Origin of the sequence: Arthrobacter sp. efr-133-TYG-118 (genome assembly GCF_030209755.1) — a bacterium.
Taxonomy (GTDB): domain Bacteria; phylum Actinomycetota; class Actinomycetes; order Actinomycetales; family Micrococcaceae; genus Arthrobacter.
In genome coordinates, this window is sequence record NZ_JARVRH010000024.1 from 113082 (window position 1) to 169691 (window position 56610).

Here is a 56610-nt window from a genome sequence, read left to right on the forward strand (position 1 = left end):
GTTGCCCGGATTGACGCGCACCGCGGCGCAACCTGCCTCGATCGCGGCGAAGACGTACTTCGGCTGGAAGTGGATGTCTGCGATGACGGGAATCTGGGACTTACGGGCGATGATCGGCAGTGCCTCGGCGTCGTCCGCGGAAGGGCACGCGACACGCACGATGTCACAGCCGGACGCCGTCAGCTCCGCGATCTGCTGCAGCGTGGCGTTGATGTCCGTGGTGGGCGTGGTGGTCATCGATTGCACGCTGATCGGTGAATCGGAGCCGACGCCGACCGAACCCACCTTGATCTGGCGGGTCTTGCGGCGGGGCGCGAGAACGGGGGGCGGGGCTGACGGCATTCCCAGGCTGACCGAGGTCACGTGGACTCCTTGGGTTGAAATGGGTGGATCGTAGGGCCGGGATCAGGACCCCGGCCGGTCATGTTGCTAGGAAGCGTGGGCGGAGAGCATTCCGATAATGGGGTTCCACTCGGACGTCCGGATGCCTGCAATCCCCCGGACGGCGGCGAACGGATCCTCCTTCAACGTGGCGTTCAGCTCGGACTCGTCGGCGGCCTCGAGCAGCAGCAGCGCACCCGCGCCGTCGGTGTAAGGGCCGCTCGCCAGCAGGGTTCCCTGCTCGGCGAGGCTGGCGAGCCAGGCGCGGTGGGCAGGCCGGTTCGCGTCGCGCACCTCGGCGGACTCGGCGTCGTACACGTACTCAACAGCGAAAACAGTCATATGGATAGCCTATCCCCCCAATTCAGGGGCCGGCCCAATCCGGCGCGTCCACCGAGAGCTCACCCACACCCGGATCAGCCGAAGAGGTTGACAGGCTTGACGATGTCCGCGTAGATCAGCAAAGCGCTCATGGCCATGAGGATACTCGCCACAACATAGGTGAGCGGCAGGAGCTTGGCGATGTCGAAAGCCCCTGGATCCGGTTTGCCGAACAGCTTGGCGATTCGACGCCGGGCTCCCTCGTAGAGCGCGCCCGCCACGTGTCCGCCGTCGAGCGGCAAGAGCGGAACCAGGTTGAACACGGCGAGGGCGAAGTTCAGTCCGGCGAGGAGCCCCACGAGGGCGCTGAGGCGCGATTGCAGCGGAACCTGATCCATGGCAGCCACTTCACCGGCCACCCGGCCAACGCCCACCACGCTGATGGGGCCGTTGGGATCGCGCGGTTCGGAGCCGAAAGCCGCTTGCGCCACGCCGACCACCCTGGCGGGGAGGTTGAGGATGACTCCTGCGATTTGCTTGATGTTCTCACCGGCCATCGGAAGAACGGTCGACGCCGGTTGGGGCACCATGGCGGTCTGCGCGCCGATGCCGAGGAACCCGACTTCCTCGTACAACGGCTTGCCGTCCGGGCCCTTGGCCTGCAGGCCGTTGTCGCCGATGACGGGGCGCGCGGACAGCACGGGGGTTACTTGCGTGGTGACGCTCTTGCCGCCGCGGTCCACGGTGATCTGGACGGCCTTGCCGGCGGATGCCCGGATCCAGCCGCTCATTTCGGCCCAGCTGGTCACTGGCTTGCCGTCAAAGCTCGTGACGACGTCGTTGGGCTGGAGCTTGGCCACTGCGGCCGGGGTCAGTTGGCAGTTCGGGGAGTTCGGATCGACGGTCTCGCCGGCCTTGACCTGGCACTTGGACACCTCGGCAATGGTGGTGGTAGCCGTGGACACGCCGAAGCCCATGAGCAGCACCGCGGTCAGAACAAGGCCGATGAGCAGGTTCATGGCCGGCCCACCCAGCATGATGATGACCTTTTTCCAGACCGGCAGCCTGTAGAAGACCCTGTTCTCGTCGCCGGGGCCCACTTCCTCATGCGCCGCGGACCGGGCCTCGGTGGCGAGGGTCTGGAACATGCCGGTGCTGGACGGCCTGACGCTGCCATCTTCCTTGTTTGGCGGGTACATGCCGATCATGGCGACGTAGCCGCCTAGCGGGATGGCCTTGACGCCGTATTCGGTCTCGCCTTTCCGCGTGGACCAAAGGGTGGGGCCGAACCCGATCATGTATTTGGTGACGCGCACTTTGAACAGCTTGGCGGGAAGCAAGTGCCCCACCTCGTGCAGCGCAATGGAGACGGCCACGCCGATCGCGACGAAGACGACTCCGAGAATGAACAGAATGACGGGATTCATGCCTTAAGTACTGCTTCCTAAAGGGTGCTGTTGGCTAAACGATCGTGGGTGCGCGTGCGTGCCCACCTCTCAGCATCCAACACAGAGTCCACCGTCAGCTCCAAGGATCCTGAATGTTCGCTGAGGACGGACTCCACCGTGTCCACGATGTCGGTGAAGCGGATCCGGCCGGCATGGAAGGCTTCAACGGCTTCCTCGTTGGCCGCGTTGAAGACTGCCGGAAACGTGCTCCCCTGCTTCGCGGCGTCCTTGGCCAGCTCCACCGCCGGGAAGGCTACCGAGTCTAGGGGCTCGAACGTCCAACTGGTGGCCTGGCTCCAGTCGCAGGGCTTGGCGGCGCGGGGCACGCGGTCCGGCCACCCGAGTCCCAATGCGATGGGCAGCCGCATGTCCGGCGGAGAAGCCTGGGCAATGATGGAGCCGTCCACGAACTCCACCATGGAGTGCACCACGGATTGCGGGTGCACCACGACGTCGATCCTGTCCAGGGGGACGTCGAAGAGCAGATGCGCTTCGATGACCTCCAGGCCTTTGTTGACCAGGCTGGCCGAGTTGGTGGTGACCATGAGGCCCATGTCCCACGTGGGGTGCGCCAGGGCCTCAGCCGGGGTGACGTCGCGGAGTTGCTCGCGGCTGCGGCCCCGGAAAGGTCCGCCGGAAGCCGTCAGGATAAGCTTCTCAACTTCATTGTCGGTTCCCGCGCGTAGGCATTGGGCGATGGCCGAGTGCTCGGAATCAACGGGCACGATCTGGTCAACAGCCGCGGCGGCCTTGACCAGCGCACCGCCCACGATCAGGGATTCCTTGTTCGCCAAGGCCAGGATGGCGCCGGACTTGAGGGCTGCCAGCGTAGGCGCCAGGCCGATGGACCCCGTGATCCCGTTGAGCACGACGTCCGCTTCGATCGCGGCAATCTTGGTGGACGCATCCGGTCCCGTGATGATCGCCGGATCGTAGTTCCGGAGACCGGCGGCGGAGGCGGCGGCACGGATGAGTTTCTGGAGTTCGTGGGCGTCGCCGTAGGCGATGCCGACCGCCTGGGCCTTGGTGTGGACGGCCTGCTGGGCAATGAGTTCCAGATTCCCGCCGCCCGTCAGTGCCACGACCTCGAACCGGTGGGGAGCGGCGTCGACGACATCAATCGCCTGTGTGCCGATGGAACCAGTGGACCCGAGGAGAATGATCTTGCGCGGCTGCATTGCTTAAGTATCCCGCACCCCAGGCGTAGCGTTGGTTTGTGGACTGGGTCTCGTGGTTCGAGGCGCCGGACTATGAATTCGCCCGGCAGGTGCTCCAGCGTGGCACGGCCGCGCTCTATTTCATCGCGTTCCTGTCCAGCCTCAACCAGTTTCCTGCGCTCCTTGGCGAACACGGGCTCCTGCCTGTCCCGAGGTATGTGGACGGTCACAGGGTCTTGCGCAGGCCCAGCCTGTTCCGCTGGAAGTATTCGGACGGGTTGCTCCGGGCCGTTTGCATTGCCGGGCTTGCCGTTTCCCTGGCGCTCGTGGGCGGGCTGCCCCAGCTGGGCCCGCCGTGGCTTCCCCTGGCCGCGTTCCTGGCATTGTGGTTGCTCTACATGTCGATCGTCAACGTCGGCCAGACCTTCTACGGCTTCGGTTGGGAGATGCTGCTGCTGGAAATGGGCTTCACTGTCGGCTTCCTCGGTTCGGATCAGACTCCCCCGCCCAGGACCATCCTGGTCCTGCTCGTGTGGCTGCTGTTCAGGCTGGAATTCGGCGCGGGCATGATCAAGATCCATGGCGGTAGCGAGTGGCGTGATTTAACCGCCCTGTACTACCACCACGAGACGCAGCCCATGCCCGGGCCGTTGAGCCGCCGGGCGCACCTCCTGCCTAAGCCACTTCACCGCATGGAAGTGCTCGGCAACCATTTCGCCCAGCTGGTGGTGCCGTTCTTCCTGTTCGCTCCGCAGCCACTGGCCACCATTGCCGCCGGAATCGTGGTGTTCACGCAACTCTGGCTTGTGGGGAGCGGTAACTTCGCATGGCTTAACTGGTCCGCGATCGTGCTCGCCTTCGCCGCGGTGAGTGACCCGGTGGCCCATGCTGTGCTGCCCTTCATACCGCAACAGCGGTACCCGGCCACGGCTCAGACCCCGGTGTGGTGGCTCGCCGTCGTACTCGCGGTGACGGTGCTCCTCTTGGTGCTCAGCTATTGGCCCGTCCGCAACCTGCTCTCACGGGAGCAGCTCATGAACGCCAGTTTCAACCGTTGGCAATTGGTCAATACCTATGGGGCGTTCGGTACGGTGACGCGCCACCGGGTCGAAATCGTGGTGGAAGGCACCCAGGCCGACGTTCCCGTCGATGAGGCCGACTGGCGCGAATACGGATTCAAAGGCAAGCCCGGCGACGTTCGCAGGCTGCCCCGGCAATGGGCGCCCTACCACCTGCGTCTCGACTGGTTGATGTGGTTCCTGCCCTTGCGCACGGTGCACGAGGAATGGTTCTACGCGTTCCTCGGCAAGCTGCTCGACGCCGATCCGCCCACCTTGCGCTTGTTGCGCCGGGACCCGTTCGACGGCGCACGGCCGCGCTGGGTGCGGGCCCGCAGCTTCCTGTACCGCTTCGCCACGAGGGCCGAGTTCCGCGAAACAGGCCAGCGCTGGATCCGGATGGAGCTCTACGAGGTCATCGCCCCGTTGTCCCTGCCGAAATCACGACGACGGGGCCAATAGACCCGGCCGGAACAACTTTTCAGGAAAGCCGGGCCCTGCGCAGCGTGGATTCGGCGTGCTTCAGGATGGGCCCGTCCACCATTTTTCCCTTGTGCTGGAACACACCGGTTCCAGCCGCAGCCGCGGCGTCAAGCAGTTCCCGGGCCCCAGCGACCGCCTCCGGCGAGGGTGCATAGGCCTCGCGGACAACTGCGACCTGGCTCGGGTGGATGCAGGCCTTGGCACCGAATCCGCTGGCTACGGCGTCGGCGGATTCCACAGCCAGACCGGCGAGGTCGGGAATGTCGACGTAGACCGAGTCGATGGCTTCCTTGCCTGCGGCCTTCGCGGCGAGCAGCACGGCAGACCGGGAGTGCATGGCGACGGCGCGATAGCCGCCGTCGTCGTTGCGGCTCGAGGTGCCGCCCATCGAGGCAATCAGGTCCTCGGCACCCCACATGAGCCCGACGACGTTGGGAGCCTGGGCGATCTCGCTCGCGTTGATAATTCCCTTGGCCGTCTCGCACAGGGCGATGACGTGGTAGCCCTCAAGTGCCTTCAGCTGTTCGCCGGTTTCAGCTTTGGCCAGCATGACAGTCCGGTAAGGGGTATGCGCGAGGCAGTGCAGGTCCTTCTCGAAGTCCGGGGTGCCCACTGGATTGACGCGCACAATCGTGCGGCTGGGGTCGAGTTCCGCGGTCTCCCCGCCGGAGCCGAGTTGGGCGAGGATGGCGCCCCGGGCCCGCTTCTTGGCTGCGGGCGCGACGGCGTCCTCGAGGTCTACGATGACGGCGTCGGAACGCTCGGCGGCCTTTTGGAACCGTTCTGGACGGTCGGCGGGGCAGAAAAGCAAAGCGGGGCCCATGGTGAAGGTCATGTATTGATTCTCCCCTGTTGCGCCTCCAGATGCGCGGTCCGGGTCCACATGAGGCACGCCCGAGTGGCCAAAGCCACCACCGTGCCGTCCTGGTTGCGGCCGGTGTGTTTCATGGTCACGACGCCCTGGCCGGGACGCGACGACGACTCCCGTTTCCCGGCGACCACAGTTTCCGTGTAGAGGGTGTCGCCGTGGTAGAGGGGGTGCGGGAAAGAGACGTCCGTGAGGCCCAGCTGGGCAATGATGGTGCCCTGGGTCAGTTGCGTGACGGACTGTCCCACCATGGTGGACAAGGTGAACATCGAGTTCATGAGCCTTTGCCCGAAGGGCTGCGTGGCGCTCCAGGCCGCGTCCAGGTGCAGGGCCTGGGTGTTCATCGTCAGCGTGGTGAACAGGACGTTGTCCGTTTCGGTGACGGTCCGCCCGGGCCGGTGGGCGTAGACAACGTCTTCCTCGAGTTCCTCGAAGTACAGCCCCCGCTGCTCGACAATGCGCGGTTCGGGGACACGGCCTTCAGGGTCCGCGGTCATACAGTCAGCTCCTGGTCTTCCTCGAAAAGCTCGACGCCGGTCGCGGCGGCCACGTCCTCGGCGGAGACATTCGGTGCCAACTCGCGCAGGACGAGCCTCGAGACTCCGCCTTCGGAGACGACGTCGATCACGGCAAGGTCGGTGATGATCCGGTCCACGCAACCTTTCCCCGTGACGGGCAACGAGCATTCCTTGACGATCTTGGGCTTGCCGTTGCGGTCCACGTGCTCCATCATGACGATCACCCGTTTCGCGCCGAAGACCAGATCCATGGCGCCGCCCATGCCCTTCACCATCTTGCCCGGAATCATCCAATTGGCCAGGTCCCCGTTGGCCGCGACCTCCATCGCGCCAAGCACTGCGACGTCCACATGTCCGCCGCGGATCATGCCGAACGACGTAGCCGAGTCAAAGAACGCGGCGCCCGGGTTGACGGTGACCGTTTCTTTGCCGGCATTGATCAGATCGGGGTCCACGGCGTCCTCGGCCGGGTAGGGGCCGACGCCCAGGATCCCGTTCTCGGAATGCAGGATCACCTCGACCCCTTCGGGGATGTAGTTCGGAATCAGGGTGGGCATCCCGATCCCGAGGTTGACGTATTGCCCGTTGCTGAGTTCGCGGGCTACGCGGGCGGCCAGTTCATTCCGCGTCCAGCCTTTGCCCTCGTGATGTTCGGCGCCGGCGCGGCGGTACTCATGCCTGACCGTCTCGGGACGCGGCGGGAGATCCTGGGTGATGTTCGATTCCATGGCTACGCTCCTGCCTGTTCGGTTGTGCCCGCAGACGCCGGGGTCAACGCGACGGTCCGCTTTTCGATGCGCTTCTCGATGTCCGGTGCAACCACGACCCGCTGGACGAAGATGCCCGGAGTGTGGATATGTTGCGGATCGAGCTCGCCGGGTTCCACAAGCTCTTCGACCTCGGCGATGGTGATCCGGGCCGCCATGGCACACAGCGGATTGAAGTTCATGGCCGTCGCATGGAAGACGAGGTTCCCGTGACGGTCGCCCTTCCAGGCGTGGACCAGTCCGAAATCGGGTGTCAGGGATTCCTCAAGGACATAGTCCGCGCCGTTGAAGGTGCGCACTTCCTTGGGTGAGGACGCGATCGCCACGTTGCCGTCGCCGTCGTACTTTTGCGGAAGGCCGCCTTCCGAGACCTGGGTCCCGACGCCGGCCGCCGTGAAGAACGCGGGAATGCCGGCGCCGCCGGCGCGCAGTTTCTCGGCCAGGGTGCCCTGCGGGGTGAGAACCACCTCGAGTTCACCCGCAAGGTACTGCCGTGCGAACTCCTTGTTCTCACCCACATAGGAACTGATGGTCCGGCGGATACGCCCGTCCCTCAGGAGGATGCCGAGGCCCCAGTCGTCCACGCCGCAGTTGTTGCTGACTGTTTCAAGGTCCTTGGTGCCTTGATCGTGGAGCGCATCGATCAGCGCCACCGGGATACCGCACAAGCCGAACCCGCCGACGGCGAGAGAGGCGCCGTCGTGGATGTCCTTCACCGCTTCCGCGGCGCTGGCAACAACTTTGTCGATCATCGTTTACCTTCCCTGACGGTTAAAGGCCCAGCTCGCGGGCGATGAGCATCAACTGGACCTCGGTGGTGCCCTCCCCGACTTCCAGGATCTTGGAGTCGCGGTAGTGGCGTGCCACCGTGAATTCGTTGATGAAGCCATAGCCACCGAACACCTGGGTGGCATCCCGTGCGTTGTCCATGGCTGCCTCGCCTGCGACCATCTTAGCGATGGCCGCTTCGGTCTTGAACGGCTTGCCAGCCAGCATCCTCGCCGCAGCATCGTAGTAGGCCAGTCGCGCAGTGTGGGCCCGTGCCTGCATGCGGGCGATCTTGAACTGGATGGCCTGGTACTTCCCGATGTTCTGTCCGAAGGCCATGCGTTCCTTGGCGTATTTCACGGACAAGTCAACGCAGCCCTGCGCCGCACCCGTGGCGAGTGCGGCGATGGCGATGCGGCCTTCGTCCAGGATCGACAGGAAGTTGGCGTAACCCCGGCCCCGGACGCCGAGCATGTTCTCTTCGGGCACCCGGACGTTGTTCAGCGTCAGCGGGTGGGTGTCGGAAGCGTTCCAGCCCACCTTGTTGTAGGCCTTTTCCGCGGTGAAACCGGGAGTGTCGGTGGGAACCAGGATGGTGGAGATTTCCTTCTTGATGCTCCCGTCCTTGCGTTCGTGCTGCCCCGTGACGGCAGTAACGGTGACGAGCCGGGTGATGTCGGTCCCGGAGTTGGTGATGAATTCCTTGTTGCCGTTGATGACCCAGCGGCCGTCCTCAAGGTGCGCGTTCGTTTTGGTGCCTCCGGCGTCCGAGCCGGCTTCCGGCTCGGTCAGTCCGAAGCCTGCGAGCGCTTCGGCCGAGGTCAGCTGGGGCAGCCAATGTTCCTTCTGCTCCTGGGTGCCGAAGCGGTACACCGGCATGGCGCCGAGCGAGACGCCCGCTTCGAGGGTAATCGCCACCGACTGGTCAACCCTGCCCAGCTGTTCCAGCGCGAGGGCGAGCGCGAAGTAGTCCCCGCCCATGCCGCCGAACTCTTCAGGGAAAGGCAGGCCGAACAGGCCCATCTCACCCATCTGCTTGACCACCTCGTACGGGAAGCTGTGTTCCTCGTCGTGCTTGGTGGACACCGGGGCCACCACCTCGTCGGCGAATTCCCGGACGGAGTCGCTCAGGTCCTGGTATTCCTCGGTGAGTTCAAAACTTGCCATGGCTAGACTTCCTCGTCTTTCTGGTTTTCTGCTGTAACTTCAGGGGCCGGTTCCGCTGTGACTTCAGGGGTGGGTTCCGCCACCACGTGGATGGTGGCGAGGACTTGGTCAGCCTTGACGAGGTCCCCGGTCTTGCTGGTGAGGTGCACGGTGCCGGACACGGAGGCCACCAACTGGTGTTCCATCTTCATTGCCTCCACGGCAAGGAGGACCTGGCCTGCTTCCACCTGGTCGCCGTTGTGTACCGAAACGGACACGACGGTTCCCGGCATGGGAGACCGGACTTCGGGATCCACGGCGCCTTCTTCGCGCTGGATGCCCGCGAGGATGCGTAGGAGCCGGGCCTCGCGGTCCAGGATCTCCAGCCGGCAGGACCAGCCGTCGCTGCCCAGCCAAAGTTCGCGTGCCTCACGCCCCGGAGATGGTGAGCCGTGCGCGTAATGGTGCTCGACGCCGTCGAGCACCATTACCGCATGCCCGGCGGACCCCGGCCGCAGGGCGGCAGAGTGCTCGACGCCGCTATCCACGCGCGCCGTGAAGCCCGGCCCGTTCACGGTCAGCCCCACGGTGGCCAGGCCGCCGTCGGGACGTCCGATGCTGGTCTTCCACGGCGCGGGGGCGCCGACACGCCAGCCATCGGCGGTGTTCCACGGTGCCGCCGCACCGATCGCAACTAGAGCCTCGCGGCTGAGCAGCTCTGTCCGGTTCAGCAATTCTGACCGGTTCAGCAATTCCGACCGGTTCAGCAACGCGGCGGCGATCAGCTCGACGTCGGTCACTTGACGGAATTCCATCCCTTCCAGCTTGCGCTCGATCAGGCCGGTGTCGAGGCGGCCCGCGCGGACGTCGTCGTCGTTGATCAGGAGCCGCAGGTACTCAACGTTGGTGTGCACGCCGAGCAGCGTGTAGTCCCCCAGTGCGTGGTCAAGGGTGTCCAGCGCCGCTTTGCGGTCCGGGCCCCAAGCAATGATCTTTGCGAGCATGGGATCGTAGTCGCCGGTGACGGACAGTCCGGGAAGCATCGCGGAGTCGACGCGGACGTGTGGATCGCTGCCTGCCCGTTCCCGGAGCGCCACGATCTCGCCGATGGATGGCATGAAACCGCGTTCGGGTGCCTCCGCGTAGACGCGCGCCTCCACCGCGTGGCCGTCAAGCACGACGTCGGACTGCGCCACCGTGAGGACCTCACCTGCGGCGATGCGCACTTGCCATTCGACAAGATCGACGCCCGTCACCATTTCCGTGACAGGGTGCTCCACCTGGAGGCGGGTGTTCATCTCCATGAAGAAGAAGTGCTCCGGGTCCTGGTCCGAGACCAGGAACTCGACCGTACCCGCACCGCTGTACTTGACGCTCCGGGCAGCCTGGCAGGCGGCCTCGCCGATCCGCGCCCGGACCTCTGCCCCATTCGCCAGGGACTCCAGCAAGGGCGACGGTGCTTCCTCGATGACTTTCTGGTGGCGGCGCTGGAGCGAGCATTCGCGCTCGCCGAGGTGGATGACGTTGCCGTGGTTGTCGGCGAGGACCTGGACCTCGATGTGCCGGGGCGACTGGATGAGCCGCTCCAGGAACAGGGTGTCATCCCCGAAGGCGCTCGCCGCCACGCGGCGGGCCGTCAGCAAGGTGGCCGCCATATCCTCGGGCCGCTCCACGATGTGCATGCCCTTGCCGCCGCCCCCGGCCGAAGGTTTGATGAGCAACGGGAAGCCGACGCCGGGCGCCGCCTCGATCAGGGCCTCGTCGCTCAACCCGGGTTCGGCAATGCCCGGAACGCAGGGGACTCCGTAGGACATGACGTGGTTCTTGGACCGGATCTTGTCGCCCATGACCTCGATGGCGTCAATGCCGGGGCCGATGAACGCGATACCGGCCGCATCCAGGGCCTTTGCGAACTCCAAGTTCTCGGCCAGGAATCCGTAGCCCGGGTGCACGGCCTGCGCGCCGCTTTGCAGGCAAGCCTCGATGATCGCGTCTATCCGCAGGTAGCTGTCCGCCGCCGCAGCCGTGCCGATCCGGACGGCAGCGTCGGCCTCGCGCACGTGGCGGGCACCGGCGTCGGCGTCTGAATAGACCGCCACCGAACGGATGCCCATGGCCCTGAGGGTGCGGATCACGCGGCAGGCGATCTCGCCGCGGTTGGCGACAAGGACGGTGTCGAAGGAGTTGATCGTCATGGGGTCACATCCGGAAGAGGCCGAAGGAGGTATCCGGCAGGGGTTGGCGGGAGACGACGTCGAGGGCCATGCCCAGGACGCGCCGGGTGTCTGCGGGGTCGATGATGCCGTCGTCCCAGAGCCGGGCGGTGGAGTAATAGGGGCTGCCTTGGTCCTCGTACTGCTGCTTGATGGGGGCTTTGAAGGCTTCCTCATCCTCGGCGGACCATTCCTCGCCCCGGGCCTCGTACTGGTCCCGTTTGACGGTGGCCAGCACGCTCGAGGCCTGGTTCCCGCCCATGACCGAAATCCGGGACGCCGGCCACATCCACAGGAAGCGCGGGGAGTAGGCCCGGCCGCACATCGAGTAGTTTCCGGCACCGAAGGAACCGCCGATCACCACGGTCAGCTTCGGCACGCGGGCGGTGGCCACGGCGGTGACCATCTTGGCGCCGTTCTTGGCGATGCCGCCGTGCTCGTAGTCCTTCCCCACCATGAAGCCCGAGAGGTTCTGCAGGAAGACCAGCGGGATGCCGCGCTGGTCGCACAGCTCGATGAAGTGCGCGCCCTTGAGCGCAGACTCGCTGAACAGCACGCCGTTGTTGGCCAGGATGCCCACGGGATGGCCGTGCAGCTTCGCGAACCCGGTCACCAGAGTGGAACCGTAGTTCTTCTTGAACTCGTGGAACCTCGAGCCGTCCACCAGCCGGGCGATGACCTCGCGGACGTCGTATTGCGCATTGACGTCCGTGGGAACGGCACCATAGATCTCGCCCGGGTCCACCACGGGCTCGACGGCGGTGTCCACGTCCCACGCCGGGGCGGCCGGCTTGGGGAGGGTGGAGACGATGTCGCGGACGATCTGCAGGGCATGCTCATCGTTTTCGGCGAGGTGGTCCGTCACACCCGAAATCCTTGAGTGGACGTCGCCGCCGCCGAGTTCCTCGGCCGTGACGATCTCACCGATGGCGGCCTTCACGAGGGGTGGCCCGCCGAGGAAGATGGTGCCCTGGTTGCGGACAATCACGGTCTCATCGCTCATGGCCGGAACGTAGGCGCCACCGGCCGTGCAGGATCCCATGACCGAAGCGATCTGCGGGATCTTGGCCGCGGACATCTTCGCCTGGTTGAAGAAGATCCGGCCGAAGTGCTCCTTGTCCGGGAACACCTCGTCCTGCTTGGGCAGGAACGCTCCCCCGGAATCCACCAGGTAGACACACGGCAGCCGGTTCTCCAAGGCGATTTCCTGGGCCCGGAGGTGCTTCTTGACCGTCATCGGGTAGTACGTGCCGCCCTTGACCGTCGCGTCGTTGGAAACCACCATCACCTGGCGTCCATGGACCAAGCCGATCCCCGCAATCACGCCGGCGCCCGGCGAGTCATCGTTGTACATCCCGTTGGCCGCCAGCGGGGCGATCTCCAGGAACGGGCTTCCCTCGTCCAGCAAATAGTTGATCCGCTCGCGCGGCAACAACTTGCCCCGGGAGATGTGCCGCTCACGCGACTTCTCCGGGCCACCGAGTGCGGCCACGGCAAGACGCTTCTTCAGCTCGTGCACCAGGGACAGCTGCGCTTCCGCGTTGGCCGCGAACTGATCGCTGCTGGTATCCAGCTGGCTGGCGAGTGTCTCCATCGACTGTGTCCATCCCGGCCCAAGGCCATCTCAGTTAGTACCGCATAACTGGAATTTAGGTTAGTCTCTATTAACTGTGTTGTCCATCACCTCGACACTGGGCCCGTCCCGGCATCGACGTTGAATTGGACGCGTGCAAAAGGAGGAATTGTGGTCACCTTCCAGCGGAGCTCCCAACAGGACGCCCCAACCCCGCGGAGCCCCAAGCAAGACAGCCCGACCCAAAGAAGCCAAGCCAAGGAAACACGGCGCAAGGCCCTCCTGACCGCCGCAGCCGGGTTGTTTGCCGCGGACGGTTTCAACCGAGTATCCCTTGAGGACCTGGGCGCCGCGGCGGGAGTCAGCGGCCCGGCGGTGTACCGGCATTTCCCGGGAAAGCAGGCCGTGCTGGCCGAGCTGCTGTTGAGTGTGAGCCGGAATCTGCTCGACGGCGGCCGCACCGTGGCGTCCGAGGCCCCCGACGCCGAAGCTGCATTGCGCGGACTGGTGGAGTTCCACGTGGACTTCGCCCTCAGCAATCCCGATGTCATCCGGGTCCAGGACCGCGACTTCAGCAACCTCAGCGACTCCGACCAGGCCGAAGTCCGCACCCTGCAGCGCAACTACGTGGAACTGTGGGTGGGAGTGCTCGGCGAACTGCATCCCGACACGGATCCTGCCGAGCTACGGGTCCGCGCCCACGCAGCCTTCGGCCTCATCAACTCGACTCCCCACTCGGTCCGGCACCACGGACGACGCATGGCCGTGAAAAGCGCCCGGCCGATCCTCGAACGCATGGCACTGGCCGCTCTGACGGTGCGCTAACTAGCCTGCTGCCGCGAAGACCCAACTGACTCGCAGTTGTTGTCGTTATGAGCCTTCAAAACGACAACAACTGCGAGTCAGTTGGGCGGCTAGATCATCGTCATGACGGTTGCAGGGTCGGACAGGATCGCGCCCAAATCGGCCAGGAATTTCGAGCCTTGTTCGCCGTCCACCAGCCGGTGGTCGAAGGACAGGCTCAGTGACATCACCTGGCGCACCGCGAGTTCGTCGTTGTGCACCCACGGAGCTTTGCGCACCGATCCCAGGGCCACGATGGCAGCCTCGCCCGGGTTCAAGATGGGAGTTCCGGCGTCGATCCCGAACACGCCGATGTTCGTGATGGAAATGGTCCCGCCCGTCAGATCTGCCGGCGAGGTCTTGCCTGAACGTGCCGTGTCCGTGAGCTCGGACAAAGCCGTGGACAGTTCCAGGAGCGTCATCTTGTCCGCGTCTTTGATGTTGGGAACGGTCAGTCCCCGCGGCGTGGCGGCGGCGATACCAAGGTTCACGTAATTGAACTGCACGATCTCCTGTGCGCCCTCGTCCCAGCGGGAGTTCAGGGTCGGGTTCCTGCGCAGGGCAATCAACACTGCCTTCGCCGCGATGGTCAACGGCGTGAGCTTGTACCCGGCAAACTCGCGACTGGCCTTGAGCCGCGTCAGCAGTTCCATGGTGGGCGTGACGTCAACGGTCAGGAACTCCGTCACATGCGGTGCAGTGAAGGCACTTTGCACCATGGCAGCGGCCGTGAACTTGCGGACTCCCTTGATAGGCGTGTGCGTCTCGCGTTCGGCGGAAACCCCGACGGCGGATGCGGCGGCCGGGGCGAGCTCGGGCACGGCGAGCTGCGACTGGGACCCGGCCGCGAAGTCTTGGACATCCGAACGGGTGATCAAGCCTGCCGGCCCGGTTCCGGTGACCAGCGCGAGGTCAATTCCGAGATCCCTTGCCAACTTGCGGACCGGAGGGGTGGACCGTGGTCGCTCTTGTTCCGCCGCCGGCCCGTTTGGAACAACGAGGGGTGCGATGGTTTCGACAGTGCGAGCGGGTTCGACGGCGGGAATGGGCTCCCGGACGGGCTCGCGTTCGGCGGCGCCCCCGTCAAACATCCGCTGGCGTCGCGCCGGGCGTCCGGATTTTTCGACGACGGCGCCATAGCCTACGAGGTTCGGCTCGCGTTTTGCCGCTGACTCCGCCGGGCTTTCGGTGGAGGCGACCTCACTGGAACCGGCAACAGCGGAAGGTGGGGCTCCGGCGTCGTCGACTTCAAAGGAGACGATCGGCTTGCCGACCTCGACAACCGAACCGGCCTGTTCATGCAAGGCGGCCACAGTTCCGGCGAACGGCGATGGCAACTCAACCACGGCCTTGGCCGTCTCGACCTCGGCAATGACCTGGTTCAAGGCCACGGTGTCCCCCACCGCAACCTTCCAGCTGAGAATTTCCGACTCAGTAAGTCCCTCGCCGAGGTCGGGCAGCCTGAATTCCTTGATCATGGTGGCGCTCATCCTTCCAGCCCGCTCAGGGAGTTGCCGCGGCCGAGTGCCCGGTCCACGCCGTCAAGAATCCTGTCCAGATCCGGTAAGTGGTGCATCTCGAGCTTTGAATACGGGTACGGGATGTCGAATCCCGTGATCCGGACCGGCGCCGATTCAAGGTAGTTGAAGCAGCGCTCGGTGATGCTGGCGGCGATTTCGGCGCCGAGCCCGCCGGACTGCGCAGCCTCATGGGTGATGACAAGCCTGCCGGTCTTGCGGACGGACGCCTCCACTGCCGGGAAGTCGATCGGGGCCAGCGAGCGCAGGTCGATAACCTCCACGGAGACTCCTTCGTCGGCGGCCGCGATGGCCGCGTCGTTCGCGGTTTTCACGAGCGGGCCGTACGTCACCAGGGTGACGTCGCTGCCTGGTGTGACCACCCTGGCCTTCTCCATGGACAGCGCCGTGGAAAGATCTGCGGTCTCATCCACTTCACCCTTGTCGTGGTAGCGGCGCTTGGGCTCGAAGTACAGCACCGGATCGTCCGAGGCGATGGCCTGCTGGATCATGGTGTAGGCATCCTGCGGATTGGACACGCTGATGACGCGGAGGCCCGAGGTGTGGGTGAAGTACGCTTCCGGGGACTCGGAGTGGTGCTCGGGTGAACCGATTCCGCCGCCGAAGGGAACCCGGATGGTGATGGGCATCTTGACGCGGCCCTGTGTCCGGTAGTGCATCTTGGCTACCTGGCTGACGATCTGGTCGAATGCCGGGTAGATGAAGCCATCGAATTGAATCTCGCAGACTGGACGGTAGCCGCGGTAGGCCAATCCGACGGCGGTACCGATAATCGCGGATTCGGCCAAAGGGGTGTCAACCACCCGGTGTTTGCCGAAGTCTTTCTGGAGGCCGTCGGTGACCCGGAAGACGCCACCGAGCGCTCCGATGTCCTCACCCATGAGCACAACTTTGGGATCGTTTTCGAGGGACTTGCGCAGGCCGGCGTTGATGGCGCGGGCGAACGTCAGCTTGCTCATCAGAGTGCACCTTCCGGGGTTGATCCGCTGAAGCTTTCCAGATAGCGGGAGTAGTGGTCCTTCTGGCGTTCAATCCAGGAGTTGGGGGTGCTATATACGTGCTTGAAGAGGTCAAGCGGCGCGGGATCGGGCATGTTGATGACTCCTGCCCGCAGGCTCCTCGCCACCTCGTCCGCTTTGGCCTGGGTCTTGGCTTCGACCTCTTCCGTCAGGAGGCCCTTGGTACGCAGCAGCGCCTTCAGCCGGGTTACCGGGTCCTTGGCCGCCCAGTCCTCAAGCTCGTTGGCGTCGCGGTAACGGGTGGGATCATCCGCCGTCGTGTGCGGGCCCATGCGGTAGGTCACCGCTTCGATGAACGTAGGCCCGCCGCCCTTGCGGGCCCGGTCCAGCGCAATGCGCGTAACGGCCAAAACCGCGAGGACGTCGTTCCCGTCGACCCGCATGCTGGGGATTCCGAAGCCGGAAGCACGGTCGGCGATCTGGATGTGGGACTGAATCCGGACGGGTTCGGAGATGGCCCAGTGGTTGTTCTGGCAGATGAAGACCACGGGCACCTGGAAGCTCGCCGCAAAGACCATCGCCTCGTTGACATCGCCTTCGCTCGTGGCGCCGTCGCCGAAGTAGGCAACCGCGACCGAGTCTGCTCCGTCGTGCTGGATGCCCATGGCGTAGCCGGTTGCGTGCAGCGATTGCGAACCGATGATGATCTGCTGGGTGGCAATGTTGTGGCGGTACGGGTCCCAACCGGACGAAGCGTTGCCGCGCCAGGCCCGGACCAAGTCCGTTGGTTCCACACCGCGGCAGTAGGCAACGCCGTTGTCACGGTAGCTCGGGAAGACAAAGTCGTCGTCCCGGAGGGCCCGGCCCGAACCGATCTGCGATGCTTCCTGACCTAGCAGCGGCGGCCACAAGGCCAGCTCGCCCTGACGCTGCAAGGCGGTGGCCTCGGCGTCTATGCGGCGGATGACCATCATGTCCTCGTACAGCGAGCACAGTTGCTCGTCCGTGACATCGCTGACCCAGAGATCAAACTCCGGGTGGCTGATGCGTTCCCCTTCCGGGGAAATCAGTTGGACCAGATCCCCGCCGGTCCGACGCGGGCTTGCTGCACTGATTCCGGGATTCGAAGCCTTGTAGGCGTCCTGGCCGGGTTCGTCCGTCAACACAGTTGATCGCACCTTTCAGCTCGTGCTCGCAGGCCCTTGGAGGGACTTGTGATCCACTCGCGGGCCAGCATCCGGGCGTCGTCGCCTGGATTAATTGTGACCCTACTCACAATGCTCATTGGGTACAACCACCGTTGAAAATTCTGCGCATTCTGCCCTATCTGGGCGGCCCGCACCGTGCTAACGTTGCGCATTATGCAAGCTTTAGATGGCACCGACACGCGCCTGCTTTCAGCCATGGCGAAGGACCCCCGCGGCACGGTTGTCGCCCTGGCGCAGAAGCTGGGACTATCGCGGAATACGGTCCAGGCGCGGATGGCCCAGCTGGAGAAGAAGCATGCGTTTCTCTCCTTCGAACGGCGCATCAACCCTGCCGCCCTCGGCTACCCCCTCATGGCATTCATCTCGGTGCATGTGCAGCAGCAAAAGCTTGGGCAGCTTGCCTTGGACCTCGCCGAAATCCCGGAAATCCTGGAGGGATACGGCCTGACCGGTTCAGCCGACCTCCTGCTGCGGGTAGTGGCGCTCGACGCCGAGGATTTGTTCCGGATCAACGGCAAGATCCTTGCGTGTGACGGAGTGGAACGGACGGACACGGCCATGTCCATGGGCGAATTGATTCCCTTCCGGGTGCAGCCGTTGTTGAACCGGAATACGAAGAAGGCGCTCCGTGCCGGCTGAGCCCGGACATCGTCGAAAAAATTCGTCCCAGCCCACCCATCCATAGCCCGTGGTGGTCCGAATATCTGGTTGAGAGCCCCGTCCGGGGTTTCAACCACAGGCCGGAGACAAAACCGGCCATACCGGAAGGTTTGGACCATGCGCACTTCGCCCAACCGCCTGATCGCCACCATCTTTGGAGCCGTCTACCTGCTCGTGGGTGTCGTTGGATTCTTCGTTACCTCGGGAATTGGATTCTTCGCCACCGAGGGTGCCAATCTGATCATCTTTGCGGTAAACCCCCTGCACAACATCATCCACCTCGCCATCGGCGCCGCCCTGCTCTATTCGGGCATGAACAGCACGGTGTTGTCCAAGACCGTCAACACCACCGTCGGCGCCGTCTACTTGCTTGTCGGCATCCTCGGACTGTTCCTCGTGGGCTCCGCCCTGAACATCATCGCCCTTAACGGCGCCGACAACGTCCTGCACCTGGCCAGCGCAGTGGTGCTCCTCGGCATAGGTCTCTCGCAGGACAAGGTTCCGGCCACCACCGCCAGGGCCCACGTCTAGAAGACCTCGAAACCGGAAGGAGCCGTCCGTGTCAGCTCAAGCAGCGACGTCCGTTGGACCCACCGCCGGGGCCTCCCTCACCCTGTTTTCGTGTTTCGCGGGAATGGGGGCCGGCCTCGTGGAGCTTTCCATCGCATCGAGCTACCTTTCGGGCCGGGGAAACCTTATGTGGGCGGGCGGCGTCTTCGCGGCCTGGGGCCTGGCGCTGCTGGCCAGCTCGATTGCCAGCCTCCAACGGGGGCGGCTCCGGTTCCGTAAGCCAACAACCATAGCCCTCCTCGCGGCCGTACTGGTCCACCTTGGATTCCTGGGTGCCGGCATGGCCCAAAGAGTGCTCGACGGCGGGCACCTGGCGGCTCTCTTCCTGGTCCTGATGGCCCTGGGATCCTCTGCCTGGCTCGCCCGCAGGTACCGCGACGACGGCGGAGCCCCCTCGGGTCCCCCGCGGACCGGTGCGCTTTTGGGCGCTGCCTTCGCCGCCGCCGTCGTCGTCGCAGCAATTACGACGCCGGGGCTCGCCGCCTCGGTGGCCGGAGCGCACGCCGTCCCGCATGGAGAGCACTCGCTGCCGGGCGGCCATAACCACTAAGACCTCCCAGCCAAGCGGCAACAGCGATCCCTCCCGCACTGGATGCGGGAGGGATCGCTGTGTCAGACCAGTACTCCTAGTGGTTCACCGCCTTCTCGGCTCCTACGCCGGTCAGGGAACGGACTTCCATCTCGGCCTGCTTCGCCGTGTCTTCGCGCCGCTTGTCCACCACGGTTCCGAGCCAGCCAAGCAGGAAAGCGAGCGGAATGGACACGATTCCCGGGTTGCTCAACGGGAAGACGGCGAAGTTGGCGCCCGGGATCATTGACGTCTTGGCACCGGAAACAACGGGCGACAAGGCAATGAGGATGATTGCCGCCGACAGTCCGCCGTACATGCTCCAGGTAGCACCCTGGGTGGTGAACTTCTTCCAGAACAGGGAGTAGAGAATGGTCGGCAAATTCGCTGACGCTGCCACTGCGAAGGCGAGCGCCACGAGGAAGGCTACGTTCTGGCCATTGGCGAAAATACCGCCAAGGATCGCAAGGACCCCGATGACCACCACAGTGCGCCGGGCCACCTTGACCTCGGTCCCGGCGTCGGCCTTGCCCTTGGAAATGACGTTCGCATAGATATCATGTGCGAACGACGCCGCTGCCGTGATGGTCAAGCCGGCCACCACCGCAAGGATGGTTGCGAACGCGACGGCCGAGATGAAGCCCAGCAGCAACGGCCCGCCCAGGTGGAAGGCGAGGAGCGGTGCAGCGGAGTTCACCCCGCCGGGGGCCGACTTGATGGTGTCGGCTCCGACCAGGGCTGCCGCGCCGTAGCCGAGGACCAGGGTGAACAGGTAGAACAACCCGATCAGCCAGATGGACCAGACCACCGATTTGCGGGCTTCCTTCGCCGTGGGCACCGTGTAGAAGCGCATCAGCACGTGTGGCAGGGCGGCCGTGCCGAGGACGAGTGCCAAGCCAAGGGACAGGAAGTCCAGCTTGGAGGTCTCGGTCTTGCCGTACTGCAAGCCGGGGTTCAGCACGTTGGGGTTCTTGGCTGAGTCTGCGGCAGCACCCAACAAGTTCGACAGGTTGAAGCCGTAGATGGACAGCACCCAGAGTGTCATGACTGCCGCACCGCAGATAAGCAGCACGGCTTTGATGATCTGGACCCAGGTGGTGCCCTTCATTCCTCCGATCAGCACATACATGATCATGAGGGCGCCGACGACGACGATCACCAAGGCTTGTCCGCCCCAGTCGCTGATGCCCAGGAGCAGGGAGATGAGGCTTCCGGCGCCGGCCATCTGCGCCAGCAGGTAGAAGAAGCAGACGGCCAAAGTGGAGAGGGCCGCGGCGATCCGCACCGGGCGCTGGCGCAGCCGGAAAGAAAGCACGTCGGCCATAGTGAATTTGCCCGTATTGCGCAGCAGTTCGGCGACAAGCAGCAACGCGACAAGCCATGCGACGAGGAACCCGATGGAGTACAGGAAGCCGTCGTAGCCGTTGACGGCGATTGCCCCGGTGATCCCGAGGAAGGAAGCCGCGGAGAGGTAGTCTCCGGCGATGGCCGTGCCGTTCTGCGAACCGGTGAACGACCGCCCGGCGGCATAGTAGTCAGCAGCCGTTTTGTTGTTCCGGCTGGCCCGGAAAACGATCACCATGGTGACCAGGACGAACAGGGCGAAGATGCCCACGTTCAACAGCGTGGTGTCCTTAAGAGCGGCGACGTTGACCATCGGGACCATGGCGCTCATTTTGCCGCCCCTCTCACGGTGCTGCCCTTGTCGAACTCATGGCCCTCGATCTCATTCCGGATTTCCGCGGCGATCGGGTCCAGTTTCCTGTTGGAGTAGTGAACGTACCAGGCCGTAATCCCGAAAGTTGAGACGAACTGCAGCAGGCCCAGGACCAGGCCGACGTTGATGTTGCCCCACAGCTTGGTGGACATGAAGCCCACCGCGTAGTCGGCCAGCAGGACATATGCGAAGTACCAAAGCAGGAATGCGATGGCCATTGGAAAGACAAAACTACGGTGGCGCTTGCGGAGCTCCTGAAACTGCCCCGTTTGCTGGACTTCCTGGAAATCCACGGACGCCGCTGCATCCGGTGTCTGGGCCTCGTTACCCATGGCTTCCTCCTGTTGTGGGTGTCTACATCGACCACGCGCTCCGAGTCGATGTGACTGGAATCACTATCCGCCGGACAGCTGCGCCACTTCCAGATTCGCCGGCATAGGCGTCGCCCAGTGGACACGTTGCTGCGCCGAACGGCGGGTTCGCTAGTCTTGCTCCATGCCGGATTTCCCGCTCGTCACCGCCGCCGCCATTGCGGTCATCGTGCTCGCCGTGGCGGTCGTCGTGGGGGTCGGCCTCAAGGTGATCCGTTCCTTCCGCGAGCTGGGAACCGACGCCGAGAGGGCCACTTACCAGACCCTGCACGCAGCGTCGCGCGCGGGACAGCACCTACGCACCGGGCTCCACGCGGCGGGAGCGGCCAAGGCGAGCAAGCAATTGCGTTCCCTGCTTGGCTGCGACGCCCTGGCGATCACGGATACCGAGTCCGTCCTGGCATGGGACGGCGCAGCAGAAGAACTCAAAGCCGTCCTGATGGAGCTCGCCTCGGGCGTTCTCTCCGACGGACGGACCGTGGTTGTCCCGGCTTCGCACGCACTGAACGCCGTCGTCGCGCCGATCAGGGCCGGAAACCGCGTGGTGGGAGCCGTTGCGGCTTTCGCCCCGCAAACCGGTGCCGGTTTGGTCCGGGCGACAAGCGAGCTGGCCGACTGGGTTGCCGTGCAAGTGGAATTGGCCGAACTCGACGCTTCCCGCACCTTGCTCATGGAGGCTGAAGTCCGGGCCCTGCGCGCACAAATCAGCCCACACTTCATCTACAACTCCCTCAACGCCATTGCCTCGTTCATCAACACCGACCCCGCCCGGGCGAGGGAGCTGGTGGTCGAATTCGCGGATTTCACCCGGTATTCCTTCCGCCGCCACGGCGATTTCACCACCTTGGCGGAGGAACTTCGGAGCATCGACCGCTACTTGCTTTTGGAGAAGGCACGCTTCGGAGAGCGGGTTCAAGTGAGCCTCAGGATCGCGCCCGAAGTCCTGAGCACGGTAATTCCTTTCCTGAGCCTGCAGCCGCTCGTGGAAAACGCCGTGCGCCATGGGCTTGAAGCGAAGGAGGGACCGGGGCACATCACGATCTGCGCCAACGACTCCGGGGCCTTCGCGGAGGTCACCATCGAGGACGACGGCGTGGGCATTGATCCGGAACACCTGCGGTCGGTCCTCGCGGGGCACGCCGACGGGGACCATGTTGGACTGCGAAATGTCGATGCCCGCCTGCGGCAGGTCTACGGGGATGAACACGGCCTCGTGATCGAGACCGCACCGGGCGAGGGCACCTTGATCACCATCCGGGTGCCAAAGTCGCAGCCGAGCCATGATGCCTGACGCTAATCTATAACCATGATCAACGTACTCGTCGCCGACGACGAGCTCCCCGCCGTTGAAGAGCTCGCCTTCCTGCTGGGTCGGGACGAGCGTATCGGTGCCATCCACCGCGCAGCCTCGGGCGCCGAGGCCCTCAGCGCCCTCGAAACGGAATCCGTTGACGCTGTGTTCCTGGACATCCACATGCCCGCGCTTTCCGGCTTGGACATCGCCCGTGCCATCTCGCGCAGCCCCCGCCCTCCCGCCGTCGTCTTCGTCACCGCCGACGAAGACTGTGCGCTCGAGGCGTTCGAACTGGCCGCCGTCGACTACCTGCTCAAACCGGTGCGTGCCGAACGCCTGGCGCGGTCCATCAGCCGCATCAGCGAGCTCATCAAGGACGGCAGCAAAGTGCCCGAGATGATCACTGTTGACCAAGGCGGAACAACACGGATGATCCGGAGGGACGACGTCAGCTACGTCCAGGCCCAGGGAGACTACGCGCGGCTGCACACAGCGGAGGCGAGCTACCTGATCCGGGTACCCCTGAGCGACCTCGAACAGCAGTGGGCGGGAGCCGGATTCATCCGCATCCACCGTTCCTATCTCATGTCCCTCAACCACGTGGGGCACATGAAACTCGCCGCGGCACGGCCAAGTGTCACGGTGGCCGGAGCCGAACTGCCGATCAGCCGCAGGCACCTTCCGGCCGTACGGGACAAGCTCGAGGCCACCCGGATCCGGCCACAAGGATGACCCGCGTCAGGGTCACGGCCCCGCAGCCGGCTGCCCGGATAGCCCCGAATCGTCCATACCATTCGCGCGAAGCTGCCGAGGACTCGGACGTCGGGCAGGTCTTCGTCCGGTCACTCATCCGTTCGCAGCTACGCCTGGCTTTGGTTGTGGCTTCCGGATTCCTGCTGGTGCTTGCCGCTTACGGCTCCATGGTGGCGCTGGTGCCTCAGCTCGCGCAAATGCGGATTCTGGGCATCCCGGTAAATTGGGTCATCCTCGGAGCGGCGCTTTATCCGGTGATCGGCCTGAGCGCATGGCTGTACAACCGCTCCGCGGCAAGGAACGAAGCCCGCTATCGCGATCTTGTGGAGGAGAAGTGAATCCCGCCGTCGGGCTCGCCGCTTTTCTGGGTGTGGCGCTCGCGACGGCGGCGATCGGCTTCTACGGTCTGCGCATTTCGCGCACCACGGGCGACTTTTACGTGGCATCCCGCACTGTCCGCCCGTGGTGGAATGCCTCGGCGATCGGCGGCGAATACCTGTCGGCAGCGAGTTTCCTGGGCGTCGCGGGGCTGATCCTGTTGACCGGAACGGACGCTCTGTGGTTCCCCGTGGGCTACACGGCTGGCTACCTGATGCTGTTGCTGTTCGTGGCCGCCCCCTTGCGCCGATCGGGTGCCTACACGATTCCGGACTTCACGGAGGCCAGGCTCGAGTCGAAAGCCGTCCGCCGGGTCACGAGCCTTGTCGTGGTTGCTGTCGGATGGCTCTACATCGTGCCGCAGCTTCAGGGCGCGGGGCTCACCATCCGGATCAGCACGGGATTGCCTTCTTGGGTAGGCTCCATCGCCGTCGTCGCGGTGGTCTGTGTGACGGTAGTGGCTGGCGGGATGCGTTCCATCACCTTCGTCCAGGCTTTCCAATACTGGCTCAAGCTAACGGCTTTGGCCGTGCCTGCCGTGTTCCTGCTGCTGAACCAGGCGGGCGGCGGCTCACCGGTCCTGGCAGAGGCATCCAGCAATCCCACTGGCCTCCCCGCAGCAGGGCTTTACCAGACTGTCTCGCTCCTGGTGGCGCTGCTTTTCGGAACACTGGGACTCCCCCACGTCCTTGTCCGCTTCTACACCAACCCGGACGGCCAGTCGGCCCGGCGGACCACCCTTATCGTGCTGGGCCTGTTGTCGGTCTTCTATTTGTTCCCGACGGCGTCCGGCCTGCTGGGGCGGGTCTTCGCACCTGGGCTTGCACGCAGCGGACGGCCCGACGCCCTGGTCCTGCTGCTGCCTGGAAAGCTGCTGGGTGGAGTGCCCGGCGATCTGCTGTCGGCATTGGTCGTTGCCGGTGCGTTTGCGGCCTTCCTGTCGACGACGTCGGGATTGGTGGTTTCGCTGGCCGGCGTCATCAGCCAGGACCATCTTGGCGGGAGCGTGCGCGGATTCCGGGTGGCCGCCCTCCTGGCCGCCGCCGTCCCCCTGGCTTTTGCATTCACGACGGATTCCATGGCCTTGGCCGGCAGTGTCGGTCTGGTGTTCGCTTTCACCGCTTCCACCATTTGTCCGGTCCTGGTGCTGGGCATTTGGTGGCGCGGCCTGAGCGACGCAGGCGCGATTGCCGGCATGCTGACGGGAGCCGTCCTCTGCGGGGGTGCGCTGGTATCAAGCACGATCATCGGTTCTGCTGCACCCGGATGGATTGCCCAGCCTGCGGCTTGGACGGTGCCGGCCGCCTTTGCCGTGATGGTGCTGGTCTCGCGGGCCACGAAACACCGGGTCCCCGGGACCGTGACCCGGCTGATGACCAGGCTTCATGTCCCGGAACGACCGGTGGCCACGGAACGCCAGCTCCGCTAGTCGATCGCCGCCATGAGTTCGACAACCCGGTCGAGGAAGGCATCAACCTGCGCCTCTTCGTAGCCGTCGCGCCCGCGGGCCTCGGAGAAAGCGGCTCGGCGGACGTTGTCGACGCTCAGCGGTTTGTCGTTCTCCAGGTAACCAATCAGGGAGACGCACAACGCATCGACCTCGGCGATGTTGTAGCTGCGCGCACGCTTCTTGTCCGGCCGGCGGAATCGTTCGCCATCAGGCCGGTGCAAACGGCCGCGCAACACTCCGGAGAGTTTGCCGATCTTCAGCAACCAGGCTTCCTCGCCTTCGGCCGCAATTAGCTCGTCGCGTTCACGCCGGGCGAAGGCATCTTCGAGGCGGTCCAATGCGGCGTCCACAGCGTTGGCGTCGTAGCCGCCTTTGACAGGATCAAACGAAACCGCGCGGACATCGCTGCTGCCGATTTTCTCCGATGCCTCGGCCCGGTTTTCAAACGACAACCGGGCGCGCTGGAAAAACTGGTCCACTTGCCTTGCGTTGTAGCCATACTTGCTGTGCGCCACGCGCTCAAATGCTGCGGGGATCTGGCGACGAATGTCCACTGCCACTGCTTTCCTTCTGGGTGGTTGTCAGGCGCCGCTCAACAGCGCGAAAAGAATATATGCTGCCGGAGCCGCGAAGACGATCGAGTCAAGGCGGTCCATGACCCCGCCGTGACCGGGCAGGATGCTGCTCATGTCTTTGACGCCAAGTTCCCGTTTGACCATGGATTCCGCGAGGTCACCGGCGGTAGCGGCGGCCACCATGCCGACCGCAAGCACCACGCCGACCCACCACGGCCTGCCCAGGACGAAGATGCTGGCGAGGATACCGATGACCATGGCACCTGCCACCGAGCCAGCGAACCCTTCCCAGGTCTTTTTGGGGCTGATCTTGGGAGCCATCGGATGCTTTCCGAGCAGCGCCCCGACGAGGTATCCGAAAGTATCGTTGGACACGACCAGCAGCAACATCACCGCAATCTGCCAGGCACCCGCCGGAACCTGCCCTGCGGGCCAGGGACCCGCCGTCGTCGCTCCCCCGCCTGTATGGAGAGGCAGGATGGCAAAGCTGATCAGGAAAGGCACCCAGGCAAGCGTGAAGATTCCGGAGAAGACGCTGCGCGGAGCTCCGGCAGCGCTTTCAAGGGAACGCCAGAGCAGGACGGCCGTGCTGCTAAGCACCATCGCGAAAAGCAGGCTTTCGGTGCCACCGAAGTAAGCCGCCAGCGGCATCGCCACGGTACCGGTCAACACGGGGATGATCGGCATCCTGGTGCCCTGGGCTTCGAGCGCACGGAAAATTTCCCACACGCCGAGGACCGCAAACGCGGTGGTCAGGAGAACAAACCCCAGCGGCAGGAACAGCAGCCCGCCGAGAACGGCAAAGAGCATGGCGAGCCCGACGCCGATGGCGGCCGGAAGATTCCGGCCGGCCTTGGGCGTTGGGTTGCCTCGTTGGCGTCTGGCGCGTGTGGGAATTCCGTGCGCGGGCGCCGGCTCAGCCTCGCTCATCAGACCTCGAGCAGCTCGGCTTCCTTGCGCTTGAGCAGCTCGTCGATACCATCGACGTGTGCCTTGGTGATGGCGTCGAGTTCCTTTTCGCCACGGGCGCCTTCGTCTTCTCCGGCTTCGCCGTCCTTGACGAGCTTGTCCAGCGAGTCCTTGGCCTTGCGCCGGATGCTTCGGATGCTGACCTTTGCGTCCTCACCCTTGCCCTTGACGATCTTGACGTATTCCTTGCGGCGTTCCTGGGTGAGCTCCGGGATGGTGATCCGGATGACGTTGCCGTCATTGGACGGATTCGCGCCGACCTCGGAGTCGCTCAGGGCCCTCTCGATGTCGCGCATCGAGGTCTTGTCAAAGGGCGTGATCAGGATGGTCCTGGCGTCCGGAATAGCGAAGGAAGCCAGCTGCTGCAGCGGTGTGGGGGTGCCGTAGTATTCCACGATCACCTTGTTGTAGAGTCCGGGGTTCGCACGACCGGTACGGATCGACGCGAAATCCTCCTTGGCTACCTCGACCGCCTTGTCCATCTTTTCCCCGGCTTCGAGCAAGGTTTCTTCGATCACGGTTTCTCCTCAGAAATAGTCGCGCCCCGGTCCGCGGGCCGCAATGCACAATAAATTTCCGCCCCTGCGGGCGGAAGAGTCCTAGAAATATCCTAGCCCTTGCTAGGGGGTGACCAGGGTGCCCAGCTTTTCGCCGAGAATGGCCCGGGTAACGTTCCCTTCGCCTTCCATGCCAAAGACAACCATGGACAAATTGTTGTCCTTGCACATGGTCATGGCGGTCTGGTCCATGACGCGGATGTCACGGCGCAGGGCCTCGTCGTAGCTGAGCTTTTCGAGCTTCTCAGCGGTGGGATCTTTCTTGGGATCCGCGGTGTACACGCCGTCCACGCCGCTCTTCGCCATGAGGACGACGTCGGCATGCACTTCGAGTGCACGCTGGGCCGCCACGGTGTCTGTGGAGAAGTACGGAAGGCCTGCGCCCGCACCGAAGATGACGACGCGGCCCTTCTCCATGTGGCGGATAGCACGGCGCGGAATGTAGGCCTCGGCTACCTGTCCCATGGTGATGGCGCTCTGAACGCGGGTCTCGACGCCCGCCTGTTCCAGGAAATCCTGCAAGGCCAGGCAGTTCATGACAGTGCCGAGCATTCCCATGTAGTCGGCGCGTGAGCGGTCCATGCCGCTCTGGGACAGTTCGGCGCCGCGGAAGAAGTTACCGCCGCCGACGACGATTGCCACCTCGACCTCGGAAACAGCTGCGGCGATTTGCTTGGCGATGGCGCGGACGGTTTCCGGGTCAACACCGAGCTTTCCGCCGCCGATGACCTCGCCGGACAGCTTCAGCAGTACACGACGACGGGTCTTCTCCGGATGGATTGCAGTGTTCTCGGTTTCCATGGTGCCTTCCCGTTTGTGGACTCTGGCTAGATTATCTTGCTGGGGGGCCGGGCAGAAAGCTGCCGGCAGTAGACGCACTCCGTGCGGGCCTGCGGTTGCATGCAAAAGGGGCGGCCACCGAAGTGACCACCCCTTTTGTATGTCTAACTAGTTTCCGACGCGGAAACGGGCAACTGCGGTTGCCTTGACGCCGGCCTCTTCGAGGACCTGTGCAACGGTCTTCTTGGAGTCCTTGGCGAATGCCTGGTCCAAGAGAACTTCGCCCTTGTAGAAGCCCGTCACGCGGCCTTCGACGATCTTGGTGAGAGCGGCTTCCGGCTTGCCTTCGGCCTTGGCGGTCTCTTCGGCGATGCGGCGCTCGGACTCGACCAGTTCGGCCGGGACGTCTTCGCGGCTCAGGTAGTTCGGGGCCATGGCTGCAACGTGGACAGCGACGTCGTGGGCTGCGGTAGCAGCGGCGTCGCCCTCGCCCTCAACGGCGAACAGGACGCCGACCTGGGCCGGGAGGTCCTTCGAGGTCTTGTGCAGGTAAGCGTCGACCGTGCCGCCTTCAATGCGGGCGATGCGGCGGACAACAACCTTTTCGCCGAGGACGGCGCCTTCTTCGACGACAACCTCGGAAAGGGGCTTGCCGTCGACGTCGATGGCAAGCAGGGTCTCGAGGTCGGCAGCGCCGGACTCGACGGCGACGGCCAGGACCTTGTCGGCCAGCTGGATGAACTTGTCAGCCTTGGCGACGAAGTCGGTCTCGCAGTTGACCTCGATCATTACGCCCACGCCGTCGGTGACCTTGGCTGCAACCAGGCCTTCGGCGGTGGAGCGGCCTTCACGCTTGGTAGCGCCCTTGAGGCCCTTGATGCGGATGATCTCGATGGCCTTCTCGGCGTCGCCGTTGGCCTCGTCAAGAGCCTTCTTGACGTCCATCATGCCGGCGCCGGTGCGCTCGCGCAGGGCCTTGATGTCAGCAGCAGTGTAGTTCGCCATGTGAACCCCTCTGTCTAGAAATTTATGTGTTTACGGACTGACAGGACGGCAGCCCACCTGGTGGGCCGCCATCCTGTCAGTAGCTCCCCGCACCGAAATTGGTGCGGGAAAGGTCCGGATTTACTTGTCTGCTTCGGCTTCGCCAGCAGCAGCTTCGGTGGCCTCGGCGGCCGGGGCTTCGACAGCTTCCGCAGCCGGAGCTTCGACAGCTTCGGCGGCCGTAGCTTCAGCGGCTTCGGCCTTGCTGCCTTCGAGGAGCTCGCGCTCCCACTCAGCCAGCGGCTCTTCCGGGGCCTCTGCGGCACCGGTTGCGCGCTGGTTACGGGCGATGAGGCCCTCAGCAACGGCGTCGGCAACCACGCGGGTCAGCAGGTTTACGGAGCGGATGGCGTCGTCGTTACCCGGGATCGGGAAGTCAACTTCGTCGGGGTCGCAGTTGGTGTCCAGGATGGCAACAACCGGGATGTTCAGCTTCTTGGCTTCGTCAACAGCCAGGTGTTCCTTCTTCGTGTCGACAACCCACAGAACGGAAGGAGCCTTGGTCAGGTTGCGGATACCACCGAGGTTGGTTTCCAGCTTGGTGAGTTCACGCTTCAGGAGCAGGAGCTCCTTCTTGGTGTAACCCGAGCCTGCGACGTCCTCGAAGTTGATCTCTTCGAGTTCCTTCATGCGCTGGATGCGCTTGGCAACGGTCTGGAAGTTGGTGAGCATACCGCCCAACCAACGCTGGTTGACGTACGGCTGGCCAACACGGGTAGCCTGCTCAGCAATTGCTTCCTGGGCCTGCTTCTTGGTGCCGACGAACAGGACGGTGCCGCCGTGGGCGACCGTAGCCTTGACGAACTCGAAAGCGCGGTCGATGTAGGACAGCGACTGCTGAAGGTCAATGATGTAGATGCCGTTGCGCTCCGTGAAGATAAATCGCTTCATCTTCGGGTTCCAACGACGGGTCTGGTGTCCAAAGTGGACGCCGCTGTCAAGCAGCTGGCGCATAGTTACGACGGGCATGCCGACGCTCCTTCCGGCAGGTCATTCATGAGAGAGCCACACGGGCCGCTCTTACCCTGCCAATAGTTGACGGTTAGTTAGCCGGACCCGAACGGGCCTTGGCTCCTGGCATCCATTGCACTTCTCATCCGGCCAATGACTCGCCGGACCGCAAGAGGCACAATCCTCCGCAGCACTGAATCCACGAGGATTCGCAGTTGGAGGGTTGGATACGCGTAGTCAGCCTGGGACCCCCGCGCAACTGAATGAGAAGCGCTTCTGAACAAGCTTGAGGGCACAGCAAACTGCTCCACCAAGTGTACTACAGCGCCTTCAGCCTTATGACCGCAAAGGCCCCGGGTTCAGCCTCTGTCCTTCGGCATATTTCCCGGACCGTTTTCCACATAGCCGAACTGGCCGCTTTCGGACCCTGCGGCGCCCGCGAAGGCTTGCTCCATGAGAACTGCACATCTTCCGGCATACATTTTTTTGCTCGCCGCCCTGGGCGCGGCGCCTGCCGTTGCATCGGGCCCGCCGGGCGCGACCATCCCGCCGGGCACCCGCCCGGGCTGGGTGTGGCCGCTCTCCCCCAAGCCCGCTGTCGTGCGCGGCTTCGACCCTCCGGACAAGCCGTGGTTGAGCGGGCACCGCGGCGTGGATTTACAAGCAGCGGACGACGGCGTCACGGTCGCCGCACCCGCGGACGGCACCGTGAGCTTCGTGGGTGTCGTGGTGGACCGTCCGGTGATCGCCATCGACCACCGGAGCGGGCTACGGAGCAGCTTTGAGCCCGTGGATAGCGAACTCACAGAGGGGGCCACGGTGAGCAAGGGCCAAGCCATCGGCGTGGTGAGAATCGGCCACTGCGCGGGATCAGCCTGCCTCCACTGGGGCGTGCGGCATGGGGAGGGCTACGTCAACCCGCTTGCCTTCGTCACGGATCTCCGCCCGTCCGTGTTGCTGCCTCTAGACGATGGCCGAAATCCCCGTGATGGCCCGCCCCGTCACAAGGGTGTTGATTTCGTGGGTGCCTTCGTAGGAGTAGATGGCCTCGGCGTCGGCGAAGATCTTGGCCATCTCGTAGTCCGTGACAATGCCGTTGCCGCCCAGGATGCCCCGGCCCAGTGCAACGCTTTCGCGCATGCGTGCCGTGGTGAAGGCTTTCGCCAGCGCGGATTGCTCGTCCTTGGCCACACCGGCATCCTCAAGCTGAGCGAGTCGGACCATCATGCCCATGGAGCTGACTGTGTTGCCCAGGATCTGCACGAGTTGTTGCTGCACCAATTGGAACGATGCCAGGGGCCTCCCGAACTGCATCCGTTCAACCGCGTAGCGGCGGGCAACGTCGAACGCCGCAAGCTGCTGGCCCACAGCCTGCCACGCGACCGAAAGCCGCGTGACTTTGAGGACCTTGTTGGCGTCCCTGAAGCTGTTGGCATTGGCCAGTTTGAAGAAGTCCGGGACCACCACGTTCTCGAGGGAGATATCGGCATTCTGGACGGATCGCAGCGAGATCTTGTTCTCGATCTTGCTCGCCTTGAATCCGGGGAGGCTTGTGTCTACCAGGAAGCCCTTGACCTGGTTGTCGCCGAGGTCGCGGGCGAAGACCACAACCCAATCCGAGAAGGTGGCGTTGCCGATCCAGCGCTTGGCACCGTTGAGGATCCAGTTGCCGCCGTCGCGGCGCGCAGTGGTCCGGGTGCCGCCTGCAACGTCCGAGCCGCCTAAGGGCTCGGTCAGTCCGAAGGCGCCGATTTTCCTGAGGGAGTAAATGTCCGGCAGCCAGGCGTCCTGTTGCTCTTGAGATGCCAACGCCTCGATGGAACCAGTGAACAAGCCATCGTGAACGCCCATGAACGTGGCGATTGAGGCATCGGCGCGGGTTGCCTCTGCATGGACCAGGCCAGCGAAAAGGTTGGAATAGCCTTGCCGCCTTACCGGGCTGACCAGGTCAATCTCGGCCAGCTTGGGGATCAGGCCCATAGGGAACTCGCCACGGTTCCAGCAATCGATAGCAATCGGCTTGACCTCACGGGCAAGGAAAGCCCGGATTTCAGCCAGCCGGTCTTGTTCCTTGCCCGTGAGCAATTGCTCAAAGCCATAGAAGTCGCCGTCGGCGTGCGGGAGGTTCTCGAGGTCGATTGCTGCCTTGGACATGCCACTCCTTCGCGTAAGTTACTGGTGAGTAACTTACAGCAATGACAGTCCTCCGCACAAGCAGAAACAGTTGCCGTTAACCTCCGGGTCTCCGGGTGTTTGTCCTTTGCACGGCTCGCTACCAGCCCGCTTCCCTACGTTGGCAGGGACATCGTTTCCCTAAGCTAAGGACGATTTTCAATGCCTGTTACACCCAACAAGCTCAAGCGGACCTCGATGGTATTGGTGGGCGCCGCCGTCGCGGCTTCCACTCTTGCCTCCGTTGCCGTGCCAGCATCCGCTGCGGACGAAGGCGAAGCACACGCCGCGCCCGCCGGATTCACTGTGAAGACCTTCTCCCCGGTCGGCACCGAGTCAGCACCTGACGACATCACGCGGATGGGCGACTCCGTGTACGTCTCATTCCAGAATGGCGTCGGCCCCTTGGGCGAGGCCTCCGCAAATGGCACCACAGCCAGCACCGTTCAGCAGTTCAGCCTCGACGGAAAGCCCGGCAAGTCCTGGCAAGTCACGGGCAAGGTTGATGGGCTTACGGCCGATCCGGAACACCACCGTCTCTTGCTGACCGCCAACGAGGACGGCAACTCGAGCTTCTCAACCCTCAGCCCGGACCAGGCGAAGCCGCTGATTACGTACACATATTCGGGCCTCACCCACGGTGGTGGAACCGACGCCGTATCTGTCATGAACGGCAAGATCCTCGTCAGCGCCTCAGCCCCGGTTGATACTTCGGGTCCCGCCGCCTATTCCGTCGCATTGGAAGGCACCACCGCCAAACTGACGCCTCTCTTCGGCGACAATGCTACGGCTACCGCAGCCAATGGTCCCCAGGCTGGAAAGGTAACCAGGCTAGGCCTCACCGACCCGGACTCCAACACCCAGGTTCCGGCCGCCGCTCCGCGGTTCAAGAACTCCTTCATGCTTGACGCCCAAGCGGACCAGCAGTTGATCTTCGCTTCCAACCCGGCCAGCGGCAAGCAAGCTCTCCAAGTGCTTTCGGTGGCCCAGCCCTTGGATGACACCGTGTTCGCGGCCCACTCCAACCAGACACTCCTGGTCACGGACCCGAAGGACAACAAGGTCTTCTCCGTCACTGGCCCGTTCAGGGCCGGCGAAGCCGTCTCTACGGTGGTACCCGACGCGGGCCCCGCCTACTTGGCAAACCTGGACCTGGGCACGGGCGCTCTCGCCCCGATCAAGGAACTTGCCTCCATCCACCCCAAGGGCTTGATGTTCACCGGCGTCGCCGGGGACAACTCGGACGACGGCCAGCGCTCCGAGTAACGATCAGTCTGCCGGGCCCAGCCGGGCCCCAAGCCATGCGTCGATGTGTCCGAGAGCGGCACGGGCCATCGGCGTCGCGTGCCCAGTGAATCCGTGAGGGGAGGCGGGATAGATACGCAGATCGACCTCGACACCGGCTTCCGACAGCCGTGTGGCCATGGCGAGGTTGTCTTCCAGAAGGATGTCGTCGCTGCCGATCACGATCAGGATCGGCGGTAGGCCGGCGAGGTCGGCGAAGAGCGGTGACAGGTCGGGGTGTGTGCGATCCGGCGTGCTCCCCGCATAGGCGTCGAGAAAATACTCGTCGGCGATCAGGCGTCCGGCCTGCGTCTTCGCGGCGAGGTCGTAGGTGCCGAACTGCAGAACGCCGCCGCTGAATGCCGTGACCCCGCGGTCGCGCAACCGCGCAAGCGTAGACACTGCCAGCGTCGCACCGGCAGAGAAGCCACCGATAGCGAGTCTGGTTGTGCCGAAACGGCGTTGGGCATGCTCCACGAGCCACAGCGCTGCTGTCTCGCAGTCGTCAGGTGCGGAAGGCCACGGGTGCTCGGGAGCGAGCCGGTAATCCACGCTGGCCACTGCAATACCCAACGCGTCCGCAAGCCGCCTGTTGCGAACGTCACTTCCGGCGGCCGAGCCCATGTAGAAGCCGCCGCCGTGGATTTCCAGGAATACGCCCGCCACCGGCATGCTCACCGGCATGTGGATCCGCACCGGGACGCTTCGGCCAAATGCGCTTGCCACCACTGTGATTGGCGGTGGATCACACTCTGCAGGTACTGCCGCGCCCGCTCGGAAAGCGAGCAGCTCTTCCCGACTGCCCGGACCACGGCCGGCCGGCCGCCGGGCGTAGAAGGCGCGGGATTCATCGACGAGTGACCACAACTCAGGATCCATCAGCGAGGGCAATTCGAGGCTCACAAGATAACTCTAGGATGCGCATCCGGCTCGCGAGTTCAGTATCTACTGCCGGCAGCCCGCCGTGGCGCGTTCGGCCTGGTAGGAGCAGTATGGAGGGATGAACGCTCCCAGCGCCGATAGTCCGGCGCAGGGTGGCTCCGTTGGTTCCGGCGCCCGCCTGCACCCGTGGAGCCGTTATGTGGCCCTGGGTGATTCGTTCACCGAAGGAGTAGGAGATCCGGAGCCGCGCAGCCCGGGGGGCCTGCGAGGATGGGCGGACCGGGTCGCGGAAGAACTGAGTGCCGGACACGACGATTTCGCTTACGCGAATCTGGCAGTCCGCGGAAGGTTGCTCCATCAGATCCTGGATGAGCAAGTGGGCCCTGCGCTGGCCCTGCAACCGGACCTGATCACTCTCAATGCCGGGGGCAATGACCTGATCTTCCGCAGAAGCGATCCCGACAAACTCGCCGTCCGGATGGATGCCGGCGTGCAACTCCTCGCCGCTGCGGGCGCAACGGTTGTACTGTTCGCCGGACCGGACTGGGGCGCTACGCCCGTGCTGGGACACACACGCGCCAAGGTGGCCATCTTCAACGAGAATCTTCGCACCATCGCCGCGCGCCACGATGCAGTAATTGCCGACCTCTGGGCCCTGCGTCAACTCACCCACCCTCGAATGTGGGATCCTGACCGGCTGCACTTCTCGCCCCTGGGCCAGCACACCATCGCCATCATGGTGCTGGATACCCTCAACGTCCCCCACACGTTGGAACCAATGACACCGAAAGACCTACCCGGACGCACGTGGCGCGGGGCAAGGACTGATGACATCATCTGGGCGCGCGAGCACTTGTTCCCGTGGGTCCTGCAACGGCTCAAACAAAGAGTCTCCGACGACGGGCGGCACGCAAAGCGGCCGGATCCCGGCCCCGTGTTTGGCGCATGGATGCCGCCCGGGACGTTCGTAGGAAACGATCCAAAGGCAACTAACTAGCTACATCAGGACGTCTACCTAACGGAGCGTCAGAAAGAACGAGTGTTGACCACTCGTTTTTGCGGCTACCCGTCAGTCGTAGCCTCTAAAGTACGCGTGTGTGAACGAGTCACAACCGGGTGCCACCCGCCGGAACCCAGAGCGGACTCCCTCTTAGAGCGGCACCTTCTTGGAAATCAACGAAGGATCACTCGGCTTCTGGTGCATTATCCAGGCTGGGGAGGAGTGACCATGAGGACTACGGATGAGCACCAGGGGGCAGCTGTATCGCGGCTCAAGGGCCGCGCACGGCCCGACGTCCCCGGAATTCTGCTCGCCAAGCACTTTCGCAAACGCTGGACCGCTTTTGGCAGCACGGCGCTGATGGTTGCCGGCCTGCTGGCCGGGGTGGGGCTCGCCGCACCGGCGCATGCTGCCCCGAACACAGTGGTGTCGCTGACATTCGATGACGGCAACGCGGACCAGTTGACGGCAGAAGCCACGATAAAGAGACTGGGCCTGGTCGGCACGTTCTTCATCACCACCGGGTGGATCGACCAGCCCACCTACCTGACCACAGCCAACCTCCAGCAAATCGCCGCCGACGGCAATGAGATCGGCGGCCACACCGTGACCCACCCGGATCTTGTGTCCCTGACCCCCGCTGAGTCGACACGGCAGATCTGCGACGGGCGCGTGGCGCTCATGAACATGGGCTTCAAAGTCACCAGCTTTGCCTACCCTTTCGCGTCCGAAGACCCGGCCACCGAGGCCCTGGTGAAACAGTGCGGGTTCAACAGTGCCCGTGGCCTGGGCGACACCTCCAGCAAGGACCCGGCCTCTGCGACGCTTCCCGCAGCAGACACCATCCCGCCCGCCAATCCCTATGTAACTGCGGCACCGGATGAGGTGGACAGCACGTGGACCCTGGCGAATCTGGAGAACCAGGTAACCCACGCCCAAACAACCACCGGCGGGTGGGTCCAACTGACATTTCACCACATCGCAGTCGGCACGGACCCCACGCTGACCATCACCCCCACCCTGTTCAGCCAGTTCGCCACCTGGCTGGCACAGCAAAAGACAGCCGGTACCGTCACGGTAAAGACCGTGGACCAGGTCATTGGCGGCACCCAGAAGCCCGCTGTCCAGGGCCCTGCCGTACCTCCGCCACCCCCTCCGGGGACGAACATGATTCAAAACCCCAGCCTGGAAACCCTGGTCAACACGATCCCGCAGTGCTGGGCCGCAGGCGGGTACGGCACCAATACCCCCACCTTCGCCGTTGTTTCCCCCGGCCACACGGGCACGAACGCCGAACAGCTCACCCTGACCGGCCGGTCGTCAGGGGACGCGAAACTCCTGCCCGCCCTGGACCTGGGCGGGTGCTCACCGACCGGCACAACCGGACATAGATATCAGCTGAAGGCCTGGTTCAAATCCACCGCGCCAACCCAGTTCGAACTCTATTACCGCGTCGGTAACGGGTATTGGACGTACTGGACCGCAAGCCCCTTGGTGGTCGCCGCGGCGAACTGGACCCAAATCACTTGGACCACCCCTCCCCTGCCGGCCGGTGCCTCGGGGATCAGTTGGGGCCTGAACATCCAAGCCAACGGCACCATCACCACCGACGACTACGAGATGTACGACATCGGCCCCTGATTCTCGACGTCCCCGCTACCTGAGAACCGCAAAACGAAAAAGCCCCTGACCTGCGTTTCCGCAGGCCAGGGGCTCTTTGCGCCATATTTTCCGGTAGGTAAACGGTGTGCGGAACACCCCGCCTGGCGGGCCGTTCCGGAGACATCGGCCAAGCAGACCGGGCCTACCGCGGCAGACAATCAGCGCCGCGCCTTCAACGCTGCTGTCATTGCGTCTGCCGACGCCTGCGTGGAGTCGATCCTCCAGTCGGTTTCCTTGTTGTAGTCGAACCAGAGGAATCCGGTGATATCGGGCTGGGAGGCGAGATGGGCAACCAGCTCGGTGATCCACTGCGGTTTGGATCCCCCGGTTTCGGCGCTGGCCGTCTCGGCGATGAGGATCGGTTTCCCGGGGGCCAGTTGACGGAGCTGGGCCAAACCTGGATCGAAGAGGTCAGCGGGCGCAATCCACGAACTCCAGGACGCGGAGGTTCCCCAGTTGTAGCCGTCCAAGGCAACGATGTCGACGTCGTCGGCACCGGGGAAGACGCCTGTCAGCGGCGTGGATCCGTAGTACGGAACGTTGGGGCTCCAGACCCACCTCACGTTGCTGGCACCGGTTGCCGTGACGACGTCGTGGACATGCCGCCAGGCCTTGGCGTAGTCGCCCGGCAGGTTGCCGTTGGTCTGCTCCGACCACGGGTACCAGTTGCCGTTCATCTCGTGCGCGAAACGCAGGTATACGGGTTTGCCCCAGGACGCCAGCGCTGAGCCCCACTGAGCGATATACCCGTCGAAATCCCCTGCGGCGATCCTGGCGAGCGAATACGCGGGCTGGTTTATGCCCTGGCCCCAGATCCAAGGCTCCCAAGTGACCAGCGTGACCGCACCGCGGGCCGCGCTGGCGTCGAGTTCCGCCAGCGGCGGTGCCTGTGCGAAATCCTTGTAAGTCATGATGATCGACGGCGCTTCGCCCACCAAGGCGGCGATGCCGTCAAGTTCCTGGCTGGCCGTCGGTCCGCCGGGGTTCGCGATACCGAAGCGCAGCGCTGCGCCGCTGATCGCAGGAACGGCGGCGGTCACGGTAAAGGTGGACACAGCCGAAACGGAGCCCACAGTGGCCTTCACCTGCACGGGACCAGCGGCAGCAGTCACATTGATCGAGGAACTGAAGGAACCGTTGGCGGTGGTTGTGAAGTTCACCGAGGCGGAAGCCGCGGTCAAGGTGCCGGACGTTTTTTTGGCGAATCCGTACCCAGTGACAGAGACAACCGTGCCGGAGGGACCCGAAGTGGGGCTCAGGGACGCCACCGGCGCCGCGACGGCCGCAGTCGGGAGGAACAATCCGGCAATCAGCAGAGTGCCCACAGCACCCAGCACACCCAGCAACCTCTGAAGGCTTCGCACGGTCCCAGCCCTACCCTTGCGTCGATTCGTCATGGAAATCAGATATTACGGTGTGCGGAGGGCCGGGGATAGAGGACCAAGGTCCAGGCTCAGCATCAGTCAACCGCGCCATCGGCCGGAAGGGTGAACACCATGCTGGTTCCCTTCCCTGGCGAGGTTCGACAGGTGATGGTCCCGCCGTGATCCTCCACGATCTGCTTTGCGATGGCCAGGCCGATGCCAATGCCGGGAATCGCTGCCTTTCGTGCCGCGGAACTGCGGAAGAAGCGGGTGAAGATCTCCTTGGCCTCCTCGGCGTTCATACCGATGCCTTCATCGGCGACCTCGCAGACCACCAATCCGTCGGAGAGCGCTGCCGCCACCGTGATGCTGCCGCCATCCGGCGAGAATTTGACGGCGTTTGAAAGCAGGTTGTCGAGCACCTGGCTGATACGTCCCGGATCGAAAGTGGCCGGCAGGTGTTCCGGAACGTCGACGTTCACGGCGATGCCTGCTTCTTGTGTACGGGGCCGGTTTGCCGCCACGCTCTCCTTGATCGTTCCGGCCAGATCGGCCCTGGTGGGCTGTATCCCCGAGGCAGGTGCGACGGCGGTGAGGAGGCTATCGACCAGCGACAACAGACGGTCCGAGTTCCGTCCTATCACGTTCAGCCCGTCTTCGACATGGGGGGCCACGCCGTCGGTCATTGACAGGAGCTCGACATAGCCGAGGATCGACGTCAGCGGTGTACGGAGTTCATGCGTCACGTTGGCGACAAAATCATCCTTGGCGTTGTTTGCCGTGACGAGCTCGGTGACATCGTTATAGGTGACCACGGCTCCTTCGCGTATACCTTCCGCATCCTTCAGCGGCCTCGCGGAAGTGGACAGCACACGGCGGCCCGCCGAGTCACCCACCCACACCAGCTGGTCTGAGAAGGTCTCCCCGTTCACTGCGCGGGCCCGCGGGCGCCGCTCGGGCGGCACGGGCGTGACGCCGTCGGGGTTGAACACCAGCCATTCCGTTTCGAGTGCGGCAGGCTTCCCCACCGGCAACGCTGCCTGCTGGAGCTTGTCCTGCTTGCGGTTTTGAAGTATGTCCCTGCCTTCCTCGTCGACCGCGAGCACGCCGACGTCGACGGCGTTCACGATGGTGTTCAGCAGCCGTTCCCGGCGCCCGCTGGCCTGGAGCAGGGCTTCCAGCCGCTCGCCCTGGGATTCGACAAGAGCCTGCTGCTCCATCATGCTGCGGGTCATCACGCTGACGGTATTGGCGATCGCCAGGGCCATGAACGGCAGCAGCAACGGACTGGACAGGTCCTGCGGCGCAATGGGGCTGCCGGAGGCAAAGACGGGCACCCAGACCATCGCCAAGGTAGCCGCGAAGCTTAGGACGATGGCGGTGCGCCGGAACAAGCCCGAGGCGGTGAGCCAGATGACGGGGAACACGGTGAGCAGACCGAGTCCCACGAGCGTGTTGTCCGCGCCTTCGCGAATCAACCCGATCGGCACAAAGTCGAGCAAGGGAATGATGAGGAACGATGGAAAGGGCAGCCGGCTCCATGGAGTCGCGAAGCACAGCACCAGCAGGAAACCCGTGAGGATGACCCCGGTCATGAATAACCGGTCAGCCAGGAGAAGCGGATGAAACAGCGCCGAGACCGCCAGGAGGAACAAGACCGTGGCACACAACGGCAGCTGGCTAAGCACTACCCGGTTGCGCAACGAAAGCTGATGGAACCGCACGGTATTCAATGTCAGGAGGTTGAGCACTCTGTCCACGGGGTCTGCAGCTCCCAGATCGTCGTTCGGTCCACGAAGCCCGCCGGCAGCGGAGGTGAGCGACAATCCGTGGACCCGGCACCAACACTAACCCGCGCCCTCGGCCTGAACGAGGCGACTCTCCACGGGAACACGGCTTCGGCTACCCGAGGTACGCACGGAGATAGGTTGTTTAATAGGGCTATGCCTGACACCCAACTCTCCCGCCGTGCCGTCATCATCGAGGACGACCCGGACATCAGGCGACTGCTCGCCATGATCTTGTCCATGGAGGGTTTCGAAGTTACCGAAGCAGGCACCGGCGAGGCGGGTCTCGAGGCGGTCCGGTCCGGAGGTGCCGACCTCGTCACCCTCGACCTGAATCTGCCCGACCACGACGGCGTGGATGTCTGCCGTCAGCTCCGGCTGTTCTCGGACGCTTACGTCATGATGATTACCGCCCGCGTCGACCAGATCGATCGATTGGTGGGGCTGGAGACAGGCGCAGACGATTACGTGAGCAAGCCTTTCAGCCCCCGCGAAATCCAGGCCCGGGTCAACGCCCTTTTCCGGCGCGCACGAACCCCGGCACCTCGCGTGCCGGGCCAGGACGACTTGGAGCGCGCAGTGGAGGTCCAACAGAGCCTGTTGCCCTGGGAGACCATCAAGCTGGACGATTATGAAATCGCCGGACGTTTCCAGCCGTCGCGGAGCGTGGGCGGTGACTTCTTCGATTGGTACCCCACTCCGGATGGGCTGCAGCTCACCGTGGCGGACGCGATGGGCAAGGGCATGGGAGCAGCGCTCATCGCGGCAACGGTTCGAGCGGTGATGCGCTCCGCCGGCAAGCGCCCGGACGTAGAGTCGGCCTTTCAATCCGCTGGACGGATTCTGGAAGGCGACCTCGCGCGGTCCAGCTCCTTCGTCACACTGTTCCACGCACGGTTGGAGGCTTCCTCCGGAATTCTGAACTATGTGGACGCGGGCCATGGACTGGCACTGCACATCCGGCCCGATGGGAAGGTGGAACGCCTGACTTCAAGCGGCCCGCCCGTCGGTGCCTGGACGGGGCAGGAGTGGACCGCGGCCAGTATCCGTCTCGAGCACGGCGACACGATCGCCGTGGTGAGCGACGGGGTGCTGGATGTATTCGAGACTCTTGACCAGTTCATGCAGGCCGTGGCCACGGCGGTAACTACCGCTTCCACCGCCGAGGCCGCATGCGACGCGATCATGCTCCTCGCGCCCGCTGACACGGCCTCGGATGACGTTACCGCCGTCGTCGTCCGGCGGCTCGCGCCCATCCCCGCGATACCAGCCCGGTGACACGAATGTGTGGAATCTACAAAGAAGCGTCCGCGGGGGGGCGGAAAGGCCCTGAATCTCAGCGCGGGATCACCCGGAACAGGAATCTGGTCCTGACCATCGTCCACAACAGCCCCAGGATCAACACGTACGCGCCGGTGTTCAGCCAGACGTTGCCCTGTTGGAGAGCGGGGATGTTGGAGATCGCGAGGATCAGGAACACGTGTACCACGAACACGTACAGTGTTGCCTGTCCCAGCGGAATCAACAGCCAGCCCAGGGCGCGCTCCACCAGCTTCCAGTACGCCGTCAAAAATGCGTACGCCGAAATGACCAGTACCACGACGTTCAACAGTCTGCCGGGCCCAAGGTAGGTGCGCCCGAAGTACGCGTCGTAGAACGAGCGGAATTCTGAGGACGGGAGCACTCCCAGCCTGAAGGCGAAGTCGTTGACCGCATAGGGGTTGGCCCAGGAAAACAGCGCGAATCCGGCGGTGAGCACAGCGCACAAAGCGACCAGCAGCCGTCGGCGGGGATCGGAGAACCACGCGACGATGGTCCTGCGATAGTATCCGGCCGCCATTCCGAGGATGAACAGGATCTGCCAGACCGATAACGGAAACGAATCTTCGAACTGGGACGGGAGCAGACGCAGGTGAAGGACCGATCCCGCAGCGTAGAGGAGGAAGCTGGCCAGCAGGACCAGCACGACTTTGCCGCGGGCGAACGCGGCGAGGATAAGCGGGCTGAGCAGCAACATAATGACATAGAGGCCCATGATGTTGAACTGCCAAGGGCCGAACTGGAGCAGCAGGATGGCGGGAATCACCGCCGGCGGCGTGGGATAGTGCAGCAGGTCCCCCATTCCCGAGTACAGATCGTACGAACGCCCGGAGGCGGCATGTCCGGCTGCCCCGGTGCCTTGGTCCGTGAAGGTGGTCAATGCGTCCGCGTTCATCTGCGGGATGAGGCTCAGCAGAAACACCGCCACCACCACCGCCAGCGCGGTGACATAAAGCTTTCCGGCCCTTCTGCCTGTCTTCTCGGCGATCTCGCCCACTCCGCCCTTGGCTCGCGGCCCGTAGACCATGCCAAGGATCGTCCCGGAGAGCAGCACGAACAGCTCGGCTCCGGACACCACACCGATGGTTTCCTGCGTGAACAGCTGGAACAGCGACGTCATGCCGAGATGATCCACCACCACGAAGACGATGGCCATGCCACGCAGGAGGTCGATCCTGCGATCGCGCTGCGACGGGTCGGCGTAGGCCCAGCCCTGAACTTCGCGACGGCGAAGCGGAAGAAGCCATAGGCAACATGCGGCAACGAGCACGGACGCCGTCACGGCCCACGCTGCCGGCCCGGTCACCGTGCGCGCTTCACCTGTCCCGGCCGTCCGCTCGGTGACGGGCCCCCGCACCAACGGCGAACGGAGAAGGATGTCCTTGGCTGTCGCGGCGATGTTGGTGCGGTGCGTCAGCCGCCAATCGACGGAGAGGTCCCCGGTGTCCCGGACACTGGTGGTCTCGTCCCACACGATGGCGCCGATGCGCCCGTATTGCGGGGATGAGGCGACCGAGATGACCTGGTTCCACCAGCCGGTCTTGATGTCGCTCTCCGGCGATCCGTTGGCGGCGGGGCTGAAGTATGCCGAGGTTTCGACCAGCAGCGGCTTCTGGCGCTTCGCGGCGTAATCAGCGTAGAAATCGGCGTCACTCGGTGTAGCCGTCCCGTTGCCGGCGAGCATCGACGCGAACTCTCCCTGTCTGGGAAGGGTGTTGCTCCCCTGGGCTCCTCCGCTGTCGTCGTGGAAGGCGGACAAACCTACCCAGTCCACGATGTCGTCGCCCGGATAGTAGGGAGCGTAGGCTGCGTCCTTGGTGTCCCACGCGCCGTCATGGTTGGAGTCAAGGTCCCCGAAGCCTGCCTGGCCTGGATTCGGCGCCTGGCGGGCCTTGCTGAAAGGGTAACCCCACCCTTGGAACGGCTGCCACACGAGCGCAGACCCGGGCAGCTTCGAACGGACGGCTCCGGCGAAAGTACGGAAGGCCGGTCGATAGGCCTGCGGCTGCTGGCCCCAGGAAACCCAGCTGGCGTTCATGGCAGGCGCGAAGCTGATGAGCAGCTTTCCGTGGAATCCTTCAGACAACGTCGCCAGTTCATCCACAAACGCTCCCGCGCTCCCGGAATCGATGGTCGAGAGCGGCACCGTCGGTTTGACGGAGAGGAGGGCATGGGCGCCTTGGGCTCCTGCCTGAGCCAGGAACTCCCGCACGTACCGCTTCTCGGTCTCGGTCATGGGGAATGAAACGTCGTGGGCATACAGGGCAGGTGAGGCGCCGAGGCGTCCGGCAAAGTCGGACGCGTTGTCAGACCCCCAGTCCAGCATGGCCCCGAGGTAAGGCTTGCCCTGGTCGGGAAGCGCCGCATTGTCACCGGACGCCGTGGCTGGGGCGGCACACCACAAGGAAAGCGCCGTGAGGGCCAACAACACGTTCGCGAGGAACGTCAGCGCCCGGTACCGCCTCATTTCTGCTGTCCGGCCGCCGCCGAAGGAAGGCTGACAGTGACAGTGGTGCCACCGCCGGGCGTTTCGCCGATCGTGAGCTTCCCCTCGTGGGCGGAAACAACCCGCATGCATGTGGCCAAGCCCAGACCCGACCCCGGGCCGTCGCTGTCGCGCTGCAGGCGTATCAAGGGTTCAAGCACGCGGTGGCGGTCCGATGGCGGAATACCCCTGCCGTTATCGATCACACGGAGAACCGCGACATCGTCGATCAACTCACCCGATATCCGGATTTTCGGGGTCTTCCCCGGGCTGCGGTAACTCAAAGAATTGCTGACCAGGTTCTGCAGCAAAGTCCGCAGCTGGGCCGGGTCGCCGGAGAGTGGGATGTCATTGCACTCAATGATCGCTCCTGTCTCCTCGATTGCCGGATGCAGGTCCTTTTCAATGTCGCTAACAAGAGCCCGAAGGGAGATCGTGGAACGGTCGAGAGCGCCCCCGAGGCGTGAGTAGCTGAGCAAGTCATCCAACATCGCCAGCATTCGCCGTCCGCTCCCGCCGATGGAATGCAGATAGTCAACAGCGGGGCTTTCCGGTTGAACGGCGGGATCCTGCTCACTCAGCTCGACGTAACCGATGATGGCCGTGAGGGGATTGCGCAGGTCGTGGCTGACCCGCCCGGCGAATTCCGTCAGGCTTTCGTTGCTCCTGCGCAGTTCTTTCATCGCCTCGTCCAAGAGCCGGGTCCGGTGCCGTAATTCGAGGACATCCACCGTCTGGGCCGCGAGAGTTTCCAAAGCGTCCTCCTGTTCCCCGCTCAGCGAGCCTTTCCGGTCGGAGAATACGCACAAGGTGCCAAGGACGTGGCCGGAGGCAGCCACCAACGGGACTGAAGCATAGAATCGAACATTCGCGATTTCACCGGTCACGAACGGATTAGCGGTAAAGCGGGGATCAGCGGAGGCATCCCGGATCACGGTCGTCACGCCGTCCAGGAATGTTCGCGCGCACATTGACTCTTCACGCGAACAGACCGCAGGTTCAAGCCCGGCGGCCGCTATCTGGTGCTGCTCCTCCGCGGTGATGATGTTGACTACCCCGTAGGGGACTCCACAGATCTTCGCGGCTAGCCCGGCCAGTTTGTCGAGCCCGCTCCGGCGTTCCAAAGCGTCGTCATATTCATGTCCGGCGCGAGGCAGAATACCGCCCGGCAGCCCATACTGGCTGAGGGCCGCCTGCCGCGCCTGTTCCTTGACGTCATAGAGCTGCGCCCTTTGTTCCCCCACGAGACCTTCCCCACCGAGTTGAACCCACAACTGGATTCGATCCTCAATCTACTTGCACACAGGAGGACGCGCCAACGGGCTTGGCTGAGATGCCGGGTTTCTTGATCGGCCATATCCGCCCGATTCCGGCGGCCTCTACTCCCGGATCCGGGAAACTAGAAAGTTCAGTCGCCTGAAGCACCGATGCCCCAACCACGTTGATGGCGGCGCCGCCAAGCCGAACCAGAGACCTGCCTCATGTGGCACCGAAGCGCTGAGGCCACCGCGGAAGGACTAGTGTGACAATTTGGGCGTGCCCTAGCGGTGGTATGTTCGGCATTGTTTGTACGGGCGTTGTCGCGGTTCACTACGGGGTCCCGGGTGGTGGCTTCGCGGTGCCGCCCGCGCCGAACGGGTGGTTCAGGCTTCGGTTTTGATCCGCATCGAAAGAGCTGTTGGAAGGCTGGGGTATGACACGGTTCTGGACGCGTTTAATCGTCGTTCTCACAGTGGTTTTCGGGCTGAACTATGTCATCTGGCGTTGGGCGGCATCGCTGAACTGGGATGCCTGGTGGATCGCAGTTCCCCTCGTGGCTGCCGAGACTTACAGCTTGATCGATGTGTTCCTGTTCGGCATGACGGTGTGGCGTCTGAAGATTCGGACCGGAGCCCCTCCTGCGCCCTCGGGTGCGACCGTGGATGTTTTTATCACCACGTACAACGAGCCTCTGGACCTGGTGCTGACAACCGCATTGGCCGCCCAGCGGATCAGGCATCCGCACAGTACGTGGATCCTTGACGACGGGGCACGGCCGGAATTTCGGGATCTCGCCGCCGAGCACGGCCTGGGTTATGTCACCCGGGGAGCGGACTGGCAGGACATGCCCCGCCATGCCAAGGCCGGCAACTTGAACAACGCCTTGATGGTCACGGACGGAGAGTTCCTGTTGATCCTGGACGCCGACCAGGTCCCCGAACCGGAGATCCTGGACAGGACCCTGGGTTACTTCAACAACCCGCGCGTCGCGCTGGTTCAGACCCCGCAGTACTTCAACAACGTCCCGGTCGACGATCCCCTGGGCAGCCAGGCTCCCCTGTTCTACGGCCCAATCCAGCAGGGCAAGGACGGTTGGAACGCCGCATTTTTCTGTGGTTCAAACGCCATCCTTCGGCGGGAAGCGCTCATGCAGCTCGGTCTTGTTGGTTACGTACAGGAAACCGAGAAGAGCATCCGGCGGGCGTTGGCTGCCTCCCGGAAGGCCATCCGTACGGCGCGGAAGTCCGCCGATGCCACTTCGCCGTTTGTTGACCAGATGCTCAGAGATGTGGAAACCGCCACCGAGCATGCCAGTGCCCAGCTCGATGCCGGGCACTCGCTGAGCGAGATCACCTATGAAGTCAGGCAAAAGGTGGACCGGGCCGTCCACGCATTGGTCCAGGCCGATGTCCATGCGCTGCAGGCTGACCTTGAGGAAATCTCGGCCATGGACCTGGCAATCGTCGGAGACGCCGGGGTCAAGGTCGTGGCGGACGACGCCGTCCAGCGCCTGTCCGCCCGGGAATGGTCTCCCCTGGGCGCCATGGAGTCTGTCCAGGCAGTCCTTGATGCCCTATCCGTGGAGCGTACGGGTGAGGCGCAGCCGGTCATGCCACTGGCAACGATCTCCGTCACTGAGGACATGGCCACAGCCATGAGGATGCACTCGCTGGGTTGGCAGAGCGTATACCACCATGAGGTCCTGGCTTACGGGCTGGCTCCCGAGGACATCGGGACCATGCTGACGCAGCGTCTGCGATGGGCCCAGGGGACGATCCAGGTCCTGCTCCGGGAGAATCCGCTCGTGCAGCGCGGCCTGAAATGGGGACAGCGCCTCATGTATTTCGCCACGATGTGGAGCTACTTGAGCGGTTTCGCGGCAGTGATCTACTTCGCGGCACCGATTGTCTACCTCGTGCTGGGCATCCTGCCCGTCAGCAGCCTCAGCTTCGACTTCTTCATCCGCTTCATCCCCTTCATGATCGCGAATCAGCTGTTGTTCGCTGTTGCCGGACGAGGCATTCCCACCTGGCGGGGACAACAGTACAGTTTGGCGTTGTTTCCGACCTGGATCAAGGCATGCACGACGGCGGCGCGCAACGTCTGGTTTGGACGGCCACTGGGTTTCGCGGTCACCCCGAAAGACCGGCAGGAGGGCGGCCCGCGCTGGAGCCTGATCCGGCCGCAAATCGTTGTCTCGATACTGCTGGTCATCGCCGCGGTGGTCGGTATCGCGCGTCTTACCACAGGTTTGTCCGAACCCATCGGTACGCTGGTCAACGTAGTCTGGGTTGTTTACGACCTCGTCGTCATGAGCATCCTGGTCCGGGCTGTGCTCTATCGGGGATATGCTCCCGTTGAACACCCTTCCGGGGCTGAAACGACTTCAGCGGCCAATATGGTTGACCGCCGAAAGGAACCATGATGGATCTTACTTACAAAGCAAACGGGACTTACACGGAAGTATTGGCGGCCGGGCGCTTGAACATGGTGTCCGCGCCCAAACTCAGGACCTTCGTGGCCGACGTCGTCGCGTCCGGCTCGAACCGGATCGTCGTCAACCTGGGAGAGACAACCTTTATGGATTCGTCCGGACTCGGCGCGCTCATCGGGTGCCTCAAGGCGGCCCGCCAGGCCGGCGGGGACCTCCGCATCGCGGCGGTGCAGCCCCAGGTGAAAATGGTTCTTGAGCTGACCAGCATGGACCGGGTGCTCACGTCCTACGCCTCCGCTGAAGAGGCCTTCGGAGATGACTGACATCATCGCCCGCCGGCACTTCCGCGACAAGGCAGCCGAACAGTCCATCGAGGCTGTCCACAACCAGCTCGACGAACTCTGGAACGATGCGTCCTTCGTCCCCGAACTGGACCGGCTGACATTTACCACGGCCGTGATAGAGGCCGCGACGAACGTGGTCCTGCACGCCGTCCCGGACTCCCCCGCGCCGGTTGAGCTGGGAGTCGATATCTGGATCAAAGCGCAAAGCCTTCGGGCCCAGATCAGCGCCTTCGGTGCGGCCGACCCCGAACTGGACGCAGACGCGGCAGGCATGCCCGGTCCCGACGCGGAATCAGGACGCGGCCTTGCCCTCATCCGCGCCCTCGTCAGCACGGTGACTTTCGCCCGCCAGGATGGAACCAACATCTGGATCCTCTCCCGGGACGCCACACCCGCCTGATCATCGACAGCACAAGCCGTCCTGTTCCACCGGCGTGACGCGGGACGAGGCTCGTCCAGGTACAACCTGGCCCGGGCGCTAGTTTGGAGGGTGCGCGGGCTCTGGCTGCTCGACGAGCCGGAATCCGCACTCTCGCTGCCGGGCTGCCCGGCGCTCATCGGGGTCTTTCGATCATTGGTAGGCGAAGGCTCGCAAATCGTCCTCTCGACGCCACCTGGGCTAGCGGCCCCTGCGCTACCGATCGGCAAGGAAGCCAATTGAGGGACGGGCTTACGGACAGGTCGTGAAGGAGGCCCCTTTGGCGCGAGAATTCGGTCCATGATTGTTTGGCCTAACGGCACCCGCGGCGCCATCGCCGCAGCGTTCGATCACTGGGAATCTCGTACGGGCGACCCGCAACTGCACACTCATTTGGTCATCGCCAACCGGATCCAGCGCATCACCGACGGCGCCTGGGTCACCTTGGACTCACGGACACTCTACAAGGCCGCAGACATCCGTCAGCCGGCCACCAACATCCACAACCACAGCCAGCAACTCTCGGGCATCGACGACGCGCTGATCCGCGAATTTTCCAACGGATCCGCCTCATCGATCTGGAAACTAACCCCCTCGTCGCCCAATGGACCGATCAGCATGGGACTACCCCGACGGCAATAGCCACCCTCAAACTCCGCCAACATTCATCGCTCTCCACAAGAACCCTCCCAAACCGGAAACAGTCGCGCCGCTCCGTCAGTTCTCCGCGCAGTGACAGGCCCGCGCAGCCGCCAAAGGCTTCGATCCACGCCTCCTGCTGGCTAACACCGGTGGATGCCTACCTCAGAACGTCAAAATGAAAGAGCCCCTGATCTACGTTTCCGCAGTTCAGGGGCCCTTTTCGGGTAGGGCTACTCGGACTTGAACCGAGGACCTTAAGATTATGACTTGACGTTTTTCATCAGTATTCGGTGGATGTCAAAAATGCCTAGATTCCGGGGCAGGATGGCCCAAATGGGCACCGCGCGTGCTCATCATTTTTCGTTACTCACCATAGTTTCCGGTGGGTAAACGGTGGGCGAATCACCCCGCCTTGCGGGGCGTGTCGCGGATTCCGGCTAGGCTTTTAGACCGCTCCGAATCTTTCGCAAGGGAGTTTCCACGGTCATGCCGCCTACCCCTTCCGAGCCCATGAAGAGGAATACAGCTGGCGCTTCCGCCGGCGATCAAACCGCGGAGACGACGGAGACACAGATGAGAACAACGCCAGAAGCCAGCCGCGGCGCGGCGGAAGGTGCCGGAGAACAATGGCTGACCCCGAAAGACATCTGCACGCAATTGCAGATTCCGGAGCAGACGTTCTACCAGTGGCGGGTGAAGCATATCGGCCCCCGAGCCTATCGAATCGGGCGACATCTGCGGATCAGCCCGAGCGACTTCAACGCGTGGTTGTCTTCGCGCCTGGAAGCATAGATGACACCGCTTTATCCGGACGATCCAGCCGCCGTTGCCCGGACGCGGGCGAGCCGACCACCATCACGAACGGCGACATCGCAGTGCGCGCCTCACCGATGGTATCGGCGGATGACACAGCCTCCATGGGCCGGCATCGCATCCCGGCCTCAAATGTTCGCCGTCCCCGACGCCCCCTCAAGGGCGCATTCGCGTCACTGCGTGATGGGCCTGCGGCCCACCCCTGACGGCCGCGCCAAGGATGGACACGACGGCCTTTATCGGGATGCGGGCAAGACTGAGATGGCCCTGACAAATCGCTCGGATTGCAATCGACTTGTCGCTAGGGACGCCCTACCACTCACACATTGGGTAGACCGGAGTGCAACGCTCTTGAGGCGCGTTAGCTGAAAAGGCCCGTGCAGGGCTGGCGGTACCTACCCGGCAGCTCGGCGGCGTCCTCGGGGAGGTCAGCGGGGGCGTGTGCGTCGCCGTTCTTCCACCAGTAGTGTGCGTGCCTGGTGATCTCATCCCATTGCCTGGCCTCCGTCCTGTAGTACGTGCAGGTCACGTCGCCGTCGCGGTAGCTGGCGACCCCGAACAACTTGCCGGTGCCGCCTGCGGTGCGGGTGGCTGCGACGATGACAAAGGGCCACTGGCCCAGGTTCCACCCATCGGCTCCCCAGTTGGGGATAGCGGCCCATCCGTGTTCCTGGATCAGATCCATCCAGGCGTATCCGTCGTTCATGTGATCATCGCCGAGGACCACGGCAGCGGGGATTACCTCACCGGTGTCCTTGGTGGTGACGGGACCGATCCTGACCGCGTTCATGGTTGTGTATCCAAAACTCCGGCAGCTGTTTTGCTGCCCGTGGGCGCGGTGAAAAAGGACATGAGACCCTCCATGGATTCGGCCTGTCGACGTTCCGGACAACATGGCCGCCCCCGCAGCCCACTCTGGTAATCGACGCACCACCCGGAAAAGTCACGGGGCAGGGATCGTTTCCTCGAAATTTTTCCGACCTGCCACGAAACGCTCCCCATCCCGAAGGAGGTTCCCAAACGATCTCCATCCTCCTGTGGCCTTGAGACTTCCCACACCGGACGTCGTCAGCTGGGGATCTTCCTCCCGGGAGGAAGTCAGCAGTTTGGCCGGCGACAATGGCCCATCCTGAGCCGGAGCCAATCGCGCATCGGATGGAACATGGTGGAATTACCGGCAATTCGCGAGCAGTTCTTGAACGACGCCCCGCGGCGTCATTCAAAGCACATAGCCGTTTATTGCCATATTCCTTTAGATAAGGACAGCACTGATTAAGTTGGTCCGACGTTGCCTATGTGGTAAATGTTCTTGGCCGGACGCCCCTTATATCGTGCGACCAAGAAGGTTCCGGTGGTTGCCAGAGCAGGGATGACCAGGAAGAACGCACCGCCTCCGCTATTAATCACCCCGGCTATTCTGATCCACCAGCAAAGGGCCGCAGTAAGGCCACAAAGGACAAGCAGGGAACTGCGATGCGCGGACAGTGCGCCGCGAGCTTTGCGGCGGTGCGATTGGTTGACATGTTTGGCCTTGGCGCTGACGGCGTGCCAGACGGAACGTCGCGATGGTTGCCAGGACGGGGACCGTCAGAAAGATGATCCCGGCCCCGCTGTTCACCACTCCGACTATCACGATCCACCAGCACAACGCCGCGGTGAAGCCACTGAGGACGACCAGCATCGTTCGCGTACCTGGACGAGTTGGAAACAACGGTTCGAGATTGCTACTCACGGTCGCTCCCCTGGGCTAAATCCCTTCACTTCACTCTTCATCAGAGCACGGATCAGGACGCTTTACGAGGGATCCACCCGCCACGGCTCCACTAATCCAACGCGTGCGAGGGTTTCGGCCGCGGCCATCCTCAGGTCGTCAATCCTGGCCGCCTTGAGCCCGCAGACCACAAGATCCGCAAGGTCTGCTGGCGGACCTCCGAAGAGGTTTCCACCAAGTTCGAGACCAAATGGAGTCCACGGGCGCGTCTAGGCTTGGATGCATGGGCATTGATTTGCGGGGACTGACGCCGGAAGATTGCGAGCTCATCGCGTTTGCTCGTCAATTGGGTGCCGGGCGGACGCCGGCCGGGAGCAGACTCACCAAAGTTGCGATATGAGACCAACGACCCGGACCGGGGCGATCGCCCCGCTTTACGCGGCCGGGTTCACTACCGCGTTCGGTGCCCACAGTGTCGCGGCCGGACTAGGAGCGGAACAGTCCAGCATCGGTCTGGGGCTTTTGGGTCTGGGTGTTCTGCTGGCCTTGTATGACCTCGCTGAGGTGTTCCTCAAGCCCGTGTTCGGTGCGCTTAGTGACCGCGTTGGGCCGAAACCCCTGGTGGTCGGCGGACTCTTCGCTTTCGCGGGCGTGTCGATCCTCGGGATCTGGGCGAAGGAGCCATTGATCCTTGTGCTGGCCAGACTGGGCCAGGGCGCTGCCGCGTCCGCGTTCTCTCCGGCGTCTTCGGCTGCCACGGCGCGTTTGGCTGGCAAGGCCACCGGCAAGTATTTCGGCCGGTACGGCGCCTGGAAAGGTCTCGGCTACGCCATCGGCCCGTTATTGGGGGCGGCTGCGATCATTGCCGGCGGCATCTCGCTAATGTTCGTGGTCCTCACAGGCGTCTCTTTGGCCGTTGCCATCTGGGCTGTGCTGGCCATGCCCGCGATCGAGCCCCTCCCCAAGCGCCGGTACACGGTCGCTGATCTGTTTCGGCAAGTCACTCAAAGGTCCTTCCTCGGACCGACCGTCGTCCTGGCCGCCGCTACCGGTTCACTTGGTGCCGCGGTGGGGTTCCTTCCGGCTCTGGCTTCGGAACGGTCCATGCCTGTCCTCTGGCCGAAGACACCCAAGTGCCCCGGAAGTCGTTTCCTGGCTGGCATCCCATCTGGCCGTTTCGCCCGAGGCCTGGGGCGAGTATGGAACACGTGAGGAAACGCGGCCGGCGGGGGCCTCCGGCGCGCCAGCGGGGCCATGGGACCCCGGACGCTGTCAGCGGTGCAGGAGGAGGCCGATGAGGCCGGCGGCGAGGACGATGTAGGGTTCGTTGATTTTGAAGCGCCAGAGCAGTCCGAGGGAGAGAAGGGCGATGGCCGAGGTGATCCAGTCGCTGACGGCCTCCCGGGTGAGGATCACGACGGCGCCGGTGAGGGCGCCCGCGGCGGCTGCGGTGGCTCCGGCGACGAAGGCTTTGACTTGCTTGCTGTCGCGGTGGCGGATGAACCAGCGTCCCGGGAGGACGACGGCGAGGTAGATCGGGGTGAAGATCCCCACGGTGGCGATGACGGCTCCCGGCAGGCCGGCGACGAGGTAGCCGATGAAGCCCGCGGTGATGACCACAGGGCCGGGGGTGATCAGGCCCATCGCGACGGCGTCGAGGAACTGGCCCTGGTCCAACCAGTGGTGATGGGCGACGACTCCGTCGCGGAGGAGCGGCACGATCGCCAGGCCGGAACCGAAGACCAGGGCCCCGGTCTGGAGGAAGAACAGTCCCAGAGCCAGGAGCGTCCCGACCGCTGCGACCGGCGCGGCCAACATGGCCAGGGGCAGGAGCAGCGCCTGCGACGCCGGAGGTTTCGGGCCGGCGGGCGGCTTGGGAGTGCGGTGGCCCCGTCGTGGCCGGCGCATCGTCGGGCGCGCGTCCAGCAGCAGGATCGCCAGCCCGGCGCCAAGGATCAGGGGTATGGGTTCGGACCCGGTCAGCGCGGTCACCGCGAAGACGACGGCGCTGATCGCCCAGAGCCTCCAGTCCCGCCGGTCCGTGAGCTTCAGGAGTTTGTAGGCGGCGATCGTGATGATCGCCATGACTGCGGGGGCGATGCCGTAGAAGAGGGCCTGGACGATCCCGAGGCCGGAGAATTCGGCGTAGAGCGCGCCGACGACCACGACGATGGCGAAGGAGGGGGCGATGAAGGCCGCCGCGACGGCGAACGCTCCCCAGGCGCCGCGTTGGAGGTATCCGATCCACATGGCCACCTGCGCTGCGAGGGGGCCGGGCATCGTCTGGCCCAGGGCAACGCCGTCGAGGAAGTCCTTCCGGTCGATCCAGCCGCGTTTTTCGACCAGGTCCCTTTGCATGTACCCAACGGTGGCGATCGGCCCGCCGAACCCGACTGCTCCCAGCTCCAGGAAATAGAACACGAAACGGCGGAACGCAACAGGTTCCGGTCCCGGTACGGGTCCGGGGTTCACCGGCTGCGCCGATTCGTCGGCGTCGTCATCCATCATTGCCGTGTTTCCTTTGGGGCGGGCCGCGACGCCGGGGGTCTGATCAAGGGCTCGTTCCCGCTCATCGGACCGGGTCCATGACGCGCAGGACGGCGTGGCCGTTGACGTCCTGGAGCGGGAAGTAGACCCGGTGGGTTCCCTGGTCCACGGCGACCGTGTGCGCGTTCTCGGCAAGTTTCCCGGAAGCCTTCAGGACCAGACCGCGGTCCTGCTCATCAAAGACCGTGACGACACCGCTTTCGGAGGCGACGTAGAGCCGGTGCAGGCCCTCATCGAAGGCCAGCACGTCCGGGGCGGCGCCAGTGTCGAAGCGGGCGGTGACCTGTTTGGACTGAAGGTCAAGGACGAGGAGCTTGGCGTTGTCTTCGCAGGCGATGAACGCGAGCTTGTTCGCGCCGTCGACGTAGAGGCCGTGGTTGCTTCCGCAGTCACTGAGCGGGATCCGGGTGATGACCGTATCCGTTGAGGGGTCGATGCTCAGCAGTTCACCGCGGTTCTGGACGTTGACGAGGATAGTCCCGCTGACGGGGTCGAACACGGTGTTGCCGGCTTCCCCGCCGATCTCGATCGAGCCCTTCGCCCTGCCGGTGACCAGGTCGATCACGGTTTCGGCGTGGTCGTGTTCGTTGGAGACGTAGGCCTTGCCGTGGACCGGGTCATAGGCGATGCCGTCGGGGGTATTCCCGGCCGGCACCCTTCCCGTCACGGCGAGGGTGCCCGTGTTGATGATCGCGACATCGTTGGTTCCGGATGCCGCGGCCAGGAGCAGGTGCCGGTCCGGCGCGAGGGTGACGCCATGGACCGAGGGGACCCCCGGGACGGTTCCGGCCACCGTGCCGGTGCCCAGGTCGACGGCGTGGACGGTGCCGTCGCCGAGGTGGGCGATGTAAATCCGCTTCGCGCCGGCGTCGAGGGCCTGGTAGTCGAGCCTGCTCGCCGCGCCGGGCAGGGGAATGTCCTGCACTTGCGTCAAGGGCAGCGCGGATGCCGGGGCCGGCGTGGAGCAGGCGGCCACGGACGTCGCGAGGAGCATCACCCCTGCAGCGAGGCGCACGGATGTCGCGGCCCTCGCGATCCGATTTGAGGTTGCCGATTCCATCGCTGTTTCCGTTCCGCTCAGAGGATGACTACGTTGGCGATGAATGCGACCAGACCTCCTGCCAGCGCCGGTATGGCACGGCGCCCCAGCTCCCGGTCGACGGAGGCAACAATGGCCGGCGGCAGGGCCCCGGCGATCAGGCACACCGCGTCCCCGACACTGACGGCGGGCATGAAGTCATCGTTCAGGACCAGGATGTTCGCCAGCACCCGCCAGGCGATGACGGCCACCAGGGTACCCGCCGCGGCGGCACCAAGATCCACGGCCGGCCAGCGCGCAACCCGGCAGGCAAGGGCCACCGCAGCGGCCGCGAGGATCGCGGAGATCACAATGAGCAGGGGCGAAATCATGACTTCTCCTGAAGCGGTGAAAGGCACGCACCGCGGGTTCGGACCGAACCATGCAAGTTCAAGGTAACCACGGTTACAATCTTAGGGTGAAGAATGAACCGTTGATACCCGGCGGCTGGGTCCTGCTCAACTACCGGATGCCACGCGTCCCGTCCAGTCCGAGAGTGGCGGTCTGGCGGCGGCTGCAGGCCCTGGGCGTGGCCCAGCTCGGCGACGGACTGGTGGCCCTGCCCGCCGACGCGAGGACCCGCGAGCATTTCGACTGGATCGCCGGGGACATCACCGACAACGGGGGCACGGCGACCGTCTGGCTCGGCCAACCCGCCACCAAGGCCCTGGAACGGGCCATCGCCGAAACCATGGCCCAGGAACGCCGGCAGGAATACCTGGCCCTGGCCGAAGACGCCCGGGAAGCACTCCGGCTCGAGGAAACCGCAAGGGCCCGGACCGCGATACGCCTCCGGACACAGCTGCGGAAAATCAACCGCCGCGACTACTTCCCCCCGCCCGAACGCGCCCTCGCCGCCGAAGCCATCGCCGCGGTCCTCGCCCCGCGCGACACCACGGCCCCCAACGCCCAACCCGACCACACCGCCGTTGCTGGCGTTCCGGCAGCGAGGGGTACCCGATGAAGTGGGCCACCAGGTCGGGAGTGCACGTCGATCGGGCCGGGTGCGCCTGGCTGATCCGCCGGATGATCGACCCGGACGCGGTCTTTGTGTTCGTCGATGACCCTGCCGAGGTCCCGGCCGACGCGACCGCCTTCGACATGCCCGGGGTGGATCTGTCGCACCATGGGCCCGACTGCACCGCAGAAACCATTCTGCGCCGCTACGAAATCCAGGACCCGGTTGCCTGGAAAGTCGCCGAAGTCATCCACGAGGCCGATCTCGAAGATGACCGGTACGACGCCCCCGCCGCCCCGGGCCTGGACATCATCATCCGGGGCCTGTCCCTGACACTGGACGACAACACCGTCCTGGGCATCACCGGTCCGGTGTTCGACGGCCTCTACGAATACTTCAAACGCGGCATGATCCTCGGCCGCGAACCCTCCTGACCGTCCGGGCGCCCGCGACACCCGGAGCCGATCCGCCGTGTCCGGCTTGCAAGGACGAAGCCCGCACCATCGTAGGCTACGGAAGTGACCGCTAGACGGGGTGCGTTTGTGATTTATCAGTGCGTAGCT

The 56610-nt window shown here is 64.1% G+C and carries 52 protein-coding genes and 2 pseudogenes (1 of these 54 cut by a window edge); 22 read left to right on the forward strand and 32 right to left on the reverse strand.

Annotated features, from left to right (window positions below):
• The 4 genes from ispG to dxr all read right to left on the reverse strand — a co-directional run.
• Positions 1 to 363, reverse strand: partial view of a flavodoxin-dependent (E)-4-hydroxy-3-methylbut-2-enyl-diphosphate synthase gene (gene ispG, locus QRN59_RS18790; RefSeq protein WP_284983967.1) — the start only. It extends 804 nt beyond the left edge of the window; 363 of the gene's 1167 nt are visible here — the first part of the coding sequence; it begins with the start codon at positions 361 to 363; its stop codon lies off the left edge, out of view.
• Positions 364 to 429: 66 nt separating this feature from the next.
• On the reverse strand, positions 430 to 723 hold the full coding sequence (locus QRN59_RS18795) for a YciI family protein (protein ID WP_234753085.1): 294 nt from the start codon (positions 721 to 723) through the stop codon (positions 430 to 432).
• 74 nt (positions 724 to 797) lie between these two features.
• Entirely contained in the window at positions 798 to 2129 is a 1332-nt protein-coding gene (locus tag QRN59_RS18800; RefSeq protein ID WP_284983968.1) for a M50 family metallopeptidase, read from the reverse strand.
• A 17-nt stretch (positions 2130 to 2146) separates the two neighbouring features.
• Positions 2147 to 3328, reverse strand: a complete 1182-nt coding sequence (gene dxr / locus QRN59_RS18805; protein ID WP_284983969.1) for a 1-deoxy-D-xylulose-5-phosphate reductoisomerase — start codon at positions 3326 to 3328, stop codon at positions 2147 to 2149.
• Between the two features lie 38 nt (positions 3329 to 3366).
• Between dxr and QRN59_RS18810 the strand changes: the two genes are divergently transcribed.
• Positions 3367 to 4827, forward strand: a complete 1461-nt coding sequence (locus QRN59_RS18810; RefSeq protein WP_284983970.1) for a lipase maturation factor family protein — start codon at positions 3367 to 3369, stop codon at positions 4825 to 4827.
• Positions 4828 to 4846: 19 nt separating this feature from the next.
• Here the strand turns inward: QRN59_RS18810 and QRN59_RS18815 are convergent, their stop codons facing one another.
• The 7 genes from QRN59_RS18815 to QRN59_RS18845 are packed head-to-tail and all read right to left on the reverse strand — an operon-like array spanning position 4847 to position 12722.
• On the reverse strand, positions 4847 to 5683 hold the full coding sequence (locus tag QRN59_RS18815) for an HpcH/HpaI aldolase/citrate lyase family protein (RefSeq protein ID WP_284983971.1): 837 nt from the start codon (positions 5681 to 5683) through the stop codon (positions 4847 to 4849).
• A complete protein-coding gene (locus tag QRN59_RS18820) occupies positions 5680 to 6213 on the reverse strand; it encodes a MaoC family dehydratase (protein WP_284983972.1) in 534 nt (177 codons plus the stop codon). Before QRN59_RS18820 ends, QRN59_RS18815 begins: the two co-directional genes overlap by 4 nt.
• The gene (locus QRN59_RS18825) at positions 6210 to 6962 is read right to left on the reverse strand and encodes a CoA transferase subunit B (protein ID WP_284983973.1); all 753 of its coding nucleotides are present in this window, start codon (positions 6960 to 6962) and stop codon (positions 6210 to 6212) included. The genes QRN59_RS18820 and QRN59_RS18825 overlap by 4 nt, the downstream gene beginning before the upstream one ends.
• A gap of 2 nt (positions 6963 to 6964) precedes the next feature.
• On the reverse strand, positions 6965 to 7753 hold the full coding sequence (locus tag QRN59_RS18830) for a CoA transferase subunit A (RefSeq protein ID WP_284983974.1): 789 nt from the start codon (positions 7751 to 7753) through the stop codon (positions 6965 to 6967).
• A gap of 19 nt (positions 7754 to 7772) precedes the next feature.
• On the reverse strand, positions 7773 to 8936 hold the full coding sequence (locus tag QRN59_RS18835; RefSeq protein ID WP_284983975.1) for an acyl-CoA dehydrogenase family protein: 1164 nt from the start codon (positions 8934 to 8936) through the stop codon (positions 7773 to 7775).
• Between the two features lie 2 nt (positions 8937 to 8938).
• The gene (locus QRN59_RS18840) at positions 8939 to 11110 is read right to left on the reverse strand and encodes an acetyl/propionyl/methylcrotonyl-CoA carboxylase subunit alpha (protein WP_284983976.1); all 2172 of its coding nucleotides are present in this window, start codon (positions 11108 to 11110) and stop codon (positions 8939 to 8941) included.
• Positions 11111 to 11114: 4 nt separating this feature from the next.
• The gene (locus QRN59_RS18845; protein WP_284983977.1) at positions 11115 to 12722 is read right to left on the reverse strand and encodes a carboxyl transferase domain-containing protein; all 1608 of its coding nucleotides are present in this window, start codon (positions 12720 to 12722) and stop codon (positions 11115 to 11117) included.
• Positions 12723 to 12872: 150 nt separating this feature from the next.
• Between QRN59_RS18845 and QRN59_RS18850 the strand changes: the two genes are divergently transcribed.
• Positions 12873 to 13526, forward strand: a complete 654-nt coding sequence (locus QRN59_RS18850; protein WP_284983978.1) for an SACE_7040 family transcriptional regulator — start codon at positions 12873 to 12875, stop codon at positions 13524 to 13526.
• Between the two features lie 89 nt (positions 13527 to 13615).
• Here the strand turns inward: QRN59_RS18850 and QRN59_RS18855 are convergent, their stop codons facing one another.
• The 3 genes from QRN59_RS18855 to pdhA are packed head-to-tail and all read right to left on the reverse strand — an operon-like array spanning position 13616 to position 17207.
• The gene (locus tag QRN59_RS18855) at positions 13616 to 15034 is read right to left on the reverse strand and encodes a dihydrolipoamide acetyltransferase family protein (protein ID WP_284983979.1); all 1419 of its coding nucleotides are present in this window, start codon (positions 15032 to 15034) and stop codon (positions 13616 to 13618) included.
• A complete protein-coding gene (locus tag QRN59_RS18860; RefSeq protein WP_284983980.1) occupies positions 15031 to 16041 on the reverse strand; it encodes an alpha-ketoacid dehydrogenase subunit beta in 1011 nt (336 codons plus the stop codon). The genes QRN59_RS18855 and QRN59_RS18860 overlap by 4 nt, the downstream gene beginning before the upstream one ends.
• Positions 16041 to 17207 carry a pyruvate dehydrogenase (acetyl-transferring) E1 component subunit alpha gene (gene pdhA / locus QRN59_RS18865; RefSeq protein ID WP_502871086.1) on the reverse strand — a complete coding sequence of 389 codons (1167 nt, stop codon included), beginning with the start codon at positions 17205 to 17207 and terminating at the stop codon, positions 16041 to 16043. Before pdhA ends, QRN59_RS18860 begins: the two co-directional genes overlap by 1 nt.
• Positions 17208 to 17402: 195 nt before the next feature.
• Between pdhA and QRN59_RS18870 the strand changes: the two genes are divergently transcribed.
• From QRN59_RS18870 to QRN59_RS18880, 3 genes are all read left to right on the forward strand, one after another.
• Positions 17403 to 17888: an Lrp/AsnC family transcriptional regulator gene (locus QRN59_RS18870; protein ID WP_284983981.1), complete on the forward strand. Its 486-nt coding sequence runs from the start codon at positions 17403 to 17405 to the stop codon at positions 17886 to 17888.
• A gap of 138 nt (positions 17889 to 18026) precedes the next feature.
• Positions 18027 to 18440, forward strand: a complete 414-nt coding sequence (locus QRN59_RS18875; RefSeq protein ID WP_078105726.1) for a DUF4383 domain-containing protein — start codon at positions 18027 to 18029, stop codon at positions 18438 to 18440.
• A gap of 28 nt (positions 18441 to 18468) precedes the next feature.
• The gene (locus tag QRN59_RS18880; RefSeq protein WP_284983982.1) at positions 18469 to 19029 is read left to right on the forward strand and encodes a hypothetical protein; all 561 of its coding nucleotides are present in this window, start codon (positions 18469 to 18471) and stop codon (positions 19027 to 19029) included.
• Positions 19030 to 19105: 76 nt separating this feature from the next.
• On the opposite strand, the gene QRN59_RS18885 is transcribed toward QRN59_RS18880, so the two are convergent.
• Positions 19106 to 20722 (reverse strand): monocarboxylic acid transporter, encoded by a 1617-nt coding sequence (locus QRN59_RS18885; protein WP_284983983.1) that lies wholly within the window; start codon positions 20720 to 20722, stop codon positions 19106 to 19108.
• The gene (locus tag QRN59_RS18890) at positions 20719 to 21096 is read right to left on the reverse strand and encodes a DUF485 domain-containing protein (RefSeq protein ID WP_284983984.1); all 378 of its coding nucleotides are present in this window, start codon (positions 21094 to 21096) and stop codon (positions 20719 to 20721) included. The genes QRN59_RS18885 and QRN59_RS18890 overlap by 4 nt, the downstream gene beginning before the upstream one ends.
• Before the next feature lie 163 nt (positions 21097 to 21259).
• On the opposite strand from QRN59_RS18890, the gene QRN59_RS18895 reads away from it, so the two are divergent.
• The 4 genes from QRN59_RS18895 to QRN59_RS18910 are packed head-to-tail and all read left to right on the forward strand — an operon-like array spanning position 21260 to position 24989.
• Entirely contained in the window at positions 21260 to 22426 is a 1167-nt protein-coding gene (locus QRN59_RS18895) for a histidine kinase (protein WP_284983985.1), read from the forward strand.
• A gap of 15 nt (positions 22427 to 22441) precedes the next feature.
• Entirely contained in the window at positions 22442 to 23161 is a 720-nt protein-coding gene (locus QRN59_RS18900; RefSeq protein WP_284983986.1) for a LytR/AlgR family response regulator transcription factor, read from the forward strand.
• Positions 23158 to 23520 carry a hypothetical protein gene (locus QRN59_RS18905; RefSeq protein WP_284983987.1) on the forward strand — a complete coding sequence of 121 codons (363 nt, stop codon included), beginning with the start codon at positions 23158 to 23160 and terminating at the stop codon, positions 23518 to 23520. Before QRN59_RS18900 ends, QRN59_RS18905 begins: the two co-directional genes overlap by 4 nt.
• Positions 23517 to 24989 carry a sodium/solute symporter gene (locus QRN59_RS18910; RefSeq protein WP_284983988.1) on the forward strand — a complete coding sequence of 491 codons (1473 nt, stop codon included), beginning with the start codon at positions 23517 to 23519 and terminating at the stop codon, positions 24987 to 24989. The genes QRN59_RS18905 and QRN59_RS18910 overlap by 4 nt, the downstream gene beginning before the upstream one ends.
• Here QRN59_RS18910 and QRN59_RS18915 read toward each other — a convergent pair.
• The 6 genes from QRN59_RS18915 to rpsB all read right to left on the reverse strand — a co-directional run bounded on the left by QRN59_RS18915 (position 24986) and on the right by rpsB (position 29904).
• Positions 24986 to 25570 (reverse strand): DivIVA domain-containing protein, encoded by a 585-nt coding sequence (locus QRN59_RS18915; protein WP_284983989.1) that lies wholly within the window; start codon positions 25568 to 25570, stop codon positions 24986 to 24988. The two genes, QRN59_RS18910 and QRN59_RS18915, sit on opposite strands and share 4 nt — an antisense overlap.
• Before the next feature lie 21 nt (positions 25571 to 25591).
• Positions 25592 to 26515: a phosphatidate cytidylyltransferase gene (locus tag QRN59_RS18920; RefSeq protein ID WP_284983990.1), complete on the reverse strand. Its 924-nt coding sequence runs from the start codon at positions 26513 to 26515 to the stop codon at positions 25592 to 25594.
• Positions 26515 to 27072 (reverse strand): ribosome recycling factor, encoded by a 558-nt coding sequence (frr, locus tag QRN59_RS18925; RefSeq protein WP_269994514.1) that lies wholly within the window; start codon positions 27070 to 27072, stop codon positions 26515 to 26517. The genes QRN59_RS18920 and frr overlap by 1 nt, the downstream gene beginning before the upstream one ends.
• A gap of 102 nt (positions 27073 to 27174) precedes the next feature.
• On the reverse strand, positions 27175 to 27912 hold the full coding sequence (gene pyrH, locus QRN59_RS18930; RefSeq protein ID WP_059387847.1) for a UMP kinase: 738 nt from the start codon (positions 27910 to 27912) through the stop codon (positions 27175 to 27177).
• 147 nt (positions 27913 to 28059) lie between these two features.
• Entirely contained in the window at positions 28060 to 28896 is an 837-nt protein-coding gene (tsf, locus tag QRN59_RS18935; RefSeq protein WP_184735951.1) for a translation elongation factor Ts, read from the reverse strand.
• 120 nt (positions 28897 to 29016) lie between these two features.
• Positions 29017 to 29904: a 30S ribosomal protein S2 gene (gene rpsB / locus QRN59_RS18940; protein ID WP_284983991.1), complete on the reverse strand. Its 888-nt coding sequence runs from the start codon at positions 29902 to 29904 to the stop codon at positions 29017 to 29019.
• Positions 29905 to 30339: 435 nt separating this feature from the next.
• Between rpsB and QRN59_RS18945 the strand changes: the two are divergent.
• Positions 30340 to 30795: pseudogene (locus QRN59_RS18945) on the forward strand (M23 family metallopeptidase); the annotation flags it as partial.
• Positions 30796 to 30849: 54 nt separating this feature from the next.
• On the opposite strand, the gene QRN59_RS18950 reads toward QRN59_RS18945, so the two are convergent.
• The gene (locus tag QRN59_RS18950) at positions 30850 to 32040 is read right to left on the reverse strand and encodes an acyl-CoA dehydrogenase family protein (protein WP_284983992.1); all 1191 of its coding nucleotides are present in this window, start codon (positions 32038 to 32040) and stop codon (positions 30850 to 30852) included.
• Between the two features lie 180 nt (positions 32041 to 32220).
• On the opposite strand from QRN59_RS18950, the gene QRN59_RS18955 reads away from it, so the two are divergent.
• On the forward strand, positions 32221 to 33324 hold the full coding sequence (locus QRN59_RS18955; RefSeq protein WP_284983993.1) for a hypothetical protein: 1104 nt from the start codon (positions 32221 to 32223) through the stop codon (positions 33322 to 33324).
• A gap of 3 nt (positions 33325 to 33327) precedes the next feature.
• On the opposite strand, the gene QRN59_RS18960 is transcribed toward QRN59_RS18955, so the two are convergent.
• The gene (locus QRN59_RS18960) at positions 33328 to 34245 is read right to left on the reverse strand and encodes an alpha/beta hydrolase (protein WP_284983994.1); all 918 of its coding nucleotides are present in this window, start codon (positions 34243 to 34245) and stop codon (positions 33328 to 33330) included.
• A gap of 97 nt (positions 34246 to 34342) precedes the next feature.
• On the opposite strand from QRN59_RS18960, the gene QRN59_RS18965 reads away from it, so the two are divergent.
• The gene (locus QRN59_RS18965) at positions 34343 to 35221 is read left to right on the forward strand and encodes an SGNH/GDSL hydrolase family protein (protein WP_284983995.1); all 879 of its coding nucleotides are present in this window, start codon (positions 34343 to 34345) and stop codon (positions 35219 to 35221) included.
• A gap of 231 nt (positions 35222 to 35452) precedes the next feature.
• Positions 35453 to 36865, forward strand: coding sequence for a polysaccharide deacetylase family protein (locus QRN59_RS18970; RefSeq protein ID WP_284983997.1), 1413 nt, complete (start codon positions 35453 to 35455; stop codon positions 36863 to 36865).
• A gap of 179 nt (positions 36866 to 37044) precedes the next feature.
• Here the strand turns inward: QRN59_RS18970 and QRN59_RS18975 are convergent, their stop codons facing one another.
• On the reverse strand, positions 37045 to 38250 hold the full coding sequence (locus QRN59_RS18975; protein WP_284983998.1) for a glycoside hydrolase family 26 protein: 1206 nt from the start codon (positions 38248 to 38250) through the stop codon (positions 37045 to 37047).
• A 95-nt stretch (positions 38251 to 38345) separates the two neighbouring features.
• Positions 38346 to 40076 carry a sensor histidine kinase gene (locus QRN59_RS18980; RefSeq protein ID WP_284983999.1) on the reverse strand — a complete coding sequence of 577 codons (1731 nt, stop codon included), beginning with the start codon at positions 40074 to 40076 and terminating at the stop codon, positions 38346 to 38348.
• Between the two features lie 117 nt (positions 40077 to 40193).
• Here QRN59_RS18980 and QRN59_RS18985 point away from each other — a divergent pair, with 117 nt between their 5' ends.
• On the forward strand, positions 40194 to 41315 hold the full coding sequence (locus QRN59_RS18985; RefSeq protein ID WP_284984000.1) for a SpoIIE family protein phosphatase: 1122 nt from the start codon (positions 40194 to 40196) through the stop codon (positions 41313 to 41315).
• A gap of 58 nt (positions 41316 to 41373) precedes the next feature.
• Here QRN59_RS18985 and opgC read toward each other — a convergent pair whose 3' ends face one another.
• Both opgC and QRN59_RS18995 read right to left on the reverse strand, forming a co-directional pair.
• Positions 41374 to 43824, reverse strand: coding sequence for an OpgC domain-containing protein (gene opgC, locus QRN59_RS18990; protein ID WP_284984001.1), 2451 nt, complete (start codon positions 43822 to 43824; stop codon positions 41374 to 41376).
• Positions 43821 to 45086: a sensor histidine kinase gene (locus QRN59_RS18995; RefSeq protein ID WP_284984002.1), complete on the reverse strand. Its 1266-nt coding sequence runs from the start codon at positions 45084 to 45086 to the stop codon at positions 43821 to 43823. The genes opgC and QRN59_RS18995 overlap by 4 nt, the downstream gene beginning before the upstream one ends.
• A 449-nt stretch (positions 45087 to 45535) precedes the next feature.
• On the opposite strand from QRN59_RS18995, the gene QRN59_RS19000 reads away from it, so the two are divergent.
• The 5 genes from QRN59_RS19000 (at position 45536) to QRN59_RS19020 (ending at position 49732) form a co-directional block, all read left to right on the forward strand.
• Entirely contained in the window at positions 45536 to 47527 is a 1992-nt protein-coding gene (locus QRN59_RS19000; RefSeq protein ID WP_284984003.1) for a glycosyltransferase family 2 protein, read from the forward strand.
• Positions 47524 to 47859 carry an STAS domain-containing protein gene (locus tag QRN59_RS19005; protein WP_502871087.1) on the forward strand — a complete coding sequence of 112 codons (336 nt, stop codon included), beginning with the start codon at positions 47524 to 47526 and terminating at the stop codon, positions 47857 to 47859. Before QRN59_RS19000 ends, QRN59_RS19005 begins: the two co-directional genes overlap by 4 nt.
• A complete protein-coding gene (locus tag QRN59_RS19010) occupies positions 47852 to 48280 on the forward strand; it encodes an ATP-binding protein (protein ID WP_284984004.1) in 429 nt (142 codons plus the stop codon). Before QRN59_RS19005 ends, QRN59_RS19010 begins: the two co-directional genes overlap by 8 nt.
• Positions 48281 to 48598: 318 nt before the next feature.
• Positions 48599 to 48940 (forward strand): relaxase domain-containing protein, encoded by a 342-nt coding sequence (locus tag QRN59_RS19015; RefSeq protein WP_284984005.1) that lies wholly within the window; start codon positions 48599 to 48601, stop codon positions 48938 to 48940.
• Positions 48941 to 49513: 573 nt separating this feature from the next.
• Positions 49514 to 49732 carry a helix-turn-helix domain-containing protein gene (locus QRN59_RS19020; RefSeq protein ID WP_284984006.1) on the forward strand — a complete coding sequence of 73 codons (219 nt, stop codon included), beginning with the start codon at positions 49514 to 49516 and terminating at the stop codon, positions 49730 to 49732.
• 382 nt (positions 49733 to 50114) lie between these two features.
• On the opposite strand, the gene QRN59_RS19025 is transcribed toward QRN59_RS19020, so the two are convergent.
• Entirely contained in the window at positions 50115 to 50543 is a 429-nt protein-coding gene (locus QRN59_RS19025) for a hypothetical protein (protein WP_284984007.1), read from the reverse strand.
• Positions 50544 to 51860: 1317 nt separating this feature from the next.
• On the opposite strand from QRN59_RS19025, the pseudogene QRN59_RS19030 reads away from it, so the two are divergent.
• Positions 51861 to 52571: pseudogene (locus tag QRN59_RS19030) on the forward strand (MFS transporter); the annotation flags it as partial.
• A 165-nt stretch (positions 52572 to 52736) separates the two neighbouring features.
• Here the strand turns inward: QRN59_RS19030 and chrA are convergent.
• From chrA to QRN59_RS19045, 3 genes are all read right to left on the reverse strand, one after another.
• Positions 52737 to 53972, reverse strand: coding sequence for a chromate efflux transporter (gene chrA, locus QRN59_RS19035; protein ID WP_284984008.1), 1236 nt, complete (start codon positions 53970 to 53972; stop codon positions 52737 to 52739).
• A gap of 61 nt (positions 53973 to 54033) precedes the next feature.
• A complete protein-coding gene (locus QRN59_RS19040; protein ID WP_284984009.1) occupies positions 54034 to 55071 on the reverse strand; it encodes a YncE family protein in 1038 nt (345 codons plus the stop codon).
• Positions 55072 to 55088: 17 nt separating this feature from the next.
• The gene (locus QRN59_RS19045) at positions 55089 to 55421 is read right to left on the reverse strand and encodes a hypothetical protein (RefSeq protein ID WP_284984010.1); all 333 of its coding nucleotides are present in this window, start codon (positions 55419 to 55421) and stop codon (positions 55089 to 55091) included.
• An 86-nt stretch (positions 55422 to 55507) separates the two neighbouring features.
• On the opposite strand from QRN59_RS19045, the gene QRN59_RS19050 reads away from it, so the two are divergent.
• On the forward strand, positions 55508 to 56053 hold the full coding sequence (locus QRN59_RS19050) for a Chromate resistance protein ChrB (RefSeq protein WP_284984011.1): 546 nt from the start codon (positions 55508 to 55510) through the stop codon (positions 56051 to 56053).
• A complete protein-coding gene (locus QRN59_RS19055; protein WP_284984012.1) occupies positions 56050 to 56481 on the forward strand; it encodes a chromate resistance protein ChrB domain-containing protein in 432 nt (143 codons plus the stop codon). The genes QRN59_RS19050 and QRN59_RS19055 overlap by 4 nt, the downstream gene beginning before the upstream one ends.
• Positions 56482 to 56610: the final 129 nt, after the last annotated feature.

Coding starts and splice junctions, on each gene's coding strand:
- QRN59_RS18795 (WP_234753085.1), bottom strand. CDS start 723: ATGACTGTTTTCGCTGTTGAGTACGTGTACGACGCCGAGTCCGCCGAG.
- QRN59_RS18800 (WP_284983968.1), bottom strand. CDS start 2,129: ATGAATCCCGTCATTCTGTTCATTCTCGGAGTCGTCTTCGTCGCGATC.
- dxr (WP_284983969.1), bottom strand. CDS start 3,328: ATGCAGCCGCGCAAGATCATTCTCCTCGGGTCCACTGGTTCCATCGGC.
- QRN59_RS18815 (WP_284983971.1), bottom strand. CDS start 5,683: ATGACCTTCACCATGGGCCCCGCTTTGCTTTTCTGCCCCGCCGACCGT.
- QRN59_RS18820 (WP_284983972.1), bottom strand. CDS start 6,213: ATGACCGCGGACCCTGAAGGCCGTGTCCCCGAACCGCGCATTGTCGAG.
- QRN59_RS18825 (WP_284983973.1), bottom strand. CDS start 6,962: ATGGAATCGAACATCACCCAGGATCTCCCGCCGCGTCCCGAGACGGTC.
- QRN59_RS18830 (WP_284983974.1), bottom strand. CDS start 7,753: ATGATCGACAAAGTTGTTGCCAGCGCCGCGGAAGCGGTGAAGGACATC.
- QRN59_RS18835 (WP_284983975.1), bottom strand. CDS start 8,936: ATGGCAAGTTTTGAACTCACCGAGGAATACCAGGACCTGAGCGACTCC.
- QRN59_RS18840 (WP_284983976.1), bottom strand. CDS start 11,110: ATGACGATCAACTCCTTCGACACCGTCCTTGTCGCCAACCGCGGCGAG.
- QRN59_RS18845 (WP_284983977.1), bottom strand. CDS start 12,722: ATGGAGACACTCGCCAGCCAGCTGGATACCAGCAGCGATCAGTTCGCG.
- QRN59_RS18855 (WP_284983979.1), bottom strand. CDS start 15,034: ATGAGCGCCACCATGATCAAGGAATTCAGGCTGCCCGACCTCGGCGAG.
- QRN59_RS18860 (WP_284983980.1), bottom strand. CDS start 16,041: ATGAGCAAGCTGACGTTCGCCCGCGCCATCAACGCCGGCCTGCGCAAG.
- QRN59_RS18870 (WP_284983981.1), top strand. CDS start 17,403: ATGCAAGCTTTAGATGGCACCGACACGCGCCTGCTTTCAGCCATGGCG.
- QRN59_RS18875 (WP_078105726.1), top strand. CDS start 18,027: ATGCGCACTTCGCCCAACCGCCTGATCGCCACCATCTTTGGAGCCGTC.
- QRN59_RS18885 (WP_284983983.1), bottom strand. CDS start 20,722: ATGAGCGCCATGGTCCCGATGGTCAACGTCGCCGCTCTTAAGGACACC.
- QRN59_RS18890 (WP_284983984.1), bottom strand. CDS start 21,096: ATGGGTAACGAGGCCCAGACACCGGATGCAGCGGCGTCCGTGGATTTC.
- QRN59_RS18895 (WP_284983985.1), top strand. CDS start 21,260: ATGCCGGATTTCCCGCTCGTCACCGCCGCCGCCATTGCGGTCATCGTG.
- QRN59_RS18900 (WP_284983986.1), top strand. CDS start 22,442: ATGATCAACGTACTCGTCGCCGACGACGAGCTCCCCGCCGTTGAAGAG.
- QRN59_RS18905 (WP_284983987.1), top strand. CDS start 23,158: ATGACCCGCGTCAGGGTCACGGCCCCGCAGCCGGCTGCCCGGATAGCC.
- QRN59_RS18920 (WP_284983990.1), bottom strand. CDS start 26,515: ATGAGCGAGGCTGAGCCGGCGCCCGCGCACGGAATTCCCACACGCGCC.
- pyrH (WP_059387847.1), bottom strand. CDS start 27,912: ATGGAAACCGAGAACACTGCAATCCATCCGGAGAAGACCCGTCGTCGT.
- tsf (WP_184735951.1), bottom strand. CDS start 28,896: ATGGCGAACTACACTGCTGCTGACATCAAGGCCCTGCGCGAGCGCACC.
- rpsB (WP_284983991.1), bottom strand. CDS start 29,904: ATGCCCGTCGTAACTATGCGCCAGCTGCTTGACAGCGGCGTCCACTTT.
- QRN59_RS18950 (WP_284983992.1), bottom strand. CDS start 32,040: ATGTCCAAGGCAGCAATCGACCTCGAGAACCTCCCGCACGCCGACGGC.
- QRN59_RS18955 (WP_284983993.1), top strand. CDS start 32,221: ATGCCTGTTACACCCAACAAGCTCAAGCGGACCTCGATGGTATTGGTG.
- QRN59_RS18965 (WP_284983995.1), top strand. CDS start 34,343: ATGAACGCTCCCAGCGCCGATAGTCCGGCGCAGGGTGGCTCCGTTGGT.
- QRN59_RS18970 (WP_284983997.1), top strand. CDS start 35,453: ATGAGGACTACGGATGAGCACCAGGGGGCAGCTGTATCGCGGCTCAAG.
- QRN59_RS18985 (WP_284984000.1), top strand. CDS start 40,194: ATGCCTGACACCCAACTCTCCCGCCGTGCCGTCATCATCGAGGACGAC.
- opgC (WP_284984001.1), bottom strand. CDS start 43,824: ATGAGGCGGTACCGGGCGCTGACGTTCCTCGCGAACGTGTTGTTGGCC.
- QRN59_RS19000 (WP_284984003.1), top strand. CDS start 45,536: ATGACACGGTTCTGGACGCGTTTAATCGTCGTTCTCACAGTGGTTTTC.
- QRN59_RS19005 (WP_502871087.1), top strand. CDS start 47,524: ATGATGGATCTTACTTACAAAGCAAACGGGACTTACACGGAAGTATTG.
- QRN59_RS19010 (WP_284984004.1), top strand. CDS start 47,852: ATGACTGACATCATCGCCCGCCGGCACTTCCGCGACAAGGCAGCCGAA.
- QRN59_RS19015 (WP_284984005.1), top strand. CDS start 48,599: ATGATTGTTTGGCCTAACGGCACCCGCGGCGCCATCGCCGCAGCGTTC.
- QRN59_RS19020 (WP_284984006.1), top strand. CDS start 49,514: ATGAGAACAACGCCAGAAGCCAGCCGCGGCGCGGCGGAAGGTGCCGGA.
- QRN59_RS19025 (WP_284984007.1), bottom strand. CDS start 50,543: ATGAACGCGGTCAGGATCGGTCCCGTCACCACCAAGGACACCGGTGAG.
- chrA (WP_284984008.1), bottom strand. CDS start 53,972: ATGATGGATGACGACGCCGACGAATCGGCGCAGCCGGTGAACCCCGGA.
- QRN59_RS19040 (WP_284984009.1), bottom strand. CDS start 55,071: ATGGAATCGGCAACCTCAAATCGGATCGCGAGGGCCGCGACATCCGTG.
- QRN59_RS19045 (WP_284984010.1), bottom strand. CDS start 55,421: ATGATTTCGCCCCTGCTCATTGTGATCTCCGCGATCCTCGCGGCCGCT.
- QRN59_RS19055 (WP_284984012.1), top strand. CDS start 56,050: ATGAAGTGGGCCACCAGGTCGGGAGTGCACGTCGATCGGGCCGGGTGC.